29 protein-coding genes, 1 pseudogene and 2 CRISPR repeat arrays are annotated in these 53,732 nt (G+C 44.1%); of the genes and pseudogenes, 20 read left to right on the top strand and 10 right to left on the bottom strand.

The features are described from left to right. Positions 1-188 precede the first annotated feature (188 nt). Positions 189-1,673 carry a hypothetical protein gene (locus QUA97_RS19080; protein ID WP_228050301.1) on the bottom strand — a complete coding sequence of 495 codons (1,485 nt, stop codon included), beginning with the start codon at positions 1,671-1,673 and terminating at the stop codon, positions 189-191. Between the two features lie 120 nt (positions 1,674-1,793). Between QUA97_RS19080 and QUA97_RS19075 the strand changes: the two genes are divergently transcribed. Further along, entirely contained in the window at positions 1,794-2,819 is a 1,026-nt protein-coding gene (locus tag QUA97_RS19075; RefSeq protein WP_333195577.1) for a hypothetical protein, read from the top strand. Positions 2,820-3,182: 363 nt separating this feature from the next. On the opposite strand, the gene QUA97_RS19070 is transcribed toward QUA97_RS19075, so the two are convergent. Beyond that, a complete protein-coding gene (locus tag QUA97_RS19070; RefSeq protein ID WP_194070565.1) occupies positions 3,183-3,506 on the bottom strand; it encodes a TMEM14 family protein in 324 nt (107 codons plus the stop codon). Between the two features lie 125 nt (positions 3,507-3,631). On the opposite strand from QUA97_RS19070, the gene QUA97_RS19065 reads away from it, so the two are divergent. The 4 genes from QUA97_RS19065 to QUA97_RS19050 all read left to right on the top strand — a co-directional run bounded on the left by QUA97_RS19065 (position 3,632) and on the right by QUA97_RS19050 (position 7,439). After that, entirely contained in the window at positions 3,632-4,936 is a 1,305-nt protein-coding gene (locus QUA97_RS19065; RefSeq protein WP_194070566.1) for an ATP-binding protein, read from the top strand. 237 nt (positions 4,937-5,173) lie between these two features. Next, positions 5,174-5,620, top strand: coding sequence for a tellurite resistance TerB family protein (locus QUA97_RS19060; RefSeq protein WP_194070567.1), 447 nt, complete (start codon positions 5,174-5,176; stop codon positions 5,618-5,620). A gap of 185 nt (positions 5,621-5,805) precedes the next feature. Further along, complete coding sequence (locus tag QUA97_RS19055; RefSeq protein WP_194070568.1) at positions 5,806-6,219, top strand: acyl-CoA thioesterase; 414 nt, start codon at positions 5,806-5,808, stop codon at positions 6,217-6,219. Between the two features lie 248 nt (positions 6,220-6,467). After that, positions 6,468-7,439, top strand: coding sequence for a putative 2-dehydropantoate 2-reductase (locus QUA97_RS19050; RefSeq protein ID WP_194070569.1), 972 nt, complete (start codon positions 6,468-6,470; stop codon positions 7,437-7,439). A gap of 111 nt (positions 7,440-7,550) precedes the next feature. On the opposite strand, the gene QUA97_RS19045 is transcribed toward QUA97_RS19050, so the two are convergent. From QUA97_RS19045 to menA, 6 genes are all read right to left on the bottom strand, one after another. Further along, positions 7,551-9,050 (bottom strand): 2-succinylbenzoate--CoA ligase, encoded by a 1,500-nt coding sequence (locus QUA97_RS19045; RefSeq protein ID WP_333195576.1) that lies wholly within the window; start codon positions 9,048-9,050, stop codon positions 7,551-7,553. Further along, complete coding sequence (locus tag QUA97_RS19040) at positions 9,029-10,051, bottom strand: o-succinylbenzoate synthase (protein WP_333195575.1); 1,023 nt, start codon at positions 10,049-10,051, stop codon at positions 9,029-9,031. Before QUA97_RS19040 ends, QUA97_RS19045 begins: the two co-directional genes overlap by 22 nt. Before the next feature lie 149 nt (positions 10,052-10,200). Further along, a complete protein-coding gene (menH, locus tag QUA97_RS19035; protein WP_333195574.1) occupies positions 10,201-11,001 on the bottom strand; it encodes a 2-succinyl-6-hydroxy-2,4-cyclohexadiene-1-carboxylate synthase in 801 nt (266 codons plus the stop codon). A 27-nt stretch (positions 11,002-11,028) separates the two neighbouring features. After that, positions 11,029-11,436, bottom strand: coding sequence for a retropepsin-like aspartic protease family protein (locus QUA97_RS19030; protein WP_333195573.1), 408 nt, complete (start codon positions 11,434-11,436; stop codon positions 11,029-11,031). Positions 11,437-11,441: 5 nt separating this feature from the next. Next, a complete protein-coding gene (locus QUA97_RS19025; RefSeq protein WP_333195572.1) occupies positions 11,442-11,687 on the bottom strand; it encodes a hypothetical protein in 246 nt (81 codons plus the stop codon). Positions 11,688-11,838: 151 nt separating this feature from the next. Then, the gene (gene menA / locus QUA97_RS19020) at positions 11,839-12,648 is read right to left on the bottom strand and encodes a 2-carboxy-1,4-naphthoquinone phytyltransferase (RefSeq protein ID WP_333116211.1); all 810 of its coding nucleotides are present in this window, start codon (positions 12,646-12,648) and stop codon (positions 11,839-11,841) included. Here menA and QUA97_RS19015 point away from each other — a divergent pair. The 4 genes from QUA97_RS19015 to menD all read left to right on the top strand — a co-directional run bounded on the left by QUA97_RS19015 (position 12,566) and on the right by menD (position 16,847). Further along, positions 12,566-12,748: a hypothetical protein gene (locus tag QUA97_RS19015; protein ID WP_333116213.1), complete on the top strand. Its 183-nt coding sequence runs from the start codon at positions 12,566-12,568 to the stop codon at positions 12,746-12,748. The genes menA and QUA97_RS19015 overlap by 83 nt on opposite strands. Positions 12,749-12,794: 46 nt before the next feature. Further along, positions 12,795-13,085, top strand: coding sequence for a hypothetical protein (locus QUA97_RS19010; RefSeq protein WP_333116101.1), 291 nt, complete (start codon positions 12,795-12,797; stop codon positions 13,083-13,085). Between the two features lie 247 nt (positions 13,086-13,332). After that, on the top strand, positions 13,333-14,766 hold the full coding sequence (locus QUA97_RS19005; protein ID WP_333195571.1) for an isochorismate synthase: 1,434 nt from the start codon (positions 13,333-13,335) through the stop codon (positions 14,764-14,766). A gap of 152 nt (positions 14,767-14,918) precedes the next feature. Further along, entirely contained in the window at positions 14,919-16,847 is a 1,929-nt protein-coding gene (menD, locus tag QUA97_RS19000; protein WP_333195570.1) for a 2-succinyl-5-enolpyruvyl-6-hydroxy-3-cyclohexene-1-carboxylic-acid synthase, read from the top strand. 71 nt (positions 16,848-16,918) lie between these two features. On the opposite strand, the gene grxC is transcribed toward menD, so the two are convergent. After that, positions 16,919-17,233: a glutaredoxin 3 gene (gene grxC / locus QUA97_RS18995; RefSeq protein WP_194070265.1), complete on the bottom strand. Its 315-nt coding sequence runs from the start codon at positions 17,231-17,233 to the stop codon at positions 16,919-16,921. 260 nt (positions 17,234-17,493) lie between these two features. Here grxC and QUA97_RS18990 point away from each other — a divergent pair, with 260 nt between their 5' ends. After that, positions 17,494-17,709 carry a hypothetical protein gene (locus QUA97_RS18990; protein WP_194012571.1) on the top strand — a complete coding sequence of 72 codons (216 nt, stop codon included), beginning with the start codon at positions 17,494-17,496 and terminating at the stop codon, positions 17,707-17,709. 255 nt (positions 17,710-17,964) lie between these two features. On the opposite strand, the gene QUA97_RS18985 is transcribed toward QUA97_RS18990, so the two are convergent. Next, positions 17,965-18,831: a WYL domain-containing protein gene (locus QUA97_RS18985; protein ID WP_333195569.1), complete on the bottom strand. Its 867-nt coding sequence runs from the start codon at positions 18,829-18,831 to the stop codon at positions 17,965-17,967. Positions 18,832-18,928: 97 nt separating this feature from the next. Between QUA97_RS18985 and cas3 the strand changes: the two genes are divergently transcribed. The 10 genes and pseudogenes from cas3 to QUA97_RS18935 all read left to right on the top strand — a co-directional run bounded on the left by cas3 (position 18,929) and on the right by QUA97_RS18935 (position 53,585). Further along, positions 18,929-21,109 carry a type I-D CRISPR-associated helicase Cas3' gene (cas3, locus tag QUA97_RS18980; RefSeq protein WP_333195568.1) on the top strand — a complete coding sequence of 727 codons (2,181 nt, stop codon included), beginning with the start codon at positions 18,929-18,931 and terminating at the stop codon, positions 21,107-21,109. A 410-nt stretch (positions 21,110-21,519) separates the two neighbouring features. Next, the gene (locus tag QUA97_RS18975) at positions 21,520-21,711 is read left to right on the top strand and encodes a hypothetical protein (RefSeq protein WP_333195567.1); all 192 of its coding nucleotides are present in this window, start codon (positions 21,520-21,522) and stop codon (positions 21,709-21,711) included. A gap of 131 nt (positions 21,712-21,842) precedes the next feature. Continuing rightward, positions 21,843-25,223 carry a type I-D CRISPR-associated protein Cas10d/Csc3 gene (gene cas10d, locus QUA97_RS18970; RefSeq protein WP_333195566.1) on the top strand — a complete coding sequence of 1,127 codons (3,381 nt, stop codon included), beginning with the start codon at positions 21,843-21,845 and terminating at the stop codon, positions 25,221-25,223. A gap of 69 nt (positions 25,224-25,292) precedes the next feature. Beyond that, on the top strand, positions 25,293-26,306 hold the full coding sequence (gene cas7d / locus QUA97_RS18965) for a type I-D CRISPR-associated protein Cas7/Csc2 (protein WP_333195565.1): 1,014 nt from the start codon (positions 25,293-25,295) through the stop codon (positions 26,304-26,306). 5 nt (positions 26,307-26,311) lie between these two features. Beyond that, a complete protein-coding gene (cas5d, locus tag QUA97_RS18960; protein ID WP_333195564.1) occupies positions 26,312-27,016 on the top strand; it encodes a type I-D CRISPR-associated protein Cas5/Csc1 in 705 nt (234 codons plus the stop codon). Positions 27,017-27,216: 200 nt separating this feature from the next. After that, on the top strand, positions 27,217-28,056 hold the full coding sequence (gene cas6, locus QUA97_RS18955; protein WP_194070253.1) for a CRISPR-associated endoribonuclease Cas6: 840 nt from the start codon (positions 27,217-27,219) through the stop codon (positions 28,054-28,056). A 106-nt stretch (positions 28,057-28,162) separates the two neighbouring features. After that, positions 28,163-28,759, top strand: a complete 597-nt coding sequence (gene cas4 / locus QUA97_RS18950; protein WP_194070251.1) for a CRISPR-associated protein Cas4 — start codon at positions 28,163-28,165, stop codon at positions 28,757-28,759. A gap of 332 nt (positions 28,760-29,091) precedes the next feature. Beyond that, on the top strand, positions 29,092-30,093 hold the full coding sequence (gene cas1d / locus QUA97_RS18945; RefSeq protein WP_194070249.1) for a type I-D CRISPR-associated endonuclease Cas1d: 1,002 nt from the start codon (positions 29,092-29,094) through the stop codon (positions 30,091-30,093). 2 nt (positions 30,094-30,095) lie between these two features. After that, positions 30,096-30,371 carry a CRISPR-associated endonuclease Cas2 gene (cas2, locus tag QUA97_RS18940; protein ID WP_106150523.1) on the top strand — a complete coding sequence of 92 codons (276 nt, stop codon included), beginning with the start codon at positions 30,096-30,098 and terminating at the stop codon, positions 30,369-30,371. Between the two features lie 252 nt (positions 30,372-30,623). Continuing rightward, a CRISPR array of direct repeats spans positions 30,624-43,549; the repeat unit is 37 nt; unit sequence GTCGCAATAAACTCCACTCCCTACTAGGGATTGAAAC. Positions 43,550-43,661: 112 nt separating this feature from the next. Continuing rightward, positions 43,662-51,871: a CRISPR direct-repeat array (repeat unit 37 nt; unit sequence GTCGCAATAAACTCCACTCCCTACTAGGGATTGAAAC). Positions 51,872-52,086: 215 nt separating this feature from the next. Then, positions 52,087-53,585: pseudogene (locus QUA97_RS18935) on the top strand (IS5 family transposase). Positions 53,586-53,732: the final 147 nt, after the last annotated feature.

Genomic DNA, 53,732 nt, shown 5'->3' with positions numbered 1-53,732 from the left:
CATTAGTCATTAGTCATTAGTCATTAGTCATTAGTCATTAGTCATTAGTCATTAGTCATTAGTCATGTTTTGCTGTCGCCTCTATTTTTTTAAGGGAAGCACAGCCTCTATATCTCAGTTCCCAGGCTGGAGTCTGGGAACCAGTTAAACAGATAATTGCGCTAGCGCTGCTACGGATCGCCTCTCATTTAATTGCAGTAATTAAGCTCATTTTCTAATGATTTGGGAAAGTGCCAAGCAGGTGTTTCTAATTCCTCCTCACTAGGAGAATTTTCAGTTGAGTCCTCTCGGACTTTAAAAAAGTAGTAGAGGTTCGCCACAGTTAAATCAGATATTTCTTGCAAGTTCGAGCCAGCTAAAGCTTGATAGCCAGTGGCGATCGCCCGCTGGCTGACATACAATTCGTATCCCCGGCGGATTTCTGGCTTCACAGCGAAGGCTAATTGGTCGCGCAAGGATAGGAAGTGAGACTTTTGCTTTAAATTATCATAAACTGCGGGTTCCGCAGCTAATGCCGCGAAGGCAGTGTGTACGTAGGTTTTTAAATCATCACCGCTGAGCCGATCTAAACTAGCTAACTGGTGCTGCTCTTTGGGAGACAAAGTTTGCATCCAATCAACCTCATTTTGCCAAAATTCTATTACACTTAAATCGTGACCCAAAATCCTAGTAACTTCGGGAAATAAAAAATTTAGTTCTGATTCCGATTGACATCCTTTAACAACAGTTAGAAGGTCTAGACGAATTTTTGATTGCAGTCCTAGGAGGCGATCGCTCGCCCTATCGTAGGCCCGCTGCAACTCAAAGGTGAGCCCGATCGCCTGCTCGATCGCCCAAACACATTCCATTTGCCGGATCTGTCCGGCAGAAGACAGCCCCTCCAACAAACTAGGACGCTCATAAATATTTAAAGCCTCAAACAGCATATCCCGCCCGCCACTAATTTCGGAATTCCGAAGTTTAATATCGGGCAATGTCAAAGCAGACTGACAGCGTTTGACAGCCTTAGAAAAAATATCATAACCGTTAACCAGTTTCTGACGGTGCATTGCAAAATTAGAGTCGTGAGCCACCTGAAAAATCTGCTGGATCACCTCAACTCCCCGCTCCTTGAGGATGTGTCTGAGATCGATAAATCCGTCTTTAATTTTTAACTTTTGGTGCTTGGCCTCTTCTCTAATTTTTAATACTTGGTCGAAGTTTACTGCTGACAAAACCGTATTCGAGACAGCCCCAATACCAATCACAGCAACAGTTGCTTGCATCACCGCCAAATTAATTTTTAGACAGTTAAGCATTCTGTATATTTTTTGAAATCCCTGATGAGTTTGAGCAAGCTGCAACGGTGCCACAGTCACGTACACGGGAGCTACCAGCGGCTGCACGGGCCCGCCTCCGGCTAACTGTGCGAGCAATCCTAAAACTCCGCGATCGGATAGAGTTGCAGTTGTTGATGGATAAAAAACTTTGGCAATCTCGACAAACTCCCCCGTCACCGGATCTCTAGCTGCGGGGAGCAATTTTCCTGTTTTGGCAGCAGGCTGTATCAGGCCGCCTGTATTGAGTCGATCCTGAGTTTCAGGGGTGAACAGATAATCCATATTGTGACACCAGTTTAAAAAAAGAATACAACTGATGAAGCCCGTGTTCCAAACCGTTAGGTCATCTGTCATTCCCCATTTCCAATTCTAAAAACTAAAATATAAAATCTAAAATGGTGTGACTCAGTTTGTATTCAAAAAAGCAGATGTTCTGTATTGTATGCTATTTAGGGAAATGAGGAAGAAAAGGAAATGAATGAATATCTCAAGGTATTTCAGGCTATTACCCAGTTTAGCGATCGATTGTTGGCAGACGAATATAAATCCGTGGAGATTAAACAGTCAGCTACGCACCTCAACTTAGATGTGGAACACTGCGTTGACGAAATGAAGCAGTCTGCCCTCAGACTCAAGAAGTTACTTGAAGTATGTTTCAAAGATATATCTCAGGCGGAAGATGTCTGGAATAGCAAGCCCAGAATTGCTGAAGCATCTCCTGTTGAGGTATGGGAGCAAATTGGCGAACTAAGCGGATGCGATGTAAGAATTCGCAGTTTAGGAAAACAGGGCAAATATGATGCTGTTGTTAAAGCTCGCAAAGCGTGGAGCGACAAAACTACCAAGTTAAAAAATCAGTGGTTTTTGTGGGACAAAAATTATCAAGTGTTTCAAAGAGATACTATCGGTTTTTTTGAACAAGATAATTTGCACAAAGAGTTGCGGAGTGAAGTCAATTACCAGGCGGAACGAGTGGTTTTGATTGTCGAAAATGAACTTAATTTAATTTTTAAAGAATTACAGTCGATTGATATCGAAAAGATTGAATCTTGTATAGAATGCTTCGACCTCCACAGTCAATTGAGATTTAGAGAGCGACTGCAATCAATAGGTGGCGAGATTGTGTCGAAGTTTACAGAACCTCTAAAATATTTACCGGAGTCTTATGCGAAAAATTTTAAAGAAACGCTGAAAGAGCCTGTAGAAACTCTGGTTCATAAAAGTAAATTGGGAATCAGTTTGAACGATTTTGAAGAGTCTTGTAAGGTAATTGGATCGCTCGTAGATGATTTGATATTAGAAATTTTTGAGGAGCGCGTGAAACTGGCAATTCACACAGTTGAAAAAACGATAATGTTCTACAATAATTTTTTAGAAAAGCAGGCTCGGTACCAGCAAGAAACAGTCCAAGAGCGAGTGGCGGAAAAAGATTGGATGGAATACCAGCGACAGCAACTCAAGAAAATTGAGCAGTATATTGAAGCAGTCATTAGTCATTAGTCATTAGTCATTAGTCATTAGTCATTGGTTAGTAGTTATTGGTTATTGGTTAGTGGTTATTGGTTATTGGTTATTGGTTATTGGTTATTGGTTAGTAGTTATTGGTTAGTAGTTATTGGTTATTGGTTATTGGTTATTGGTTATTGGTTAGTAGTTATTGGTTATTGGTTATTGGTTATTGGTTAGTAGTTATTGGTTATTGGTTATTGGTTATTGGTTATTGGTTATTGGTTAGTAGTTATTGGTTATTGGTTATTGGTTATTAGAACGAACAACTAATAATTAACAAATAACCACTAACAACAGTTAACAGTCAACAGTCAACAGTCAACAGTCAACAGTCAACAATCAACAATTAACAGATTATTGATATTGACCGCCGATTTCGTAAACGATCGCGCCCAAAGATGCCAAACTAGCTAAAATCAGCATTCCAGCCGGCATGAACTTGCGAGTTTTGACCAGCCGTAAAATAAAGACTACTACTAAAACAGCAGAGATGGCTGCTGCTAATGTTAAACCCCAACTTTGTCCCATGAGTTGGGCGCTGCCAGCAAAAATTAGCAGCGAACCGCTAATCAGGCCCGAAATCAGTGAGGCTTGGCTTTTGGCCTTGATGTAACCTATGATGCCGCCAATCAGTGTCAAAACGCCGTAGCCGATCGCCGCTGTTGTACCTAAATTCATTTTTAATGCCCCAAATTTCACAAGTGCATCTAAGTTTATACAGCGATAGCTGCGATTGCGGTCACAAATTGTTAGAAAATTTATTAAACCCAGTCAAGATATCTAACTGTTATACAATTGCCCTTATGTCAGCCCTAACCTCTGGTGCGATCGCCCAAATCCGTTACCTCCAACGCCAAGCAGCATCCCTGCTGCTGTATCAATCAGTCCTCACAAGCCCCACAGCTCAAGCCTTTCTCGACTTGCTGCAAGCTCTCCACCACAGCGAAGTCAGCGGTTTAGACTGTCAGGTGGCTTACGGCAACTGGTTCAAAGTTCAGGCCGCTCAAAATCTGAGTTGGAAAGATGCTCTGATTTGGGAAATTCTCAAAGACGAAAATCCCTTTTCTCGCAAGGCTCAACAAACAGATTTTGCGAGTTTGCCGCCCGCTTTGGTAGAAGCCGCCCGACACGATTTACAAGTGCTGCAAAATATTTACGAATGCAGCAGCGAACAGTTGAGCAAGTGGGTGCGGGTAGCGGGTCAACTTGACGTAGTGCCTCCGATTTGGCATTCCGAAACTGTAGCAGAACCGGGCGATAAACCCCTGTACGGACAACTGGAAAAATGGTCTGCTGCTGCGGAATCTTTGGCAGAATATTACCGAAAGTTTGGTACTGGTTTATTTGCCGAATATCGCGCTTTTAGCTGGCGTTCCGGGCAGTTGGCGGGTATTTCGCATCCCGATCGCATAAATTTGAAAGAGTTGGTTTGCTGCGATTGGCAGCGCGATGCTCTGGTGAAAAATACGGAGTTTTTGCTGGCGGGTTATCCCGCTTTGCACGTCTTGCTCTACGGGAGTCGCGGTTCTGGTAAGTCTTCTTTAGTGAAGTCGCTGCTAAATGAATTTGGATCTCGCAATTTGCGGTTGATTGAAGTATCTAAATCGGATTTGCAAGATTTGCCGCTAATTGTTGACAAGTTGCGGGGAGTTCCTCAAAAGTTTATTATCTTTGTCGATGACCTTTCTTTTGAGGAAGATGATGATGCTTTTAAATCCTTGAAAGTGGTTTTAGAAGGAAATGTCACCGCGCGCTCTCAAAATGTGGTAGTTTATGCCACATCTAACCGCAGACATTTAATTCGAGAGTTTTTTGATGACAGGCCTCGCCCCCGCGACGGAGATGAAATTCACGCTTGGGATACGGTGCAGGAAAAACTCTCATTTAGCGATCGCTTTGGCTTGACTTTAACTTTTGAACCGGCGGATCAAAACACTTATTTAAGCATTGTCCGACATCTGGCCAAACTTGCTGGAATTCAGCTCGCTGCTGAAGATTTGGAGCACCGGGCTAAGGAATGGGCAACTCGTCGCAACGGGCGATCGGGCAGGAGTGCGCGGCAGTTTGTTGATTTCCTGAAAGCAGATTTAGCACTTTTTGACAAGTAGATCGTCTGTACTCGAAGGGCGGGTTGTTGCTGAGATATGCGAGGCAATTCAGGCTCTGAATCAACCCGCCCGACGAGCGCCGCCTGGTGAAATGAAAAATCTTAATTTTTTCATAATTTTCTTGATAATAAATAACTGACAAAATTTGATATGATTGGCTAAACTTCCGCAAAAAGCTCCAGAGTCCGAACCCGTCGGGACTCCATGAATCCACCACTAAATAATGAGGAAAATCTCATGGGTTTATTTGACAAAATATCGCAGACTCGCCAACAAACGGACGTAACGTTAGGGCCTGCCGAAGCATTTGCGGCGATCGCCCTAATTGCTGTAGCAGCCGACGGTTACATCAATGACAGCGAAAGTAAAGCGATTAGCATGACGCTATCTCGGATGCAACTGTTCCGCAGCTATCCCGATGACGTGATGAGAAAAATGCTCGAACGGCTGCTCATGATCCTGCAACGACAAGGAGTCGAGGTACTGTTTAATGCGGCTTTGGCAACACTTCCCGACGAACTTAAAGAAACAGTTTTTGCTGTAACAACTGACATCGCTTTAGCAGATGGCGAAGTTTCAGAAGAAGAAGAACAACTTTTGAACGACCTTTACAGTGCATTGGGGCTTTCCGAAGATGTTGCACTCAAGATTATAGACGTGATGTTGATTAAGAACAAAGGTTAAGAAAGAAGGAAAAGATCAAAAACTTAGGAGTTTTGACTTAAACAATCCGGGACGCATCCTGACTTGAAAAACCCGGTTTCTTCGTGTATTTTTCGTAGAAACCGGGTTTCGACCAGCCCTGGTTAAGTTTTGTTCAAAAAAGACAAGATTTTTTCATCGAAACTCACAACTCAAAACAGCTTGAAATGCCTTTCACTTACAACCGCACTGTTCGCTTCCAAGATACCGATGCTGCTGGAGTCGTTTACTTTGCCAACGTTTTGGCGGTGTGCCACGAAGCTTACGAGGCATCTCTAGCAGCATCTGGAATCAATCTCAAAGCGTTTTTTAGCAATCGGGAGGCAGCTTTGCCCGTAATTCATGCTACTGTAGATTTTTATCGTCCTATGTTTGCGGGCGATCGGCTGATAATTCAACTAACGCCGAAACAAATAGCTGGCGATGAATTTGAAATTGTCTATCAAGTATTTTCTGGGGAAGTTGCAGGAAAAAGCGCGGCTAAAGCTCTTACTAAGCACGTCTGCATTGATGCAGTGACGCGAACTAGAAAACAGCTATCTGAAGACTTAATCCAGTGGTTGAGGCAATTTGAGAGTTAAGATTTTAGTTGAATTCAATATTTTATATAATAGCAGGAAATGACAGTTAAATTTCTGTTTAGTTTAAAAGTTCTTCTAACTTGTTTATATTAAGTAGTTCCACTTACTTAAACATAAAATACAGACCAATCAAAAACGAGAAATTCTAAGCATTCTTCCTGATGACTGATGACTAGCCTTCGGCTTCGCGAGCGGCTAAAATGACTAATGACTAATGACTAATGACCAATGACTAATGACTTCTTCTTATGACAAATCGCAATTATGCCATCATCGGTACGGGAGCTGTAGGCGGATTCTACGGTGCTAAACTGGAAAAAGCAGGTTTAGAAGTGAATTTTTTGCTGCGTAGCGATTACCAAACCGTCAAAAAACAGGGTTTGATAATCGAGTCTCCCGAAGGCGACTTCACCCTCCCGCAAGTCCGCGCCTACCACGACGCGCGCACAATGCCTCAGTGCGACGTAGTAATTGTAGCGCTGAAAACAACTCAAAATCACTTGTTGTCTAAAATATTGCCTCTTTTATTAAAGGATAACGGCGTTGTTTTAGTATTACAAAACGGACTAAATGCGGAACCAAAAATTGCTAAAATTGTCGGTGCAGAAAGAGTAATTGGTGGGCTGTGTTTTCTCTGTTCTTATAAAATTGGGCCCGGTCATGTCTCCCACCTCGATTACGGTACTATTACCTTGGGCGAATATGCCCAAGACTACAAGGCTATCGGTATTACTGACAGATTGCACCAAATTGCTGAGGATTTTCAACGGGCTGAGATTCCCATAGAAATGAGCGAAGATTTACTATTATCGAGGTGGAAAAAGCTGGTTTGGAATATTCCTTATAACGGGCTTTCTGTGATTTTAAATGCGAGAACTGACGAACTGATGGCTAATCCCGATACTTTAATTTTGGTTGAGGAAATTATGGCGGAAGTGATAGCGGCGGCTAAAAGTTGCGATCGGATTATTCCCGATAGTTTTATCGCAGATATGCTCGAACACACTCACAAAATGAAGCCTTACCGCACCAGCATGAAAATCGATTACGATGAATCGCGGCCGCTGGAAGTAGAGGCGATTTTTGGCAATCCGATGCGGGTGGCCCAACAAGCAGGTGTTAAGTTGCCACAAATAGAGGTACTTTACCGAATGTTGAAGTTTGTGGATGTTCAAAGGCAGGAAGCTGAGAGGAAGAGAAGGCTGTTAGATTTGTCGTAATTAGTCAGTTGTCTGTTGTCTGTTGACTGTTGTCTGTTGACTGTTCACTGTTGTCTGGAGTCAGAAATAAGCATGAAAAATTCTGCCTTCTGCATTGATTGCGCCTAATAATTATTGATATTTGAGCCCAATTTCTTGCAATTGTTCTCGATTGATTTTGCCTTGAGAATTGCGCGGCAATTGTGCGACGATTACCCAATATTTCGGTCGCTTAAACTTGCTCAACTTATCTTCTATTGCCGCTTGCAGATTTTTGACAGTAACTTCGGAATTAGCGGGAACATAAATCGCTGTCACGACTTGACCCCAATCTTTGTCTGGCAAGCCAATTACAGCAACATCGGCAACTAAATTAGTATTCTTAATTGCGGCTTCGACTTGGGCCGGAAATACGTTTTCTCCGCCGGTGATAATTTTGTCGCTGCTGCGTCCGACAATATTTAAACAGTTATTGCGATCGATAAATCCCAAATCGTCTAATTGAAAATATTCGCGGTCGCCAAATTTTTCAGGATAATAACCCAACGCCAAAGATTTAGCGTTTACCGCAATCTTGCCAATTTGATTGTAGCACAAAATCTCACCCTGGGGACTGCGAATTGTTATTTTGGCGTGGGGTAAAACTTGACCGGAACTGTTATTGCCCGCGAGAAAATCTTCGGGTTTGAGTGTAGCAATTTGTGAAGCGGTTTCTGTCATGCCGTAACAGGGTGCTAGTTTGATTTGATGGTTTCTAGCTGTTGCTAAAAGTTCCGGCCAAGCGGGAGCACCGCCCAAAAGTACGGCACGAAACCGAGACAACCAATTAGCTGTATCTGGGCTTTGCAGCAGCCGTTGCAGTTGAGTTGGAACTAAGGAAATGAAAAATTCTTCGGGTTCAATATCGGCTTTTTCGCCGGATTCTAGGGCTTTGAACGGCTGGATGACCAGTTTGCCAACCGTCGTAAACGATCGCACAAACTGCATGAAACCGCTGACGTGGTATAATGGCAAAACGCAGAACGAGTTAATTTTTTCAAGTTGAAAATATTCTTGAAAACCTTGGACTGATGCGGTTAGTGTTTCCCAAGTGTGGATGGCAAAACGGATTTTTCCCGATGAACCGCCGGTGGGAATCATGATGTTATCAAAACCGTTTTTAGTCGGTGAATTGAATCCGGGCGAATGGAATTCGGGTGAATTGAATTCGGGTGAATTGAATTCGGGTGAATTGAATCCCGGCGAATGGAATTCGCGGCTATACAAACGAAGTCCGCCTTCGCGGACTGTAAGAGAGGGAAATATTTTTTTTAACTCAGCATTTTGTCCTAAAATTAGGTCGGGTTCGACTAAATCAAAGACTTGTTCCCATTCTTGTTTTACCCAGTTGGGATTGCAGAGAAAAATTGGGCATTTGGCGGCGCGGGCGCTGATGAAACTGGCAAGAAATTGCAGGGGTTCTGATTCTGCGATGCAAATTTTTGGGGGTATTTTTGGGGCGGGATTTTTGGTGATTTGTTGAAATTGCCGATCGACTATTCGGGCAAATTCGCCGCTGTCACAACCGACAAGCCAATTATTTGGCAATTCAAAGGGTAGATTCAGGATATTTACTGTGAATTTTTTTGCCATAGATGCTTTAACCAAGTGTCTTGATTGTCGTCGAACCAGCTATCGGTACCGAAGCCTAGGGCTCTATTATTTATAGACAATTCTGTTGCTAAATTTAAGGCGGCTTGTCTCCCGATTTTGGTTTCAAATACTGATGAGAAAACTGCGTCTATATTGTGAGTTTGACAAAAGTTTCGCAGTTGGGATGGAAAACCGCAAATCGCAGGTTTAATGACGAAAATTCCCTGCCAACCTTGGCTGTAGCATTCTTGGATGCGATCGAGGTTGGCTGCGGATTCGTCTAGGGCGAGATCCGTGGCATAAATAGCATTCAATTCTACCATTTCCTGAAACTGGGCGATCGGCAGCGGCTGTTCCAAAAATTCAATATCTGCCGCCAAGTCGGGAGTTGCTTTTACTTTGTCGCAAGCTTCCAGCCATTTTTGGGCCTCGGAATAGGTGAGTCCCCCATTAGCATCTAAGCGTAAAAGTGCTGTTTGGCGATCGGCCAAATCGTGCATTGATTCAATTAGCTGCTGAAAAATCTTTAATTCTTGTTCAATTGCAGCAACACCAATTTTCCATTTAAACGTGCGATGTCCCTCCAACCAAAGCATCGGTAAAACCTGCAAAGCTGTGTCACCAGCAGGCAATAAACCGCTGTACCGACTTAAATCTTCGCTTTTCTCCCCCCCTTGGCAAGGGGGGGTTGGGGGGGGTGGATTTTGCTCGTTTGATAGTGCTGACTCAAAGCCAAATTGACAAGCTGGTAATTCAGCAGAAATCGCAAAAATCATCTCTGATGAAATATTAGCAGGTAACTGGTGACAAAAATCTAAAGCTTGCTCAACACTTTCCGAACCAAACCAACTTAAAGGGGCAATTTCTCCCCAACCAATGCGATTTTTTTCATCAATAAGTCGCAGAATAATTCCTTCTCGAATATCCCAAATGCCGTGACTTGTTCGCAGCGGGCGCTTAAATTTTCGCTGATAGGTGCGAAACTCGAATTTATATAGCATTTACTTTTAGTTAATCATAAAATCGTCTCGATTTATCAATTGTAGGGTGTGCATTGCGCACCAGAGAATCACAAAATGTGCAGGTTGTTACATACATCTAAAGAATGTGCGCAGTGCGCACCCTACGAGAAGAATGTGCGCAACTTTTATTAATCATAAAATTGTCTCACAACTTCCACAAACTTATCAATGTTTTCAAAATGGATATTGTGACCTGCTTTTGGTATAACTGCTAGATTCGCGGCCGGACAAAAGCTAGCAATTTCTGCATTGATAGCTTGAAATTTTTCATCATATTCTCCCGCTAGCAAGAGGATGGGGATTTGATTTTGTGTTAGTTTTTCCCAAAGAGATGGTTGGTTGCCGATTCCCAGGTTGCGGAGAGATTTGGCTACTTCTAAGGGATTGTTTGCTAAGCGGCTTTCGATGAGTTGGTCGAATTTGGGAAATTTTTTTAAGGATTTGAATAAAGGGCGATCGTACCAGTTTAAAATAAAATCTTTAATGTTGCTATTTTCGAGTTTGTGTGCTAGTTGTAAATCGGATTGCAGTCTGTGCGATCGCTCTTTTTCACTCTTCAATCCCGGAGAAGCTGACTCTAACACGACTTTCTCGAATCTTTCAGGAAAATGTAATGTCATGTACAGCGCCAATCGCCCGCCCATTGAATAGCCCAACAACAAACATTTGTCTATTTGTAAATCATCTAATAAGTCTATCAAAGCTTGGGCTGTATTTGACATATTGTAGCAACTTTCGTCGCCGCTGACTCTGGTTTTTCCGTGACCGGGAAGGTCAACTGCCAGACAGCAATAGTTGTGAGATAGCAAGGAAATAACGCTGCTAAAATCTTGATTTTTGCCCGTAAATCCGTGCAATAATAAAATTATTGGCTGATTTATGTTGCCAGTTAAGGAATAGTGAAATTGATAATTGTTAAATCTTTCCATGTACAATTCTTACTATAAGTGCCGTATTTACTGACATCTAATTTCCGCATTGCCAACAGAAATAACTGCCTGAAAACGAGTAAGAAAGTCCATACCAAGAAGACCGTCAATGCGGATATTTGGCGGTATATCGTGGGCAACTACGTCAAAATTTTCTATTAGTTTACCCACGCAATTAAACCAAGATACGTTAATTACAGGAATGTAGATTCTTCCTTGACCTGTAACTAATTCTTGCCTGCGTAAAGGATTGCCAGTATCATAACCCAAATTTTGTAACACTTGAACTGGCAATATTGTGAAGCTAGAACCCGTATCTACCAATAAACGCACCCGCACAAAATCGCCACCTTCTCTACTGCCAACAGTTGCTTGGACGGCTAGCAAATTTTGGCCATAACGCAACAAACGGTAAACTTTCTGATAATCTGGCATTTTCGTTACAACATTACTGCTATGTTATCAGGTATCGAGCCAGTATACTCTATTGCGACAGATTTTCCCTTCCTTAATGAAAGCTTACTGTAAATTTCATCGCGTTCTGTTGCATGGGCTAAAACTTCCCCTCGAATCACGTTTAATTCTTCATCTAATTCAGGATTGACAATGAGCACCCACTCATCAGGATATAGGCGAAAAATTTCTTCTAAGCTCAATATTTTGCTAATTTCTGTTTGCGTACTCATGATTTAATTCTCTTTTTTTACGATGTAATGTGAGGTAAGGATTGCTAAACTAAAGAAGATTTTGAGAAGTCGCCCAACTTTACCAACTCCGCCAACTCCCTCAACTTAGCAAACCATACCTCCATTTTACCGGAATTCTCGATCGCCCGAACTACAACACAAACCCCAGCGCCAGCAGCAATCCGCTCGAAAAATGCAGCGCGACTGCAATAAACTTACAGTTGCTGACCTTTGCCGGTTGGTCGTGATACTCTGCGACATGGCCAGAAAGGTCGATCGCAAAAAACAAACTCCCAAAAATCAACAGCGTCCAAATTGGAAACATTTGCAACGCCACAAACAGCACAGTCAAAGCATAAATGCTGCCGCACGACCACTGCAACAACAGCGCACCTTTTTTCGTACCCAACCGGACAATCGGTGATTTTTTCCCCGCCGCCAAATCGTCATCAACTTGATGAAAATGCGAACAAAATAAGATGATACTCGTAGTAATTCCCACGATTATCGAAGCAGCAAAATTAGTCGCAGACCAAGTTTGAGTTTGACTGTAATAAGCAGCAGCTAAAGCTAGAGGCCCGAAGGTAAAAAAGCAAATTATTTCGCCTAAACCCTGATAGCCCAAACGAAACGGAGGCCCTTGATAGGTATAGCCGAGGGCGCAAGACAAAACAATTAGCAAAATTACTGTTGGGTCTTTTTGCCACCAGGAAATAGCGCAGATTCCCGACACTCCAACGGCTAAAAATAAATTGGCAATCCAGAAAACTAAAGCTTTATTTCCGGTTAAGTTAACTACGGAATGCGCTTTATTTTTATCGATGCCTGTTTCCGAGTCAAATACATCATTACTGAGATTCAGCCATGCTATAATTAAAATGGCTGACATTAAAAATGTCGAAAAGATTGACGAATTAATCGTTTTAGTTTCGGCAAAAGCTATTGCAGTTCCTACTGAAATAGGAATCACCGCAACACTGTACATAGGCGGCTTGATTGCGGCCAGCCACAATTTACTATTTGGACGTTCAATTATCTTTGTTGTCATTACACAAACTTGATGCAATTGATAGCAGCTTGGTAATTTTACAATTTTATTGGTGAAGAATGTCTGCTCCCCATCCGCTTGAGTGCGCCTCCGGCATCCGTCGATCGCCTTTGTGGGTTCTGGCGCGCCCGAGAATGCCCGCCAGTCAACCTCTGCGGGGTCGATCGCAGGCGAAGCCCAGACTTAGCCGCTCAATCTTAAGTTTTATGTCTAAATGTTTCGGTCGATCGCGCTTTGGCGCAGACCTAGAACAGGATCGTCTGTTTTTTGCCCGCAGCCTGTCCCAACTGTCGGGAAACTCGAAAGGTCATGTTTTGCGATCGACCCAGACCGTGGTTAGATCGAAATAGGGTTTCTAGCGCCCTACGCTTGGGCTCAGAAGACTGGGCGCTAGAAACCGCGTCTATACAAACAAAACCCGAGCTCAGAGGGGTTGAAGAGTGGGCGGTTAAAATTACGCTATCTTCTTCAGTTCGCGGAGGCGGACTTCGTTTGATTTGACAAGAAGCGGTTTCAACCGCCGACTTATCAATCGCGCATTGGGTTATAGCGGGACAAAACCGCACTCTTTCTGACAAATCTGCTATTCTCGATTTCATGACAGTAATACCGCACCGCCCTAATATTTTGCAAGACCGCAATCAACTGCATAAGTTTCTGTTAGATTGTCAGCAGTCTTTAACAGAAAAAGATCGAACAAAAATAGTTAGTATTTCTCAGGAGATTTCCCCCGTCGATCCGCTAGCGGTACTGCAAGAAATTGCCGCACCCGACGGCAGAAATTTTTATTTTGAAAAAAGAGACCCTCTTGGAGACAATAGTTTTGCCATCGCCGCCCTAGATTCCACCATCCATTTCACAGCAGCGGGAAGCGATCGATTTGCCCTCACTCAAAATTTTATTCAATCTTGTCTTGCTCGAACAATTACCATCGGTACAGAACGCTTGCCCTTCAGCGGGCCTCACTTTTTTTGTAGCTTTGCTTTTTTCGATGAAAATTTCGCCACCAATTCTTACTTTCCACCGGCCACCATATTTTTACCAAAATGGCAAATTACTCGCCTAAAAGATAGCTGTACGCTGGTCGCGAATACCATCATCAGCCGAGATATAAATATTAAAAATATTGCCGAAAATATTTGGTTAGAAATTAACAAAATTGCCTCTCTAAAATATATTAAAAAAACTAGCAATAGCAACATTCCAATATCTTTAAAACAAATCCCTGTCAATGATGCGGCTCAATTCAAAACATCTGTAAAATCCGCCTTAGAATCGATCGATTCTAAATATTTCAGTAAACTTGTGTTGTCTCAAGCCATAAATGTCATTTCTCCAACACCTTTTAATTTAATAGATTCCTTAAACAACTTGCGCCTTTCCTATCCAGGTTGCTACGTATTTTCCACCAGTAACGGCAAAGGTCAGCAATTTATCGGTGCCAGTCCCGAACGGTTAATCAGCATTTACAACAATCAGTTAGTAACATATGCCTTAGCCGGTTCTGCGCCAAGGGGAAAAACAGAGGTGGAAGATGCGGATTTAGGCAAAGGTTTACTGAACAGCGAAAAGGATATTAGAGAACATCAAGTTGTGATTGATTTTATAGTCGATCGCTTTTTGACTCTCGGTATAAAACCCGACTTTTCCCCGCTGCCGAAACTGCTGAAACTGTCAAATATTCAGCATTTGTGGACACCAATCACTGCTCGAATTCCCGTAGATATTCACTTGTTAAAAATTTTAGCACAACTGCATCCAACACCAGCGGTGGCAGGCCTGCCGAGGGATATTGCCCTACAGCAAATTCGTGCTTGCGAAAGCTACGATCGCTCTTTGTATGCAGCAGCCCTGGGCTGGATCGATCGCAGCGGTAACGGTGAATTTGCCGTGGGCATCCGATCGGCATTAATCGACGGATCTCGCGCTATACTCTATGCTGGCGCTGGTATTGTAGCAGGTTCGGAACCCGAAAAAGAACTAGCAGAAATTCAGCTAAAATTGCAGGCACTTTTAAATGCTTTAGTTTAGGAATATAGCCTTTCAAGCTCTCATATGAAATACTATCCGGCATAGGCCTCCGTGGGCATAGGGCATAGGCCTCCGTGGGCATAGGGCATACCTCACCGCGCTTGAGAAAGGCTATATCTCATAAAAATACCATCGATCGCCAAAACAACAAAATGCTTGACTTTCGGAACACAAACACCCTCTGGGCTTCCATAATAGCCGAGACTTTGCAGCGACTGAAACTAACAACAGCCGTAATTTGTCCTGGTTCGCGATCGGCACCGCTAACAATAGCCTTCGCCCAAAATAATCAAATAGAAACTATCCCCATACTCGACGAGCGATCGGCAAGTTTTTTTGCATTAGGAATAGCCAAAAAATCCGGTGTACCAACCGCACTAATTTGTACCTCTGGAACCGCTGCAGCCAACTTTTTCCCTGCGATAATAGAAGCAAGAGAAAGTCGAATTCCGCTGCTAATTTTCACAGCAGACAGACCTCCCGAACTCCGCGACTGTCACGCCGGACAAGCCATAGATCAAGTGAAAATCTATGGCAATTATCCCAACTGGCAAGCCGAATTAGCAATCCCTTCAGCAGAATTAGGAATGCTAGGCTATCTGCGACAGACAGTAATGTATGCGATCGAGCGATCGCAATTTCCAACTCCCGGCCCCGTCCACCTCAACATCCCCCTGCGCGATCCGCTGGTACCCGTTCCAGATCCGGCGGTACAATCCTTAGAAACACAATTTGATATCGAATATTTTTTTGCAGGATTAGAACCGATTGTTGTAGCAGAAACCTCTACCCCCCCCAGCCCCCCCTTGTTAAGGGGGGGAGTAGGAAGTGCAATGGAACAATGGCAGAAGTGTAGCAGAGGGATAATTATTGCAGGAGTAGCCCAGCCTCAAGATGCAGAAAAGTATTGTAGTGCGATCGCCCGAATTTCCCAACTATTAAACTGGCCAGTTTTAGCAGAAGGATTATCGCCCTTAAGAAACCGCGCCCAACTCAACCCCCATCTAATTTCCACCTACGATACAATCCTGCGAAACCGCGAACTAGCAGAAAAATTAAGACCAGAAATCGCCATTCAAATCGGAGACTTACCCACAAGCAAAGAACTGCGAAACTGGCTAGACAAAACCCAACCCAAACGCTACATAATCGACCCAGCCCACCACAACTTCGATCCCCTACACGGCCAAACAATTCACCTGCGAACCTCCGTAGAAAACCTAGCAACTAATCTCGGAACTAAATTAACTCCAGTCCCCCCCCTTACCAAGGGGGGGTTAGGGGGGGTTCAAGATCGGGGCAGCCACGGGGGGCAGCCCCTACAAGAGAATGAAACAGCCCTGGGGTTAGGGGGAGTTCCAACCTCTCCAGTCCCCCCCCTTACCAAGGGGGGGCTAGGGGGGGTTCAAACCTCGCCATCAAACGAATACCTCCAACTTTGGCGCCACGCCGAAATCCAAGTCAGACAAACAATAGACCAAAAAATATCAGAAATTAACAACATAATCGAACCCAAAGTTTCCTGGCTGCTTTCCCAAATTTTGCCGCTTGGAACACCGATATTTATTGCTAACAGTATGCCGGTGCGAGATGTCGAATTTTTCTGGAAGCCGAACAACTTAGAAATAAAACCATTTGTCAATCGCGGCGCTAACGGCATCGACGGCACACTATCAACAGCTTTGGGAGTAGCCCACCGCAATCAAAGCAGCATATTGCTAACAGGCGATTTAGCTTTTTTGCACGATACAAACGGTTTTTTAATTCAAAACAAATTTGTCGGTCATCTGACAATTGTTTTAATTAATAACAACGGTGGCGGAATTTTTGAAATGTTGCCAGTTGCCAAATTTGACCCGCCCTTTGAAGAGTTTTTTGCCACGCCGCAGGATATCAACTTTGCTCAGTTGTGTGCAACTTACGGCGTGGAACACGAGATAATCGACGATTGGGAGCAGTTAAAACAAAAATTGTTGGCGCTGCCAAATAACGGGATTCGGGTCTTAGAATTGCTCACAAACAGGCGTACAGATGCTAAATGGCGGCAAGACAATCTCGGTAAATTTGCTAAAGGTTCGTAGTGAGGACTTTAGTCCTTTATTTAAGCATTTAAGGACTAAAGTTCTCACTACGAACCTATTATGAACACTATTTAAACTGCTGGTTGAGCTAGTAGGGCATCTAATTCTCCATCTCTATCAAGTTTGTGAATGTCATCGCAGCCGCCGAGGTGTTGGTTGTTAATAAAGATTTGGGGCACGCTGCGCTTTCCGTTGGCGCGTAGGGCCATTGCATTTCTGGCTGCTTCATCGCCGTCTATTTTGTATTCGGTGTAATTTACGCCTTTCCACCACAGCAAGGTTTTGGCCCGGATGCAGTAGGGACAGGTTTGCCAAGTGTAAATTTCTACATTGGCTTTGATGCGATCGGGCGATCGGCCCAAAATGGGATTGAGAAAATCAAGCATTTTCGGTACTGGGGTAAAAATTAAACTGATTGACAGATTAAATCATTTTAGCGAAACGCCATCGATCCCGCGTCCTACCAAAGGTTAGCCTGCTATGGAACTGCCCGCGCCACCTTTGGCGCTGTGATTCGCATCACAAATTCATTCCACTGGGATCACTTACGTACACCCCAAATAATCACCTTCGGAACCTAATTAATATCACTGATCTTTTGAGGAAACCAGAGCATGATTAATATATCGAATTCAACCGCACTGCCATGAACTGCTTACAACTCCTCCCCGGCGCTATCTCTGAAATCATCGCTTCTGTCAGCGACACGGGCGTTTTAACTTTAGCCGATCGCTACGGTTTGATGGCCGCTACCTTGGACGAGTCCCTCAATGACGAAGATAGAGGCTGTGTCAACCGCCTGCTGCGGGCAGTGCTCAGAGGCAGGGTAAGAATGGTGAATGAACTTTCAGCAGCAATGTAGGGTGAGTCAGCGGTAGATAAAGATGGCGAAATTGGTTGGCAGCCGATCGCCCGCCGGAGTCCCTGAGACTTGATATAACGGCGACTTGAATTCGATTTAAAGTTTTCTCCTCTAACAAAACAACGGTTTTTTCGATGTGCAGCCTATAATGGGCTGCTTTTTTTTGGACTGGTGGGCGGGTTCTCAGAAACCGGGTTTTTTACGAAAAACCCGGTTTCTTGAGCCCCTGTGCGTTTTTCGGTACTTCCAAGTCCTCTAATCGCGGATTTTGATGTCGTACTGGCGGCAGAGGGCGATCAGTTTTTGTTGGAAGCGATCGCGCACGTTATCCGGCGAGACAATGACGCAATCTTCCCAATAAGGAGAGATTTCACGAAAAAACCAGAAAGTATTTGAGATATTCCGAATCACTCGCCTGATAGGCGGATCGCCTTCTGCTTCGCCGACTTCCTCATCTTCCTGCTTGCGTCTGTAATTAAAAGCAAGTCTGCCGGATAGATGAAATTCTACGGGAATCCTGGCTAAATCTGGCAGCCAAGGTCGATCGACCGAAATCACCGCAGCATCTTCAATGCGATGCAGGAGTAGCGTCCAGTTGTGTTTGAGTTCGGGTACGTCTTGATTTCCCTCAGATTCTTCGCAGCGACACATTAAATATTGTCGCTTTTCAATGGGGACAATGCGAGCGTGCAAGATGGTGTAATGCCAAAGGCGATCGCTTGCATCCCGGTAAGACAGGCGAAAAGGTTGCTGTCTGTGAATAAAATGGTCGATTTTTTGCCGCCAAACAGGTAAGGGGTTGCTCAAAAATTGATCGATTTCAGCCCGGAAAGGGAGAGTGAGTTCGCTGCGAGAACTCAACAATTCGGCAATTGCCAGCGCTTCATCAATTTTGCCCAAGTCAAGCAATTGCTGTCGGGCGATGTCTAGGGCTTGGATGCGGGTTTGCGGCCAGTCGTGGTTGGGGGCGATCGTCAGTTGGCGGCGGGCGATCGCTTCTATCAGTTTGGAAATGTTCGGGCGATCGCCCCACGTCTTCCCGAATTCTTGGGCCAAGGCTTCCAACTCAGTTTTATCTCGTTCAGAAACCGATAGGGTGATCGATTGACCTTTGCGACTCATAAATGTACGGACACTTTATCTTGGTACAGGGTTGATTATCTCTATTGTCGGTGTCAATATGGGGAATATCCACTTTCTACGGACACACTTTCAGCATATGTCCGACTACCAAATTACCCTCAAATCCGTTTATTCCTGTCCCGCTGCGGAGATTCCCCAGGGAGTCAAATTACCGGAAGGTTGGACACTTTCTTGGCATCAACTCGAAACTTTAAAGGCAATTCGTGATCCAAATATTGATGTCATTATTAATACCGCGATGACTGGCGACGGTAAAAGTTTAGCCGCTGCTTTAGAAACATTGCAGATATTTTGTTGTGCAATCTGGCTGTATCCTACAAATGAACTGGCGCGAGATCAGGAGACTCAATTTAAGCACTATATCGAACAATTCCAGCCCAAACATCAACCTCGCGTGGTGCGACTCAGCGGCTCGGAATTAGAAATCTATGCAGAAAATGAAGGATTGAGAAAAGCAGCCGCGATCGCATCTCGCACAGGTCAATCAGAGATTTTATTAACTAACCCTGATATCTTGCACTATCTGCACCGAGGAGCGTATTTAAGCTCTGAAGATAGCCCCGATAAACTGTGGGGTCGCATCGACAAAGATTTTAACCTATTCATTTTTGATGAATTTCATGTTTTTGCGGCTCCCCAGATTGCCAGCGTCATCAATACCATGTTATTAATTCGCAATACAAACCGCCGGAAAAAGTTTGTATTTCTGTCAGCAACTCCTGACGAGCAATTAATTAAGAGACTAGAAACAGCAGGTTTTCGCTGTCAAACTATCGACCCTTTAAAAGCAGGCAAATATCAGTTTCCCGATCGCCCTGCGGAAATCGAACAGTTGAAAACAGACTCCTGGCGGCAGATATTGAGGGAAAGTACGCTGACTTTTGTTTCCCTAGAACCAACTTCAAAAGCTTCTGAAAATTGGCTGAAGGACAGCGCAAATCTCATCCTGACTCACTTTAAACACAATCCCGGCAGTAAAGGAGCGATTATCCTGAATTCAATTGCTGCCGTCAAGCGGCTGACACCATTTTTTCGGGAATTGTTCGCGCCTCACGGTTTAGTTGTTGGCGAAAATACCGGGTTGTCGGGAAAGACGGAAAAAGAGCGATCGCTCTCGTCAGACTTAGTTCTCGGTACTAGCACAATTGATGTCGGGGTAGACTTCAAAATCAATTTGCTAATTTTTGAATCCGCCGATGCGGGCAACTTCATCCAAAGATTGGGAAGGTTGGGGCGACACGATGGGTGCGATCGCAATGGAGAATTTATTCAGTTTAAAAATTTCACAGCCATCGCACTCACCCCTAATTTCTTAGTCGAACGCTTGTTTTCGGGTGAGACTGCCACTTTAGAGTCTAACGGAATTTACGAGCGTCCTTTTTTCTATCAACAAATTCGCGAAAACTACCGCCAAATCAACAATTTTGAGGGATATTACTCGCGTTGGGGTGCGGTACAGTCTGTTCAACTTTGCTGGGAATTAGGACACAGGACAATTAAGCAGCCGTACGCATTAAGTCAGAAAGCTTTTCAGGAAGCTGCTCAAAAAGCATTTAAAACTAGCTTGGGGAAAGTGGCCGGTAATATTAAACAGTGGGGCAAAGAGTGGCAAGAGCGATCGGGTAATAAGACAGGAAATCCAATAGTTGAAGATGCTAGCAGTTTTCGAGGTTCTAGTCCCCTGCAATGCGGCATTTGCGATTTAACCGATTCCCATGAGGCAGACAAATTTAAAACTTACGATTTACCAGGAATTTTGAGCAATTTGGAAATAGAACCGATGACGGAATCTGCATTTATGCGAATGTTGAACGAGACATCGGAACGCCTTGGGCAACCAATTGCCAAAGGTCGATTTAAACATTGTCTTGCTTTTTTGAAGTTGCGTAGTTATCGGGAGGAAAGACTGAATTGGAAATTTACTTATTCGGGAAAATTAGAGGAAAATGCTGCTGCTTGGAAAGTTCAGGTTTTGACGGGGATTGAGGTTGTGCAACCTGAGAATTATTGGATCGGGGAAATCAACAAGCGTTTGAAGAAGCAAGCATTGGTTTGTTATGTGCTGCGCTATCCGGTGGCTGAAGTGCGATCGCGCCTGCGACTGCCGATGCACTTTCAGATTTATCCGATTTGCGATCGGTACAGTTTCCACGATACGACTGCACCTTATTCGATCGCCTTTGGGCAATCGGCACTGCTTGTGGACACGCTGGCCCACTGGCTCAAGAGTAAGGGGGATGAAATATGGATTGCGTAGAAAGTCAAGCCCTGATAGGGGTTTTGGAGACTTGCAGGCTTTTGTCCATATCAGGCTATAGCTTGCAAGGATGGGCAGGAAGGCGTAAACGCCTGACTACAACGTCGGAAGTTTCAATCCCTGGTAGGGCTTGCTTAAGCCTGTCCATCACTTTAGAGGCAAATCCTCTGGTTCTCCTTAATGATTGTACAAGGTTTGGTAGTAGATGGGGGACACAATAAAAATCCTATGGTCTTCCGACGTTGAATTCATAAATGCTGTGCTACGATATCCAACAAGGATGGCTTCAGCGCTTGAGTACAAGGACGGAGACTCGTTGGACGGCATTTCAAACCTTTTCTGACGTAATTCATACCTTTCTGAGAGTAAAAGCCTCTATTCAGAAACAATATCAATGGATGTTTCGGTAAATGGAGAACTATATACAGTTGGAACTCTTCGATCTGCGACTTTACACATCTGAGCAGCCTACTGTTGCTGATGGTGAGGCTGAGCAGTTCGAGGAAATTCAGCAATGCGTCGAGTATGAACAGCTAGAACTGGATCTATTTCCTCAACCATCTTACGTGAGACCCAAAACCTTCGTGAGATTAGCTGCATAACTATTTTTGGGGGCTGAAAGTTAATAAGTTCACAGCCCCCTTCTTCTTCAGTCATGTCAAACAAAATTTGCACAAATATCTTTTTTAGATCTAGCAAATCACAGCTTATATAGACTCCCTAGAGGCGCAAAATGGCTAAAAAACGTCAAAAACCAGAAAACGAAGAGCACATACAACTCTCATTATTCGATATCCAAGTGAATGTGAACTCAGATCGATCGCATAATGCAGATGATGGAGATGATGACTGGCTGCAAGATGAAGAATTGGGGTCAAACTTTGAAACGTCCGATCGCACAATCGAACCTCAAACTCGCGACTTACTAACCCTCAAACTCTTGCGAGAAGCCATTCAGAGCCAAAATCCGGGCGATCGCGTCATGGCAGATTTCGCAGAATATGTCTTGCCAAATCTGCTGCGAGTTGCCATTGGCGTCACAGCCAAAGGCGGCAAATTTTTTGACGAACTCGATCGGCAAAAAGGAAAAGAGAATGTTAGGCGGGACAATGCAGGCGATCAGTCCCTAAATACTCACCTACTAAATGGATTATTTCCCGCTAATTTAATTGAACAGCGGTTAGAAAAACTCGATACCACCGTGCGGCGAGCGGTGGGAGAAAAAGAACGGCGGTTAGTAATTGCTGGATTTATTCTCCACGACTTTGAAAAATTCCCCGATGTCCCCAACGACTGCCGCAAGTTACCGCTAGAACAGCACCGTCAAATTATTGATGAAAAAGTGCGACAGTTAGGAATAGATAGCTTCATCAATCCCGACGATCCAGATGCTTATCGAGAATACATTGACGACTTGCTCTGCCTTGCTTACAACGCTCAACGGCGTTGGGATACTAACTGGAATTTTTCAGAATTTGGGTTAAATCCAGTTTTGCGCGATCGCACACTCCGCAGTCTCTCAGATTTAACCTGTTTAGCAGATTCCCTAGCATCTATTATCAAACATCCCCAAGATGCAGAAAATACCAGACTCAATGAGTTAATCCACAGCCTCAGCGGCGGGCAATTAAAATTTACTTATCACAGCATCGCTGAAAACAGAGGCGTACTTACTAACGTCGTCAATAACGCTTTAATGGAAGTGCATACGGCGCTGAATACCGAGGATCGCACCTACTATGAACCACTGCTTTACTTACCCACAGGTGTAATTTACTTAGCTCGATCGGATGCTCCTGCTATTTCAATTGTAGACTTACCCAAACGAGTAGTTAGCAAGATTAAACAACTCTGCGCCGGACAATTGCAACGGCGACAAACTGGTTTTGGTAGAGATGGTAAAGGCATGAAATATGCCGAGTATTATAACCTGTTTTTTGATACGTCAGAGTTGATGCTAGTTGCTGTTGATGCTACTTTACGCATTCTCAAAATAGGAAAAAACTCTGTTGCCAAAAGTCGCAGCGATAATCTGATAAAATTTCAGCGTCAGGATGTTTTGTCTGCTGATTATAAATTCAACTTTGACGACGATATTCGGATAGATCAGATTGCTGAGCTTGGGGACTTAGTGAGTCGCAAGATTTGGGGAGAACAGGTTAATACCATCGAAGCGGCACGCAAGAAAGACAAAAAACTACCCGCCCTAACTCATCTAGATATTGTCGATGAAATTGCTAAGTTTTGGAACCTGTCCGACTATCTACCAGCCCTAAGAGAAATTCAACGGATTAATGAAAGCCTCAAAGAACTTAAACTAAAAGGCAATACAGGCGGCGTTCCTTACGAATGGTACTATTTAGCAGCAAAGTACCTAGAACATCACCCAGGAATTGAGGATGTGCGGGAAGTTTGCGAACAGGCGATCGCCCACATTTCCCAAATGATTAAACCCATTCTTTCACAGTACAAATTGCCCGACGGTTGGGACGATTTGCGGCTGTGGGTAACGCGGGTTGTCATGTTACCGGGAAAGACACCATTGGACACAGCATCCAGTGACGTATTTTTAGATGAGTTGGAACGCTACCAACTCGCTAAGAAACAGGGTAGAGGAAGACAGTTAATCTGTTCAATTTCCCATTCAGCTTACACGGTGACAGAACAAATGGAATCAGCCGTTTTGTTCACGCCTCAAGTTTACACTAACAAACAAATGTTGGGAGGTTCTAACGCAAAACGCAATATTTCTAGTATTGCAGGTTTGGAAATGATGCTGAGGCAAATTTTAATGAATCAAACTCAAGCTGTGGGCAAAAAATTTGAAGATGGGAAATATCGATATCTCTATTTTTATCCCACATATTACTTCACCCCAGAGACAAATAAGTTTCTGCAAAAAGCCTACACTAGCATTGCCCAAAGCCGCTTTGATACCAGCATTCGCAATCATTTTATCAGCAAGGATTTGCAAGCAAATTTTGGACGCGATCGCTACCAAAGCATCGATGCTTTCCTCATAGATGAAAACATCGAACCAGGAAAAGACCGCACCTTCAAACTTTCCTATCCCGAAGACCAACCCCTAACATTTTACTTCATGGCGCTTCCGCCCGGCCGAGATGCAACTGATACCGAATCTTGGGTAATGCCAGCTTGGCTAGCTTTTGCTTTTCCCATGATTCTAGATGTCAAAACCGTAGTTTCCGAGTCGCCAATTCCGCCTTTTAACGACGGTGCAGAATTTGAAGAAACCGTATTTCTTGACAGTGTACCCCAAGCTTTTAGGGTATTGACGAAGCGCGATCGCTTCCGCCTCGACTATATCCTAGAAGGTTGGGAGGAAAACGGCAAATCTTATCCTGCACCTTTAAATGTCTTAACTGCGGCTTATGCCATTCACCTTGATGTTAATGCGAAACAGGGGAAGTCCGGCTATGACTCCAACTGGGGTAAATTAACTGAACTCGCCAAGGATTTTGAAACCAGCCCGCTTTATGTGTTTAGCTACCTAAATCAATGGGTTCGCAAACAGAAAAATGAAACGGCATCAATTCAAAAAATCAAGCTTTATGCTTATCATTTTTACCCTTGTTTTGACTCCTATGCCAACTATAATCATGAAGAGGATAGATTGACTGTGACAACCGCATCAAGCTTAAACCACCCCCAAAAACTCACGGATTTGTATCGCAGATTCTACCGTGCAAATAAGCGATACAATCCCAAGGCAAATGCTGTACTGAAACCGATTGATATTACCTCTAAAACTATCCTGGAAGCCGATCGCAGTTTTCAAAATGAATCTTTAGTGTTGGCTGTTGCTGCGGAAGTTTCAAAACTCATGGATCGCGTTCACTCTTCTACTGCTGAAGGACGCTGGATTTTCAGCAAGCGGGAGGAAGAACGAGAGGCAATTTTAGAGTTTGCTCGCTACTTTGTTGAGGAGGTATTTGAGAAATCGTTTGCAGGCGATCGGGCCCGTTTAGCTGGTCGCCAAATCAACCTAATCCGAGATACCTGCGAATTTCTTTACCGTTTAGAGAATGATAAGGAAAATCGCGCGCGAGATGACAAATCTCCTGACGTATCTCAGGAAGAAGGTGAGGATTAAAGCTGAAGTTATTGTTCGATCCGCTACACGCAAACAACAAAACTAACATTTTTACATAGGACACAAATCATGACTTTCTTGAAAACAGTTGACTCTAAATTTTTCCACACTAACATCCCTTACAAACCAATGGGAAAATATGTACATTTTCTGACTGTGCGAGTCACAGAATCTTATCCCCTATTTCAAACAGATGGAGAACTGAATAAAGCGCGGGTGAGGTCAGGAATTCAAGACCAAAAACCAATCAGCCGCCTGACCATGTTTAAGCGCAAGCAATCTACACCAGAACGTTTAGTCGGTCGCGAGTTGCTGCGTAACTACGGTTTGATGACCGCTGAAGATTGCGAATATAATGTCAAGTTTGCCATGAATAACCCTGATTGCATTATCTACGGATTTGCGATCGGTGACTCTGGTTCAGAGAAATCAAAAGTCGTAGTTGACACAGCATTTTCAATTACCGCTTTTGACGAATCTCACGAGACTTTTACCCTCAACGCTCCCTTTGAAAATGGCACAATGGCATCCAAAGGTGAATCTGGTTCAAAAGTTGGAGAAGTAACCAGTCGCATCAATCAGCAAGACCACATCAAACCTCAGATTTTCTTTCCTAGCATTGTCACCCTAAAAGACCCTACGGAAGCTAGTTTTTTGTATGTTTTCAACAACATCCTCAGAACGCGGCACTATGGCGCTCAAACCACCCGCACAGGTAGAGTCAGAAATGAGTTAATTGGTGTTGTATTTGCTGACGGCGAAATTACCAGCAACCTCCGTTGGACGCAAGCAATTTACGACAAATTGCAGGTTGACGATAAACTTAATTCCAACAACCCTCTCAATGAAGATGATGTAATTGCCGCTGCTAGCGCTGCTATCGAAATATTAATGTCTGAGGAATTTATCGTGCATCAAGACTTTATTGGGGATAAGTTTACGCCATTAATGACAGAAATAAAAGCTATTATTGGCAATGAGGATCAACTCAAAAAGATGTTGAAAAAAGCTGATGATGAAGCTAAAGCTTACGCGAAGAAGCATATCAAGGGTAAGGCAGGATCTACAGCAGCAACGGAGTAACAACAATGACTTGGATTTATCGCTGTCAAATCGAGTTGCACGACAGCCTTTATTTTGCAACTCGCGAGATAGGGAGACTTTACGAAACAGAGCCAGTAATTCACAATTACGCACTTTGTTACGCCCTCGGTTTGGTGGATAGCGCCATCTATTCCACCACCGTGGCTGAAGAAGATTCCTATCGCTATTTTTGTCCCGAACAAATTCCTAAATACGAGCAGCATTTAACGGCGCTCAACCAACAGGGGATTTATGTAACTCCAGGGCGTTCTATTTCTCACTCCTCCACTCTCAATACTTGGAAATACGCCAACAACAACTATCACGTTGAGATGGAAAAAACCCAGAAAAATATCCCCAGTTTTGGCAGAACCAAAGAAATTGCTCCTGAAAGCAAATTTGAGTTTTTCATAATCTCAGAAAAGCCTCTGAAACTGGCGAAATGGATTCGTCTGGGAAAGTGGATGAGCAAAGCTGAGTTAACGACTGAAGAAATGGGCAATGGCGATAATCGCAAAAATGGCGACTTTATTTTCCCTTATTTGCTCAATCCCTTAGATGTGATGTTTTCCCATCAAGTCCTCAGCTACGACGTGGTGAATATGCCGCCAGTAAGTTTGATTCAAAATATCAAAATTCGCGGTCAACATTACCAGTTTGAAAACCTCAGAATTCCAGCCTGTATGGAATATCGCTTTCGGACAAATTAAATTTCAAAAAGGTTCGCAGTGAGAACTAAAATTTTCACTATAAACTTACTGATTTAGGATTTACGCACGGGGGCAGAAACCGGGTTTTTACGAAAATCCTTCGTTGTTACCTGCGGATTAGTTAAAAACCCGGTTTTTTTTGCCTTGCACAAATCCTGTGAATTTTCTTTTTTCCATACCAACAAATGAGCTAGCAAACTATGCCGCACAGCCTGATCCTCAACCTCCTCCCACTCTCCCCAATATCCCCTGGATACCTAACGGGAAGACACCTGCACGCCCTCTTTCTCACCCTTGTGAGCTCCGTTGACAAAGAACTTGGCAACTACCTCCACGAAGCTGCAGCAGATAAAGCTTTCACCCTCAGCCCTTTACAAACTAAAAAATGCCCTTTCAAAAAACACCATTCCTTGCAATGGGAGCACTCGCAACCCATTCCCGAACATACCCTTTGTTGGTGGCGAATTACTCTTCTTGATGACTCTCTATTTGGTAAATTAACTCAGCTTTGGCTGAATCTTAATCCCTCAAAACCGTGGCATCTGGGCCCTACTGATTTGTTGATTACTAAGATTTTGGGAACGCCACAAGTAGATATGCCTTGGGCTAATGCTTGCGATTACTCTCAATTGTACGATCGAGCTTCTGACACTAATCGAGCGATCGCCTTCAGCCTCGCTACTCCGACATCTTTTCGTCAAGGGAAATTTGATTCAGTTTTGCCCACGAGAGAATGCGTTTTTAACAGGCTTCTCACTCGCTGGAACAAGTACAGCGGTATTGAGATTTCTCCGCTGTCCCTCGATGCACTTTTTCCGAGTTTTGTCAATATCAAAACAGAAGTTACGAGTAATTATCACAGCAATTTTATCGGAGTTGTTGGGGAAGTTACTTATCGAATCTTGGGAGATGTGGAGCCGTTGGCTATTAAACAAATTAATGCTTTGGCTGATTTTTCCTTGTACTGCGGGTTGGGGAGAAAAACACCGATGGGAATGGGTATGACGCGCCGGATTTTTGTTAAAAATTCTCAAGATTGAAGCAGAAACCAATAGGGTGAAATCAACGTTTTAGTTAGGTTTGTCATTGCTTCGCGAGGACGATCGCAATGACAAATAAGAATTTTAAGCACAAATTATTGAGATTATGAATGATACTGATGATTACATTTCGATCGCATCTTTGAACCAATACTCCTACTGCGCCCACCGCTGCTGGCGGATGTTTTGCGCGGGGGAATTTGCGGAAAATCAGTATACCATAGAAGGGACGAGTTTGCACGAGCGGGTTCACACTATGGGAGAACTTAATCGCGATGAAACTTGGCAAGTTCGGGCGATTTGGCTGAAGTCGGAACGCTACAGGCTGATTGGTAAGTCGGATTTGATTGAATCGGAGAATGGCGAGATTTATCCGGTTGAATACAAGCGCGGTAAGAAGGGGGAATGGGATAACGACGAGTTGCAAGTGTGCGCGCAAGCTTTGTGTTTGGAAGAGATGACGGGGAAAACAATTCAAACCGGATACGTCTATTACGCGCAGTCGCACCAGCGGCAAAAAGTCGAGATTTCTGAGGATTTGAGACAGGAGGCTGTCGTGACTATTTCGGCTATTCAAGTTTTGTTGGGAACTGGAAAAATGCCGCCTGCAAATTACAGTAAACGCTGTCAGGGATGCAGTTTGTACACTCAATGTTTGCCCCAGGTGAGTAACAAGATTCTTCGCTATCAAGAAGCCAGCTAAGTTGATAAATTTCAGTTTGTTTTAACTGAAAAATTGGATCGTTTTTAATTGGGTATTTCTCGTGGGGAAGGGCGGGTTTATTTCAATTGTTGGCGAGGGTTAGAACCGACTCGAGCTATGAAACTGGGGTTGATATCAAATCCGGTAGCATCGGAATGACTCAGATATATATTCTCTCCCTCTGTGTACTCTGTGTACTCTGCGGTTAAATCATTCCAATCCAAACGGAAACGATATGAAACCCCAGGCGGACTGGCGGACTAGCCAAGCATCCCCTGGCGGACAAGCTCACAAATCAAAAGACAACTAATATATAATTTGAGGACTTAAAAATGGGAACACTTTACATCAATCAAGATGACGCTTTTATCGGCAAGATTGACGAACGCATTGTGGTAAAGTGCAATAATAAAATATTGCAGGAAGTGCCTTTAATTCATTTAGACGCAATTGTTATTTTGGGACGGGCTACTGTTTCCCCAGCGGCGATTGCAGAACTTCTTAAGCACAAAATTTCCCTGACTTTTATCTCGGAGATAGGGGAATATCTCGGCACGCTAGAACCGGAATTAACCAAAAATATTTTCGTCCGCGATGCTCAATGGAAGGCTGCTGGAGAAACTCCTCAAGCTATTCACGCTGTTCGCGGATTTATTCGAGGTAAGTTGAAAAATTACCGCTACAGTTTGTACAAAACTCAAGGTCATTATTCGGAACTAAATTTGCAACCAGCCATGACTATAATTCAGAATGTTATTAACAAGCTGAACAAAGTTGATAATATAAATTCTCTGCGCGGGCTGGAAGGTGCGGGAAGTGCGGCTTATTTTGGAGTTTTCAATCAACTAATTCGCGCTGAGGGATTTGTTTTTAAACCCCGACACAGGCCGGCGATAGATTCAGTAAATTCTTTGATGAATTTCGGTTATACTCTCTTGCGTCGCGATGTGCAAAGTGCGATCAATATTGTTGGTTTCGATCCTTATTTAGGATACCTCCACGTTCAGCGCTACGGCCGCGTTGGACTGGCTTTTGATTTGATGGAGGAATTTCGGGCTTTAGTTGTCGATAGCGTGATTTTAAATGCTATCAACAATCGGATATTGACTCCGAATGATTTTACTGTAGAACCTCTGAGCAATGTGGTGCGACTCTCAGAAGGTGGGCGCAAGGAATTTCTGAAGCTGTACGAAAAGAAAAAACAGTCAGAGTTCAAGCATCCTGTTGTGGGGCGCAAGTGCACTTATCGCGAAGCTTTTGAAATTCAAGCGCGACTGTTGGCGAAATATCTGATGGGCGAAATCGACCAATATCCACCTTTAGTTTTGAAATAATTATGCACATTCTGATTTCTTACGATATCCCGGAAGACAAGCGGCGGACTAAAGTTCACAAAATTCTCAAATCCTACGGGCAGTGGATGCAGTACAGTGTGTTTGAGTGTGCGGATTTGAGCGAAACGCAGTATGCTAAGTTGCGATCGCGCTTGGCTAAATTCATCAAGCCCCCAGAGGACAGTATCCTATTTTTTCCGTTGTGCGCTTGCTGTCAGGGTAAAATTGAGCGCATTGGTGGGGTAGTTCCGATCGATCGAACTATTTTCTTTGCATAAAAATTCGCCAACCTGTAGGTGTAAAATTTGGGGGGTCAAATTTTTAGGCTATAATCTATATAGATTAAGGGTTTGATGCTCCCTCTCCGAAAAAGAGGTTGGCGAAATCGCTAGGACTGTTGCTGGATAAGGATTTTAAGTTGAGGTGCGATCTATGGTATTGACAGAGCGAAAGCTGAAATGGTATTCTCTGAGGAGGTTGGCGAAACTGAACCTTGAAAACCAAATAGAACAATGGTTTCACACACCGGCGTCGCAATAAACTCCACTCCCTACTAGGGATTGAAACTACAAGAAAAACGAATACGACAACTTTCGCAAAGACGTCGCAATAAACTCCACTCCCTACTAGGGATTGAAACCAACGACGAACAGCCCCCCAACCGTGGCGATGGCAAGGTCGCAATAAACTCCACTCCCTACTAGGGATTGAAACTTGCGACTGACACCGGGGGAAATTTTGGCCTCTGGGTCGCAATAAACTCCACTCCCTACTAGGGATTGAAACCAATAATCAACAGGATGCGGCAAGAGTTAGCGTGGGTCGCAATAAACTCCACTCCCTACTAGGGATTGAAACGCCTCAAAGCTTCTCGCTTTAGTTGCCAATGTTCCAGTCGCAATAAACTCCACTCCCTACTAGGGATTGAAACCGATTGAATCTTTGCAAAGTACCCTCGCGAATACTTTAGTCGCAATAAACTCCACTCCCTACTAGGGATTGAAACTGAGGAGTATCGGCGGATTTTTACAAAATTCGGTCGCAAGTCGCAATAAACTCCACTCCCTACTAGGGATTGAAACAGAAAAAGAAAGGCAAACAATCTGGCAGCGCGCTCTGGTCGCAATAAACTCCACTCCCTACTAGGGATTGAAACCCATCACTTGCAAATTCCTGATTCCTGTTTTTGACGTCGCAATAAACTCCACTCCCTACTAGGGATTGAAACTGAGCGATTCATCGTTGCCACTGCTTAGGCTACGTCGCAATAAACTCCACTCCCTACTAGGGATTGAAACGGATTTCTAATTCTGGGCGAAATAATAACAGGCGTGGGTCGCAATAAACTCCACTCCCTACTAGGGATTGAAACTTAACTTATTGATTCTTGTTGGCTTAGGCTTTGCAAGTCGCAATAAACTCCACTCCCTACTAGGGATTGAAACATTAGTAACGCAAAACCAGCCCCCGACAAGGATGCTGGTCGCAATAAACTCCACTCCCTACTAGGGATTGAAACTTGGGTGACACTTCCGTGGCATCGGAAAAAGAAAGTCGCAATAAACTCCACTCCCTACTAGGGATTGAAACAAAGATTTAGTGTTTAACTCCCACAACTCCCGCGTCGCAATAAACTCCACTCCCTACTAGGGATTGAAACTTTGGTTTTTACATTGAAATTTTTCAAAACTGAGCACAGTCGCAATAAACTCCACTCCCTACTAGGGATTGAAACTCTCGGCGTGGCCTTTTCTTCACCGACTGGGAGGATTGTCGCAATAAACTCCACTCCCTACTAGGGATTGAAACATTGAGCAACTTTTTCAAGCCAAATATTAAAATTGTCGCAATAAACTCCACTCCCTACTAGGGATTGAAACATGATCCAATTTGTTATTCCTTGTCCTGGTTTTATAAAGTCGCAATAAACTCCACTCCCTACTAGGGATTGAAACAGATTGGAACGATTCATCTGCTCGTGGACATGGTGCTGTCGCAATAAACTCCACTCCCTACTAGGGATTGAAACCAGGATTGGCAACTTGGAGCATAAAGCCCCATTTCATGTCGCAATAAACTCCACTCCCTACTAGGGATTGAAACGAAGGCGTTGGACTGCTTGAGGACCCGTGATTCTATCGTCGCAATAAACTCCACTCCCTACTAGGGATTGAAACTGTGCGGGCTTTCATGTAAAAGTGGAGGCTCGTTTGTCGCAATAAACTCCACTCCCTACTAGGGATTGAAACCGATCGCCTGATGGACAATTAATGTCTCACCCGCACTTCCAGTCGCAATAAACTCCACTCCCTACTAGGGATTGAAACAAAATTTGCCTTTTTTGAGTTCCAAGTAAAACTCAAAAGTCGCAATAAACTCCACTCCCTACTAGGGATTGAAACCCAACGGAATCACCAAGAAAGATTGCAGCTTCATGTCGCAATAAACTCCACTCCCTACTAGGGATTGAAACAACAAAAGTTTCGGGTACTCTAACCAAGCGGGATTGTCGCAATAAACTCCACTCCCTACTAGGGATTGAAACTTGTAAACCTTTAACCTACCTGTCCAGGGGGCAGGCTAAAGTCGCAATAAACTCCACTCCCTACTAGGGATTGAAACCAATTCTGGTAAATATCCACTGCCAGAGAGCGCGTCGCAATAAACTCCACTCCCTACTAGGGATTGAAACGGATCTATTTGCGCGAGCTTGTTGGGACTGGAAATGTCGCAATAAACTCCACTCCCTACTAGGGATTGAAACTGAATCAGTTTGGAGGAGAAAAATGAATCTGCGATTGTCGCAATAAACTCCACTCCCTACTAGGGATTGAAACTCGTCGTTGCCCTGGCTGTGCTTTTCCTCAAATGTCGCAATAAACTCCACTCCCTACTAGGGATTGAAACACATCTTTTAATTCGGTGTGATTTGCGATTGGCATTGTCGCAATAAACTCCACTCCCTACTAGGGATTGAAACAAGGGAGTTAGCCACAACGCAACCGCTGACGCGCTAAGTACAAGTCGCAATAAACTCCACTCCCTACTAGGGATTGAAACAAAAATCTCTCACTATTTCCACAAAATAACAATCAGGTCGCAATAAACTCCACTCCCTACTAGGGATTGAAACTTTCAGCATCGATAATTGCACCGAGCCGATCGCCAAGTCGCAATAAACTCCACTCCCTACTAGGGATTGAAACGTGGGGTGTTCGGCGCGGGGGACGCAATCATGCCCTGTCGCAATAAACTCCACTCCCTACTAGGGATTGAAACTTGCACTTGTACTGCTGAGTACCATTCGGGTATCGTCGCAATAAACTCCACTCCCTACTAGGGATTGAAACTTATAGATTGGTCTGAACCTAATGGCATGAATTAAGTCGCAATAAACTCCACTCCCTACTAGGGATTGAAACTTGCCAGACTTGGTTTCCCGCAGTGTACCATCTGTCGCAATAAACTCCACTCCCTACTAGGGATTGAAACCTAAATCAGATTGTTGCTTGATAAATTCCCAATGTCGCAATAAACTCCACTCCCTACTAGGGATTGAAACAGGCTAGAGCAATGATTCAATTACCGGACTTTGGTCGCAATAAACTCCACTCCCTACTAGGGATTGAAACGGAATCGATAAAGCCGAAAACGACGCGCGCACTCGGGTCGCAATAAACTCCACTCCCTACTAGGGATTGAAACCCAGCGCTCAGAATGCTGGCAGAGTGGAGCTTTGGAGTCGCAATAAACTCCACTCCCTACTAGGGATTGAAACAGTAATAAGAAAACTCATTATTGCTGCCCCGCTGCGGGTAGTATTGTCGCAATAAACTCCACTCCCTACTAGGGATTGAAACTTTTTCTGGGGTTGAACTTGAGAAAGTCGCTCAATGTCGCAATAAACTCCACTCCCTACTAGGGATTGAAACCTAAGTTCATTTTCAGCCACAAAAAAAGTAAATTGTTTAGTCGCAATAAACTCCACTCCCTACTAGGGATTGAAACGAATTTTTCATGTCATCCTCAAAAGTTTGAGGAGGTCGCAATAAACTCCACTCCCTACTAGGGATTGAAACAGTAGAGCTAACGCCGCGAAAACGATCGCCCTTAACTAAATAAGTCGCAATAAACTCCACTCCCTACTAGGGATTGAAACATCCGAGCGCCAAAAACTGATGACCGACTGGGTCGCAATAAGTGTCGCAATAAACTCCACTCCCTACTAGGGATTGAAACTTTTGTGCCCTGCTGCACCAATCTGAGATCGAGGGAAAGTCGCAATAAACTCCACTCCCTACTAGGGATTGAAACAAATGCAACAACTCAAAGAACGTCAGCAACTAGTCGCAATAAACTCCACTCCCTACTAGGGATTGAAACGCTTCCCCTTACTGCGGTCATACATGGACTTAAGTCGCAATAAACTCCACTCCCTACTAGGGATTGAAACAGAAAATTCAAGCTCAGATTGCTTTGTTTGAATCACAAGTCGCAATAAACTCCACTCCCTACTAGGGATTGAAACACATAGGGCGCAGCCTACAAGTTACACAGGAAAGTGTCGCAATAAACTCCACTCCCTACTAGGGATTGAAACATATCAGCATTGTGCGTTAATGGCTTATGTCTCAAGAGTCGCAATAAACTCCACTCCCTACTAGGGATTGAAACGACGCGCGCGACATTGAAAAGGGAATGAGTAACCTGTCGCAATAAACTCCACTCCCTACTAGGGATTGAAACGCCACAAACCTCGGTTCAGCCCCGAAGAAACTCTAGTCGCAATAAACTCCACTCCCTACTAGGGATTGAAACATTTAGTTTCATCATCAGGACTAAGCTGTGCAGTAAGTCGCGTCGCAATAAACTCCACTCCCTACTAGGGATTGAAACTAACTATGAAGTGCTGTTAAATCGCAAATTAAGGTCGCAATAAACTCCACTCCCTACTAGGGATTGAAACAAGACGTGTAAACAGCTACATCGCGATTATGCAGTCGCAATAAACTCCACTCCCTACTAGGGATTGAAACTGCCGAGCGTAATTAATGCCAACACCACAAACGATAGTCGCAATAAACTCCACTCCCTACTAGGGATTGAAACGTGTCAATAGACCATTTTTCAAGGGTTACAGACGAGTCGCAATAAACTCCACTCCCTACTAGGGATTGAAACTTGAGCTTTTATCCTCACCCAAAGTGCTAAGGAGAATGGCAAACGTCGCAATAAACTCCACTCCCTACTAGGGATTGAAACACTTCGATCGCGCCAGTATTCGCCCGCAATTATTCCAGTCGCAATAAACTCCACTCCCTACTAGGGATTGAAACTGCTAGGGGAATTAGGAGCGACTGCGGATGTTGAAAGTCGCAATAAACTCCACTCCCTACTAGGGATTGAAACCTAGAAATAGTAGCGCTAGCAGATAGCGGTCTCGTCGCAATAAACTCCACTCCCTACTAGGGATTGAAACCTTGATCGAACGAGTTATAAAAAGCCGTTTTTCCGACGTCGCAATAAACTCCACTCCCTACTAGGGATTGAAACTTTTTGCTTGCGCGTTGCACTCTCAGGGTTTTTGGTCGCAATAAACTCCACTCCCTACTAGGGATTGAAACTAACGGCAACTATCAGATTGAAACTGCAACACATCGGGTCGCAATAAACTCCACTCCCTACTAGGGATTGAAACGGCTAATTACAGTAACGCGATCGCCTATGCAGAGCTTTGAGAGTCGCAATAAACTCCACTCCCTACTAGGGATTGAAACTTGGGATCTCACCTTTGGCTATATCTTGCGCTGCTTTTAGTCGCAATAAACTCCACTCCCTACTAGGGATTGAAACTAATCATTCCTGTAAACGTTTTGCGATTATTAGCGTTCAAGTCGCAATAAACTCCACTCCCTACTAGGGATTGAAACATGATTTCCTCGACTGAGAAATGGATGTTTAGGCGTCGCAATAAACTCCACTCCCTACTAGGGATTGAAACAGGAAAAAATTTAGCAACTGCGAGAGACTTCTTTGTCGCAATAAACTCCACTCCCTACTAGGGATTGAAACGCAACGGTGCCAGCAGACCCCTTGCCTGCATTTTTGTCGCAATAAACTCCACTCCCTACTAGGGATTGAAACCTTGAGGTAAGTTACCATCACCACACCTTGAGGAGTCGCAATAAACTCCACTCCCTACTAGGGATTGAAACAGCAGCACTACTTCAGTGACCTTAAAGTTGTTTGTCGCAATAAACTCCACTCCCTACTAGGGATTGAAACTATGGGCGCATCCTCAACACATTTGGTGACACGTCGCAATAAACTCCACTCCCTACTAGGGATTGAAACGGCAAAATCAGTTCAAAGTGATTACCACCAATAAATCTGTCGCAATAAACTCCACTCCCTACTAGGGATTGAAACAGCTTGTTCTTGCTTGGAAAATTACTAAAATGCTGGTCGCAATAAACTCCACTCCCTACTAGGGATTGAAACTTGAAAAACTCCCACCAACTCTCAATGCCCTAAGAGTCGCAATAAACTCCACTCCCTACTAGGGATTGAAACCTTGCCGATTGTGCCAAAAAGCATCCATAATATCTCCTGTCGCAATAAACTCCACTCCCTACTAGGGATTGAAACGAGCTGGGGATAGAGACGCTCCCAACGCTTGACTGCTGTCGCAATAAACTCCACTCCCTACTAGGGATTGAAACCACTATTATTGACAAGAATTGTAGCAGGACAAAGACCCAGACGTCGCAATAAACTCCACTCCCTACTAGGGATTGAAACCTCTTTTTTCTTAACAAGAATGGCTGAATATCACCACGTCGCAATAAACTCCACTCCCTACTAGGGATTGAAACAAACGGAATCTTTGGCCCCGGTAGGTAAATATCGTCGCAATAAACTCCACTCCCTACTAGGGATTGAAACGTGGAACACTGGCAACTAAAGAAAGAGGCCCTAAGTCGCAATAAACTCCACTCCCTACTAGGGATTGAAACGACCGTAACAAGCGCCTTACACAATATTTTTGGGTCGCAATAAACTCCACTCCCTACTAGGGATTGAAACAAAATAATTTAATTTAGGGGCTAGGTACACTGAGTCGCAATAAACTCCACTCCCTACTAGGGATTGAAACTAGTATTTATAATGATAAGTAAAATCAATAAAGGCTAAGTCGCAATAAACTCCACTCCCTACTAGGGATTGAAACTGACAACATTAAAAACTACAGCCATGATTTTACCGTCGCAATAAACTCCACTCCCTACTAGGGATTGAAACATTATTCCCGCCGGCTTTTACTGGAAAGAAGATTTTCCTGTCGCAATAAACTCCACTCCCTACTAGGGATTGAAACTCAAACTCTTCTGTCGGCAAAAAATCCCAAAATCTTCGTCGTCGCAATAAACTCCACTCCCTACTAGGGATTGAAACGAACGGCAAGGTACTCTGCCTTTCCTTGAGCGGCGTGGGTCGCAATAAACTCCACTCCCTACTAGGGATTGAAACATGCTATAGGATAGTTAGCAAGCAAACAAATCGGAGAGTCGCAATAAACTCCACTCCCTACTAGGGATTGAAACGCGGTGTTCATGCTGCCTATCAGGAAGTTCAACGTCGCAATAAACTCCACTCCCTACTAGGGATTGAAACCTCACTCGCATCATAGACCAAGTAGAAGCCTCACGTCGCAATAAACTCCACTCCCTACTAGGGATTGAAACATGGCTGCATAGAGGCTGTTATTTTCGATAGCCTGTCGCAATAAACTCCACTCCCTACTAGGGATTGAAACTTGGCTCTAGGCATTTTTAAGTTCCTTGTTTTTGTCGCAATAAACTCCACTCCCTACTAGGGATTGAAACACCGTGCCAGCCAAGACCGCTTGGTGGCATACCTGTCGCAATAAACTCCACTCCCTACTAGGGATTGAAACGAATATTCGGATCATCTTCCCTGATGATGTCACTGGTCGCAATAAACTCCACTCCCTACTAGGGATTGAAACGGGTGACTTTGGGCTGGGTTACTCACTTATGATTTTTATGGTCGCAATAAACTCCACTCCCTACTAGGGATTGAAACACAACCTATTGTATTATGCAGTCTACCGCGTTATAGTGTCGCAATAAACTCCACTCCCTACTAGGGATTGAAACTATGTACCAGGCCAAACAGTTGGCAATCCTATAAAGTCGCAATAAACTCCACTCCCTACTAGGGATTGAAACATTTAAGGATTGTAGCACAATGATTGACCCTAAAAGTCGCAATAAACTCCACTCCCTACTAGGGATTGAAACTTGAATGTTGACGGCCACCTCCGAATTCAAACTCACAAGTCGCAATAAACTCCACTCCCTACTAGGGATTGAAACTGAATAAACACGCTGTTTACCTCGCCGGTACCTGTCGCAATAAACTCCACTCCCTACTAGGGATTGAAACTTGTAAATCCGCCATTTTCCAATCCCTTGCCCTGGGGTCGCAATAAACTCCACTCCCTACTAGGGATTGAAACCTTGCAAGCATTTTCACCGCTGGCGTGTACACCGCCGATTCTTCCTGTCGCAATAAACTCCACTCCCTACTAGGGATTGAAACACAAAAATGAAACACCTCGAATGGTTCGGAACCACACTGTCGCAATAAACTCCACTCCCTACTAGGGATTGAAACGGGTTGCCATTCAAGAAGCCGCGACCTTGGGCTACAGTCGCAATAAACTCCACTCCCTACTAGGGATTGAAACTTCTGAGGTCAGCGTTGCACCGACACAACCACACAGTCACGCAGGTCGCAATAAACTCCACTCCCTACTAGGGATTGAAACAAGAAAAATTGACAACACTCATAACACTGGCTAAAATAGTCGCAATAAACTCCACTCCCTACTAGGGATTGAAACCCAGGCTTGGGCAAAATAGCGCTGTATTTGCGACAGTCGCAATAAACTCCACTCCCTACTAGGGATTGAAACAGCGTCACAAACAGCCAGCGGTGTTTGGGGTACTGCTCGTCGCAATAAACTCCACTCCCTACTAGGGATTGAAACCCATGTGATGCCTCCTAATTATTCCAAAATTTGTCGCAATAAACTCCACTCCCTACTAGGGATTGAAACACCCAAAAGTATAGGTAACTACTTTTAGGTAACTTTAGTAAGTCGCAATAAACTCCACTCCCTACTAGGGATTGAAACATCGGATTCGTACAAATCAGATGGAAAACCATGGTCGGTCGCAATAAACTCCACTCCCTACTAGGGATTGAAACTAATATTTTAAAGAATTAGCAATATAGATGGGACGTCGCAATAAACTCCACTCCCTACTAGGGATTGAAACGGCTTCATCAACAGTCATCGATTTCGACAAAAAATTACGTCGCAATAAACTCCACTCCCTACTAGGGATTGAAACGTCTAGTAGCTGTCTAACGGTTTTACGAATCCATGTCGCAATAAACTCCACTCCCTACTAGGGATTGAAACATTGGTGGATTTGTATCGACATCGCACCCATTTAATGTCGCAATAAACTCCACTCCCTACTAGGGATTGAAACACCGCTTGTATAAACGGCAACATGCGGACTTTGCCGAATACTGGTCGCAATAAACTCCACTCCCTACTAGGGATTGAAACCTTGCAGCCAGCGGTGGCACTAATGCCACATTTAGCGCGCTGCGTCGCAATAAACTCCACTCCCTACTAGGGATTGAAACATGCCGCATAATTCCTTAAACAACTCGCGGATGGTCGCAAGTCGCAATAAACTCCACTCCCTACTAGGGATTGAAACTTGCCGGCATCCCTTTCAGGCGTGGCAACCGCTCAGTCGCAATAAACTCCACTCCCTACTAGGGATTGAAACTACGATTCATTTATTGATGTCGTCGCTGAAACTGCGTCGCAATAAACTCCACTCCCTACTAGGGATTGAAACATCAATTTTTGGCGATCTGACGACAGAGGAATTAGCGTCGCAATAAACTCCACTCCCTACTAGGGATTGAAACAGGAATGCAGACACAGTTACTACAGTAGCTGTGTCTGCAACAGTCGCAATAAACTCCACTCCCTACTAGGGATTGAAACTGCAACATCGAGTGTGGCGCTGGCAGCCAATGCGTCGCAATAAACTCCACTCCCTACTAGGGATTGAAACAAATATAAAGAGAGAAACAGCAGAAAGATATGTCAGGTCGCAATAAACTCCACTCCCTACTAGGGATTGAAACGGGGACTTGAAAAGGAATCCTTGACTGGCACAGTGAGTCGCAATAAACTCCACTCCCTACTAGGGATTGAAACAACCGCAATGCAAACACAGTCGCGGAAACTAAAGTCGCAATAAACTCCACTCCCTACTAGGGATTGAAACAAAGGAGTTAGTGCTGTTTTTCCACACTCCCATTCGATTTCGTCGCAATAAACTCCACTCCCTACTAGGGATTGAAACGGTAGATACCCTTAGCCTCGAATCTTGGAATCTGGAATAGTCGCAATAAACTCCACTCCCTACTAGGGATTGAAACACCTAGCCTTCGACGAACACCTGAAGCTGCGCTCTGCTGAGGTCGCGTCGCAATAAACTCCACTCCCTACTAGGGATTGAAACGAAACAATATTTTCTTATGAAGGTGCACATTGGTGCCGCGTTCGTCGCAATAAACTCCACTCCCTACTAGGGATTGAAACGAATTTGTATATAAGTAAAAGTAATTAAAATAAGCGAACCGTCGCAATAAACTCCACTCCCTACTAGGGATTGAAACACTGTCGGTGGCTATTTCAAAAAATACATTAGTGTCGCAATAAACTCCACTCCCTACTAGGGATTGAAACCCAAATAAAGCTCGAAAAATCCGAGAATAACGCGTCGCAATAAACTCCACTCCCTACTAGGGATTGAAACAACAAAGGAATAGTGTCAGTGGCTTGAGTAACAACCGTCGCAATAAACTCCACTCCCTACTAGGGATTGAAACAACTCTGATGCACCAAACCAATTTAACGATGTGCGCGCGAGTCGCAATAAACTCCACTCCCTACTAGGGATTGAAACCTAACATTAACTGAGGCGAAACTCTCAAGGGATTACGTCGCAATAAACTCCACTCCCTACTAGGGATTGAAACCCGCATCCCAGCATAAATCCGATAAATGCCTCAAAATTGTCGCAATAAACTCCACTCCCTACTAGGGATTGAAACTTCTTTTAATCAGCGTCAGACACCTTTCTTAAGGAGTCGCAATAAACTCCACTCCCTACTAGGGATTGAAACCTGCCTTCATGTCGCCACGTATCCCTTCGAGGTAGCGATTAAGTCGCAATAAACTCCACTCCCTACTAGGGATTGAAACACGATTCCCGTTGATGAACTATTTCACCAGTTCGGTCGCAATAAACTCCACTCCCTACTAGGGATTGAAACCTACAACCTGCTTAATTTTCACGGGGGGGTATCAATTGAGTCGCAATAAACTCCACTCCCTACTAGGGATTGAAACACAACCACCCGGCAGACGCCCCGAAGGGCGTTTCGGCGTTAGAGTCGCAATAAACTCCACTCCCTACTAGGGATTGAAACCCTGACCAGTGATACCGAGCAATGCGATGCTACTGTCGCAATAAACTCCACTCCCTACTAGGGATTGAAACGTCGGGTATTTCCTCGATGCTGCCGTCGGGGCGAGTCGCAATAAACTCCACTCCCTACTAGGGATTGAAACACATTTTTTGAGCAGCGGCTTGACTGAGTTTGCTTCTTCCAAGTCGCAATAAACTCCACTCCCTACTAGGGATTGAAACTCTTCAGGGGTAAATCGAGGCTTATGCCTTCCTGTCGCAATAAACTCCACTCCCTACTAGGGATTGAAACTATCTGCGCCAAGGCTACAAACGGTACGTCAAGTCGCAATAAACTCCACTCCCTACTAGGGATTGAAACCAATTCCGCGCTTGCGACATTGATTAAACCTAGAGTCGCAATAAACTCCACTCCCTACTAGGGATTGAAACATATTCAACGCCAAAAATATCGGGGCGCTAGTGCTTTATCTAGTCGCAATAAACTCCACTCCCTACTAGGGATTGAAACAATTTATCTGCTATCCATCCCGGTTTGGGAAAAGTCGCAATAAACTCCACTCCCTACTAGGGATTGAAACATGTGAGTAGATGGCGTTTGTTTGGTTTTATTTCGCGTCGCAATAAACTCCACTCCCTACTAGGGATTGAAACTGGATAAAAGTCAATTACTCTCCAGCCAAGGGCTTGCGTCGCAATAAACTCCACTCCCTACTAGGGATTGAAACTGCCTAAACGCTAAGAGGGAGGCTGACATTTCCTAGGTCGCAATAAACTCCACTCCCTACTAGGGATTGAAACTAAGTCAATTAGGGATTATTTCGAGATATTGCGGAAAGGTCGCAATAAACTCCACTCCCTACTAGGGATTGAAACTCATTTTTCACCTCGCCCTCATCTCCCTCTATTGTCGCAATAAACTCCACTCCCTACTAGGGATTGAAACGCTGCAAACTTTCTATAACCGATTTAACTGCGTCGTACACATTTACTCGTCGCAATAAACTCCACTCCCTACTAGGGATTGAAACTTTGGCGATCTGACGACAGAGGAATCAGTTCTTTAAGTCGCAATAAACTCCACTCCCTACTAGGGATTGAAACATTTTAGATTACCTACAACTACTGGGGGAGCGCAACGCCGGCAAGTCGCAATAAACTCCACTCCCTACTAGGGATTGAAACGTTGTTTCTGATGAAAACCAAGAAAGTTTTTCAAGTCGCAATAAACTCCACTCCCTACTAGGGATTGAAACAATTCGCTGCACCGAGATTTGCTGATAGTCAAAATATGCGTCGCAATAAACTCCACTCCCTACTAGGGATTGAAACTCCGATCCAATCGAGCAAGAACTCAACCAACTTAAGTCGCAATAAACTCCACTCCCTACTAGGGATTGAAACTCATCTCGCCAGTTGTTTGCTGGAAAACTGCCAAGTCGCAATAAACTCCACTCCCTACTAGGGATTGAAACTCATTGTATAGCTTTTGTGATACAACGGGAAAATACCGGTCGCAATAAACTCCACTCCCTACTAGGGATTGAAACCAAAGCGTGGACAGCGCCGCAACTCGGACACTCAGTCGCAATAAACTCCACTCCCTACTAGGGATTGAAACTCCGCACCAATTCGACACCGGGGGAAACTTCCAGCGTCGCAATAAACTCCACTCCCTACTAGGGATTGAAACTAAAAACCTCTTGCACAGAACAATAAAGGCGTGAGTCGCAATAAACTCCACTCCCTACTAGGGATTGAAACGCGGATTGAGTCCAAATCATCCGTCGGTCAATCGGCTGGCGTCGCAATAAACTCCACTCCCTACTAGGGATTGAAACTTGAGTATCTCGGTGATAAGGCGGCCGCAGCGCATCAACCGGTCGCAATAAACTCCACTCCAGAAATCGGATGCACCGGCCCCTATAACAGTTACGCCGCAGCGCATCAACCGGTCGCAATAAACTCCACTCCCTACTAGGGATTGAAACGCTGCAAACTTTCTATAACCGATTTAACTGCGTCGTACACAGTCGCAATAAACTCCACTCCCTACTAGGGATTGAAACTGCTGAACTGATACGATCGATTCAACTTCTGTTTCGGTCGCAATAAACTCCACTCCCTACTAGGGATTGAAACACATCTTCGACCGTTCCCCGACCTCGACGACGACCCCGTCGCAATAAACTCCACTCCCTACTAGGGATTGAAACTGTAAAAACCCTGCTTTCGAGGCAATGGGCGCGCTGTACGGTCGCAATAAACTCCACTCCCTACTAGGGATTGAAACCGCAGAAATATGAGATATCAATGATGATGCAAATCACAGTCGCAATAAACTCCACTCCCTACTAGGGATTGAAACCGGGGGACGGAGCGTGACCTATAACATAGCGACGGTAGTCGCAATAAACTCCACTCCCTACTAGGGATTGAAACTTGGGTAGAAATATCAGATTTAATATCACTTGATTCGCAATAAACTCCACTCCCTACTAGGGATTGAAACATCGACAAGCTCCAACACCAAGAAGCAATTGATGCAGATCGATAGTCGCAATAAACTCCACTCCCTACTAGGGATTGAAACGGAAAAGAGTATTGGTTTGCTTATACTTCTGATGCGTCGCAATAAACTCCACTCCCTACTAGGGATTGAAACTCTTGATCAATATTCATCGAAGAATCCTCCTAAGTCGCAATAAACTCCACTCCCTACTAGGGATTGAAACTTCTGACAACGAGAGAAAATCCCACGGCAGGAATAAGTCGCAATAAACTCCACTCCCTACTAGGGATTGAAACATTGACAACCGTTCGATTACTTATGAATCACTTGAGTCGCAATAAACTCCACTCCCTACTAGGGATTGAAACTACGTGCGCTTAGAGTTGGTGGTAGTTTTTCAAAACTGTCGCAATAAACTCCACTCCCTACTAGGGATTGAAACGTATCAAACTGGAGGGCGAAAAATGGACCAGGAAGTCGCAATAAACTCCACTCCCTACTAGGGATTGAAACAAAAAGTCTCCCGCTGGAAGCTGGGAACGCTATCAGTCGCAATAAACTCCACTCCCTACTAGGGATTGAAACAAAACTTCCCTACGCCGAACTAGAAGTGGTGGAAGTTGAGTCGCAATAAACTCCACTCCCTACTAGGGATTGAAACTCGAGTGGGGAGATGTTGGCTACCCCGACAGCGTCGCAATAAACTCCACTCCCTACTAGGGATTGAAACCTGTAGTTAATTTGACTTCATTGGGATAGAGAAGTCGCAATAAACTCCACTCTCTACTAGGGATTGAAACGGGTCACTTTGGGTAATTCCCCCCTTAATAATGTCGCAATAAACTCCACTCCCTACTAGGGATTGAAACTCTCGTCTCTGGCGCTTCTGCTGTTGGTTTTTCGTGTCGCAATAAACTCCACTCCCTACTAGGGATTGAAACGAAAATCTTTTCTTTTGCAGCAGTAGGGTAGTCTATTTTGTCGCAATAAACTCCACTCCCTACTAGGGATTGAAACGAATGGATTCGCTCGATCATCCGACAATGCAAACCTAGTCGCAATAAACTCCACTCCCTACTAGGGATTGAAACAGGAAATATTGCGGGTTCAACCAAGCAATTCTTGGGAAAGTCGCAATAAACTCCACTCCCTACTAGGGATTGAAACCTGTTGTCATCATCTGCCATTGCAATACAGTTAAGTCGCAATAAACTCCACTCCCTACTAGGGATTGAAACGTGCGACTTTTGCTAGCAGGTCGCGCCGATCGCGTCGCAATAAACTCCACTCCCTACTAGGGATTGAAACCGATCGCAGTACCTCAAAACCAAAGGTCAACAAATCCGGTCGCAATAAACTCCACTCCCTACTAGGGATTGAAACTTATTTTTGTAGGTTTACCGGGAAGGCGCGGCGGTTTAGTCGCAATAAACTCCACTCCCTACTAGGGATTGAAACAATTCACTGATTATCGTCAGGAGTTGTGTGATTTGTCGCAATAAACTCCACTCCCTACTAGGGATTGAAACTGCCCGACTTAGACGCCTTGATTGGTGGTTTGGTAAAAAAAGTCGCAATAAACTCCACTCCCTACTAGGGATTGAAACTAAATGGTGGCTTTCCACCTTTAGTAGTGGGGCAAGTCGCAATAAACTCCACTCCCTACTAGGGATTGAAACTTTGCTAACCAGATAAAGGTTGACCGAAATCGCCTGTCGCAATAAACTCCACTCCCTACTAGGGATTGAAACTTTCGGGGTCGGTGCAGACGATCGGGTTGCGAATCCATTGTCGCAATAAACTCCACTCCCTACTAGGGATTGAAACTCGTACCACGCAGAGCTAAAAGCGTCGGTAATTTTTGTCGCAATAAACTCCACTCCCTACTAGGGATTGAAACTTGGCCGCTGGTTCCCGTGCGCGGTAAAGCTCCTGTCGCAATAAACTCCACTCCCTACTAGGGATTGAAACTACACGCGGATGTTACCCGCGCTTCTAAATGAATGAGTCGCAATAAACTCCACTCCCTACTAGGGATTGAAACCCGGTGTGGGCTTGCGCCTGGGGTTTGGCTTTCTCGTCGCAATAAACTCCACTCCCTACTAGGGATTGAAACTTTTTACTATAGGGACTAAATCTTCTCTATAGTTGCGCGTCGCAATAAACTCCACTCCCTACTAGGGATTGAAACATACGTAGTCTGTCCATAACCTGTAGCCCACGCAAGGTCGCAATAAACTCCACTCCCTACTAGGGATTGAAACTGAGCCAAAAAACACTGTCAAACCCTTGGCGTTTGCTGGTCGCAATAAACTCCACTCCCTACTAGGGATTGAAACTCAATGAAGTAGCGTCGCTTCCCCCGTTCTGGATTCTGTCGCAATAAACTCCACTCCCTACTAGGGATTGAAACGAGTTAAGGCGATTCCAGTCCGCGAATAACTTAGTCGCAATAAACTCCACTCCCTACTAGGGATTGAAACTTGGCACTTAATAAAGTTTGGCATGATGTTTATGAGTCGCAATAAACTCCACTCCCTACTAGGGATTGAAACGCCCCATTACGCGCGATCGAGATTCCGTTGATAAGGTCGCAATAAACTCCACTCCCTACTAGGGATTGAAACCTGCGCCCATTCCTGTTGGTTTGCAGTTGTCGCTGTTTTGTCGCAATAAACTCCACTCCCTACTAGGGATTGAAACCGAGTGATTGACATTTGTTTTTCCCACAATTAATCTAGTCGCAATAAACTCCACTCCCTACTAGGGATTGAAACACGGTAAAGGCAAATTGCTAGGTCGGCGTCCTGTTCGAGTCGCAATAAACTCCACTCCCTACTAGGGATTGAAACTGGTGATTCTCGACTACATCCAGTTACTAGGCGAGGTCGCAATAAACTCCACTCCCTACTAGGGATTGAAACATAATAATATTATCAACAATTAGTTAGTTATCATGTCGCAATAAACTCCACTCCCTACTAGGGATTGAAACTCATACATAAGCCTCAAGAAAGAGTGAAAGAGTCGCAATAAACTCCACTCCCTACTAGGGATTGAAACTTACCTTCAAAATCATACCCAGCAAATGCTTTAAAAAGTCGCAATAAACTCCACTCCCTACTAGGGATTGAAACTGCTATCACTCTGCTATCACTGCAATCACTCTGCAATCACGTCGCAATAAACTCCACTCCCTACTAGGGATTGAAACTAAAGAAGCATTGCCAGATGACCCGCAGTTCATTTTCGTCGCAATAAACTCCACTCCCTACTAGGGATTGAAACTCTCCTCCAAAGAAATCATCGACAGCATCAAATGAGTCGCAATAAACTCCACTCCCTACTAGGGATTGAAACTTAGTAGATACCCAATCTTGAGATAATGGTCTGCGTCGCAATAAACTCCACTCCCTACTAGGGATTGAAACAGACGACATCTTTAAACACGGCAAGCATTACAGGGATATCCGGTCGCAATAAACTCCACTCCCTACTAGGGATTGAAACATCACTGATTAGATATATTGAAGTCAGCGACTCTCAAGTCGCAATAAACTCCACTCCCTACTAGGGATTGAAACCTTGCATTCTTCCTTTGCCAGTGCGTGCCCTTCATGTCGCAATAAACTCCACTCCCTACTAGGGATTGAAACATTAAAAATCAGCGACCGGGAACAGCTTTGATAAGTCGCAATAAACTCCACTCCCTACTAGGGATTGAAACGGAATCCTTGTGTTGATGATATTATTCATGGTTTCCCAGTCGCAATAAACTCCACTCCCTACTAGGGATTGAAACGTGCACATAATATTATATTAATTAGTAAGTTTTCTGAGTCGCAATAAACTCCACTCCCTACTAGGGATTGAAACCAAGCTCGTAAAGCAACTACTCTGGAATACCTTAAAGTCGCAATAAACTCCACTCCCTACTAGGGATTGAAACAGGCAAAATCACAGCGCAAAAAATGGCAGAGCAGATTGCGTCGCAATAAACTCCACTCCCTACTAGGGATTGAAACTAATGTTTTTGTTAGGCAGATTTGTTTCAATATTGTCGCAATAAACTCCACTCCCTACTAGGGATTGAAACGTGTCAGGACCCGCGTCGTTCGGGACGGCAATCTTGCGTCGCAATAAACTCCACTCCCTACTAGGGATTGAAACACTATCAATTAATTGCTGCCGTCGTCATCTTCAGTCGCAATAAACTCCACTCCCTACTAGGGATTGAAACGAAAAGTTTTTCATCTCCTCTATACCTTCCCAGTCAGGGTCGCAATAAACTCCACTCCCTACTAGGGATTGAAACTCATCAACAATAAGCAAATTCAAACTTTCATAAAGTCGCAATAAACTCCACTCCCTACTAGGGATTGAAACTGGAACATTGGAAAAGATAGACCTTCTGACTATCTTCAGTCGCAATAAACTCCACTCCCTACTAGGGATTGAAACTCATCGATCGCACCCGCCGGAGTGATCTGCACTACCTTAAGTCGCAATAAACTCCACTCCCTACTAGGGATTGAAACCTCAAGAATCCCATTTGCAATCGCATTTACGTCGCAATAAACTCCACTCCCTACTAGGGATTGAAACCTGGCACGGCTCGATCAACTGTCTTTGGTTTCATTGTCGCAATAAACTCCACTCCCTACTAGGGATTGAAACTGATTTTATCAACGCCGTCAGTCGTACTTAATTCGGTCGCAATAAACTCCACTCCCTACTAGGGATTGAAACTCAAATCTCGTTCCGCTGCCAGTAAACTAATTTATTGTCGCAATAAACTCCACTCCCTACTAGGGATTGAAACTTTAGCTACTCTGTCGAGAAAACTCGAATTGGGTATGTCGCAATAAACTCCACTCCCTACTAGGGATTGAAACGAAACCGACAGCGGCCTTAACAGATTGCTCTACGGTCGCAATAAACTCCACTCCCTACTAGGGATTGAAACATTTATTTTGTGTCAATCTCGCTATGCACGTGATTCGAGTCGCAATAAACTCCACTCCCTACTAGGGATTGAAACATTATTTTTCGCCTTCTTTAACTTTTTAACTAAAGTCGCAATAAACTCCACTCCCTACTAGGGATTGAAACAGAATTCTTAATCCTACTTTCTGACTTTTAAGTTCTGTCGCAATAAACTCCACTCCCTACTAGGGATTGAAACTACGGCAATCCTTAAAATTGTTGATTTAGTACCGGATGTCGCAATAAACTCCACTCCCTACTAGGGATTGAAACATAATCATACTTAGCCAAATAGATTCTGTCAAGTCGCAATAAACTCCACTCCCTACTAGGGATTGAAACTGTCTCCTACGGCTATTAGAAAGTTTTTGGCTGGGTCTATCAGGTCGCAATAAACTCCACTCCCTACTAGGGATTGAAACAAAGCAACTAATCTGAGCATCGCGGTTTGTGATTGTGTCGCAATAAACTCCACTCCCTACTAGGGATTGAAACTGCTGGATCTACCGTGTCCGGCCGCCAAAATTCCTAGTCGCAATAAACTCCACTCCCTACTAGGGATTGAAACAAGTTGCGGAGAATTTAATCGCATATCAAAGACAATGTCGCAATAAACTCCACTCCCTACTAGGGATTGAAACTTACTTAAAGCTGATTACAGCCAGATTGAACTGCGAAGTCGCAATAAACTCCACTCCCTACTAGGGATTGAAACAACTCCCCAGGGGCAAAAGGCATTCTCAACCGCACGTCGCAATAAACTCCACTCCCTACTAGGGATTGAAACCGAATCAGGACGCTCTGGGAAGCAGACCCAACAAGTCGCAATAAACTCCACTCCCTACTAGGGATTGAAACCTGTTCATCGATTGCAACCATTCCCAGTTTCTTAAAGTCGCAATAAACTCCACTCCCTACTAGGGATTGAAACCAGGCTTGATGTGGGAATACTCTCCTTAATCAATATTGTCGCAATAAACTCCACTCCCTACTAGGGATTGAAACTTTGCAGTACATCCGCGCGAAGATTTTGTCTGGTCGCAATAAACTCCACTCCCTACTAGGGATTGAAACGATGAAATCGAGGAGTTCTTGCAGGATAATCGAGTCGTCGCAATAAACTCCACTCCCTACTAGGGATTGAAACGCATTCCCCCTCGCGAAAAATCTAACTGTGTGAGTCGCAATAAACTCCACTCCCTACTAGGGATTGAAACATAACTCCGCCCAATCCCCAAGGAGTGCGACCGTGTCGCAATAAACTCCACTCCCTACTAGGGATTGAAACCTCCAGCTCAAGGTTTTATACGTTCATTTGAAATGTCGCAATAAACTCCACTCCCTACTAGGGATTGAAACATAATGACTTATATTAAGTGAGAAGCCCCCCCTTAGTCGCAATAAACTCCACTCCCTACTAGGGATTGAAACTGTGGCGATCGAAGCTTTCCAGGTAGTTCTAATCCTGGTCGCAATAAACTCCACTCCCTACTAGGGATTGAAACATCAGCAAGTGGGAGCGTGGCGTAGTGGTGCCACGTCGCAATAAACTCCACTCCCTACTAGGGATTGAAACACCAGCCAAGCTTCCCTAACTCCGAACTAATTACGTCGCAATAAACTCCACTCCCTACTAGGGATTGAAACGGCTCTTCTGTCCTTTCACCTTTCACTCTCCCTAAGTCGCAATAAACTCCACTCCCTACTAGGGATTGAAACAGAAATTACCATTGTTGATTCGGATGCTGGCTCTGGGTCGCAATAAACTCCACTCCCTACTAGGGATTGAAACGGAGAAAATGTGGGAGCGTTACAAAAAGGGTAAAGTCGCAATAAACTCCACTCCCTACTAGGGATTGAAACAGAGAAGGAAAGGCGATCGGGGACATCATAAAAAGTCGCAATAAACTCCACTCCCTACTAGGGATTGAAACATATAAGATTCATAACGAGCACAAGTACGAGCGTCGCAATAAACTCCACTCCCTACTAGGGATTGAAACCAACGAAAGTAATCGAGCGATAAATATCAAGTTCGAGTCGCAATAAACTCCACTCCCTACTAGGGATTGAAACGTTTTGAAAGTAGAGCGAATTTTAGCGCCAATACGAGTCGCAATAAACTCCACTCCCTACTAGGGATTGAAACATTTCTTCACATTTTGGAGGTGAACTAGGAGGAGTCGCAATAAACTCCACTCCCTTCTAGGGATTGAAACTAAGATTCTGCCGACCTCAGTTTCTCAAGCCTTGCCACTGTTGCAATAAACTCCACTCCCTTCTAGGGATTGAAACAATTAGCGACAAACAAATTACCGAGGCTCTCTCACAGTCGCAATAAACTCCACTCCCTTCTAGGGATTGAAACGCGGGATGAGTCGCAAGACGAGTGGCGCTTTAAGTCGGTCGCAATAAACTCCACTCCCTTCTAGGGATTGAAACTAGAGTCTAAGTTTAAGTTTAAATATGCAACTTTCATCAGTCGCAATAAACTCCACTCCCTTCTAGGGATTGAAACAGCGAGTGATTGCCCGGTGCATCCGGGAGTTGTTCAAGGGTCGCAATAAACTCCACTCCCTTCTAGGGATTGAAACGCCATTTACCAAAATCGCGATCGACACAGCACGGGTCGCAATAAACTCCACTCCCTTCTAGGGATTGAAACACGAGCATCCTGCAATTGTTGCTGCTTGCGCTCAAACGGTAGTCGCAATAAACTCCACTCCCTTCTAGCAATACTTCGGACAGTTTTTAAGTAGGGCTTGCTGAATATATTGATCGCACTTGACGTGGCTTGGGTTATGGGAGATCGAGATCGAGGGTAAAGTGCAAAATAAACAGGTAAAATAGATCAAAACCCGTGCATCACCACCTGCGATCGTGTACAGAAAAGCTGAGCTTGCTCCCCTCCCAGCCTTAGACTTTGAACTAGCCAACGGGTCTAAATTGTCAGCGGACAACCGTTGGGTAAAAATGGCCCAAATAGTCCCGTGGTCGGAATTTGAATCAGAATATGCGGCCAACTTCCCCGCAGCGCATGGTGCACCTGCCAAATCCTTTCGGATGGCATTGGGGGCATTAATTATCAAAGAAAAACTGGGAATCAGCGATCGCGAAACAGTAGAACAGATCCGAGAAAACCCCTATCTACAATACTTCATCGGTCAATCAAGCTACAGCAATGAACTACCATTTGACCCATCCTTATTAGTACACTTTCGCCAAAGAATTAGTCCCAACCTAATTAATAAAGTGAACGAACGCATGGTCGAAAAAATGCGAGAAATCACGCCAGTCCCACCCGAAAAAAAAAAGGATTCGGACGGAAAAAATGAGTCACCCAATCGCGGAAAATTAATCATAGATGCAACCTGTGCCCCAGCCGATATTAGTTATCCGACCGACTTAGGACTATTAAACAGAGCCAGAGTTCATACAGAAAAAATTATAGACATCCTGTATAAACAAATCAAATAAAAAATTCATAAAAAACCAAGAACCTACCGTAATTTAGCAAGAAAAGACTACTTAGCAGTAGCTTTCGCAAAGACGACCCACTCGCAACAAAAGAAGACAGGTAATTAAAAAACAACTTCAATACATCAAAAGAAACCAGGCTCATATTGAACAGTTAATCGATTCAGGTGCGAGCCTAGGATGTCTGAATAAAAAGCAATATAAAACCTTGCTAGTCCTCACAGAAGTAGCTCGCCAACAGCAATGGTTATTTGACAACAATAAACAGAGTATTGAGGATAGAATAGTAAGTTTAAGCCAACCCCATATCCGTCCGATAGTCAGAGGAAAAGCCGGAAAAAGCGTAGAGAGGCGAGCCAAACTATCAGCCAGTTGCTTTGAAGGATATGTATTTTTAAACAGGATGAGCTGGGATAATTTTAACGAATCAGGAGACTTAAAAGCACTCTTTAGAAGCTTATTATAGATTCACAGGATACTATCGGTGAGTCAGTTCATGCAGATCGAATTTATCGAACAAGAGAAAACCGAGCTTGGTGTAAAGAAAGAGGAATTAGAATCAGTGGGCCTCATGACGGAAGACCGCCAGCAAACGTCAGTAAAGAAAAAAAGAAGCAAGCCGCAGATGATGAAAGAATTAGAAATGCGATAGAGGGCAAATTTGGGACTTGCGTAAACGAAGATTCGGCCTGAATCGAGTAATGGCTAAACTCGATAATACATCTGGTACAGTTATTGCAATTACTTTTTTAGTCATGAACCTTGCTACCTGGTGGCGCCGGGTTTTTTGTGTGTTTTTCTGTCTATTTGGAAACAGAACACCTGTTTTTAGGTTGAAGATAATCCCCAATTATAATTGGGGGGACTCGATACAGAAAAAACTTATATTTAACTCTGCTTGAATATATCGATCGCACCTGTTCTTGGCTGGCGATCAATTATTCAGCAAACCCTAAGTAGCAAGAGTACCAGAGGATAGGACTGACGAGAGGTTAGGGTGATTTAAAATCAAGTTAGGGTCTAAATCTAACTTGTTAATAAAGGTGTAA

This window comes from Microcoleus sp. CZ3-B2 (assembly GCF_036705055.1).
Classification (GTDB): Bacteria; Cyanobacteriota; Cyanobacteriia; order Cyanobacteriales; family Microcoleaceae; genus Microcoleus.
Note: the sequence above shows the minus strand (reverse complement) of the source record. Positions and strands in the feature narration are given on the sequence as shown.

Excerpts from the sequence above, each read along its gene's own strand:
- QUA97_RS19080 (WP_228050301.1), bottom strand. The coding sequence starts at position 1,673 with ATGACAGATGACCTAACGGTTTGGAACACGGGCTTCATCAGTTGTATT.
- QUA97_RS19075 (WP_333195577.1), top strand. The coding sequence starts at position 1,794 with ATGAATGAATATCTCAAGGTATTTCAGGCTATTACCCAGTTTAGCGAT.
- QUA97_RS19070 (WP_194070565.1), bottom strand. The coding sequence starts at position 3,506 with ATGAATTTAGGTACAACAGCGGCGATCGGCTACGGCGTTTTGACACTG.
- QUA97_RS19065 (WP_194070566.1), top strand. The coding sequence starts at position 3,632 with ATGTCAGCCCTAACCTCTGGTGCGATCGCCCAAATCCGTTACCTCCAA.
- QUA97_RS19060 (WP_194070567.1), top strand. The coding sequence starts at position 5,174 with ATGGGTTTATTTGACAAAATATCGCAGACTCGCCAACAAACGGACGTA.
- QUA97_RS19055 (WP_194070568.1), top strand. The coding sequence starts at position 5,806 with ATGCCTTTCACTTACAACCGCACTGTTCGCTTCCAAGATACCGATGCT.
- QUA97_RS19050 (WP_194070569.1), top strand. The coding sequence starts at position 6,468 with ATGACAAATCGCAATTATGCCATCATCGGTACGGGAGCTGTAGGCGGA.
- QUA97_RS19045 (WP_333195576.1), bottom strand. The coding sequence starts at position 9,050 with ATGGCAAAAAAATTCACAGTAAATATCCTGAATCTACCCTTTGAATTG.
- QUA97_RS19040 (WP_333195575.1), bottom strand. The coding sequence starts at position 10,051 with ATGCTATATAAATTCGAGTTTCGCACCTATCAGCGAAAATTTAAGCGC.
- menH (WP_333195574.1), bottom strand. The coding sequence starts at position 11,001 with ATGGAAAGATTTAACAATTATCAATTTCACTATTCCTTAACTGGCAAC.
- QUA97_RS19030 (WP_333195573.1), bottom strand. The coding sequence starts at position 11,436 with ATGCCAGATTATCAGAAAGTTTACCGTTTGTTGCGTTATGGCCAAAAT.
- QUA97_RS19025 (WP_333195572.1), bottom strand. The coding sequence starts at position 11,687 with ATGAGTACGCAAACAGAAATTAGCAAAATATTGAGCTTAGAAGAAATT.
- QUA97_RS19015 (WP_333116213.1), top strand. The coding sequence starts at position 12,566 with ATGGCTGACATTAAAAATGTCGAAAAGATTGACGAATTAATCGTTTTA.
- QUA97_RS19010 (WP_333116101.1), top strand. The coding sequence starts at position 12,795 with ATGTCTGCTCCCCATCCGCTTGAGTGCGCCTCCGGCATCCGTCGATCG.
- QUA97_RS19005 (WP_333195571.1), top strand. The coding sequence starts at position 13,333 with ATGACAGTAATACCGCACCGCCCTAATATTTTGCAAGACCGCAATCAA.
- menD (WP_333195570.1), top strand. The coding sequence starts at position 14,919 with ATGCTTGACTTTCGGAACACAAACACCCTCTGGGCTTCCATAATAGCC.
- grxC (WP_194070265.1), bottom strand. The coding sequence starts at position 17,233 with ATGCTTGATTTTCTCAATCCCATTTTGGGCCGATCGCCCGATCGCATC.
- QUA97_RS18990 (WP_194012571.1), top strand. The coding sequence starts at position 17,494 with ATGAACTGCTTACAACTCCTCCCCGGCGCTATCTCTGAAATCATCGCT.
- QUA97_RS18985 (WP_333195569.1), bottom strand. The coding sequence starts at position 18,831 with ATGAGTCGCAAAGGTCAATCGATCACCCTATCGGTTTCTGAACGAGAT.
- cas3 (WP_333195568.1), top strand. The coding sequence starts at position 18,929 with ATGTCCGACTACCAAATTACCCTCAAATCCGTTTATTCCTGTCCCGCT.
- QUA97_RS18975 (WP_333195567.1), top strand. The coding sequence starts at position 21,520 with ATGGAGAACTATATACAGTTGGAACTCTTCGATCTGCGACTTTACACA.
- cas10d (WP_333195566.1), top strand. The coding sequence starts at position 21,843 with ATGGCTAAAAAACGTCAAAAACCAGAAAACGAAGAGCACATACAACTC.
- cas7d (WP_333195565.1), top strand. The coding sequence starts at position 25,293 with ATGACTTTCTTGAAAACAGTTGACTCTAAATTTTTCCACACTAACATC.
- cas5d (WP_333195564.1), top strand. The coding sequence starts at position 26,312 with ATGACTTGGATTTATCGCTGTCAAATCGAGTTGCACGACAGCCTTTAT.
- cas6 (WP_194070253.1), top strand. The coding sequence starts at position 27,217 with ATGCCGCACAGCCTGATCCTCAACCTCCTCCCACTCTCCCCAATATCC.
- cas4 (WP_194070251.1), top strand. The coding sequence starts at position 28,163 with ATGAATGATACTGATGATTACATTTCGATCGCATCTTTGAACCAATAC.
- cas1d (WP_194070249.1), top strand. The coding sequence starts at position 29,092 with ATGGGAACACTTTACATCAATCAAGATGACGCTTTTATCGGCAAGATT.
- cas2 (WP_106150523.1), top strand. The coding sequence starts at position 30,096 with ATGCACATTCTGATTTCTTACGATATCCCGGAAGACAAGCGGCGGACT.